The sequence below is a fragment of the Actinomyces bouchesdurhonensis genome (assembly GCF_900128465.1).
GTDB lineage: Bacteria > Actinomycetota > Actinomycetes > Actinomycetales > Actinomycetaceae > Pauljensenia > Pauljensenia bouchesdurhonensis.
On the sequence record NZ_LT635869.1, the window covers coordinates 271683 to 312240 of the forward strand.

At 61.0% G+C, this 40558-nt stretch carries 31 protein-coding genes and 4 pseudogenes; 11 read left to right on the plus strand and 24 right to left on the minus strand.

Features of this window, described 5'->3' with window-relative positions; translation table 11 throughout:
- The 3 genes and pseudogenes from BQ7477_RS09660 to BQ7477_RS12135 all read left to right on the plus strand — a co-directional run.
- A partial coding sequence (locus BQ7477_RS09660; protein ID WP_159430595.1) for an MFS transporter occupies nucleotides 1-918 on the plus strand: 918 nt, incomplete at its 5' end.
- 327 nt (nucleotides 919-1245) lie between these two features.
- A pseudogene (locus tag BQ7477_RS09665) lies at nucleotides 1246-1608 on the plus strand (Rossmann-fold NAD(P)-binding domain-containing protein); the annotation flags it as partial.
- Between the two features lie 138 nt (nucleotides 1609-1746).
- Nucleotides 1747-1890, plus strand: coding sequence for a hypothetical protein (locus BQ7477_RS12135; protein ID WP_200783510.1), 144 nt, complete (start codon nucleotides 1747-1749; stop codon nucleotides 1888-1890).
- Here the strand turns inward: BQ7477_RS12135 and BQ7477_RS13135 are convergent.
- A pseudogene (locus BQ7477_RS13135) lies at nucleotides 1861-2549 on the minus strand (ISL3 family transposase); the annotation flags it as partial. The gene BQ7477_RS12135 and the pseudogene BQ7477_RS13135 sit on opposite strands and share 30 nt — an antisense overlap.
- Nucleotides 2550-2962: 413 nt before the next feature.
- Complete coding sequence (locus BQ7477_RS09675; RefSeq protein WP_084795785.1) at nucleotides 2963-3607, minus strand: DUF4145 domain-containing protein; 645 nt, start codon at nucleotides 3605-3607, stop codon at nucleotides 2963-2965.
- 167 nt (nucleotides 3608-3774) lie between these two features.
- Here BQ7477_RS09675 and BQ7477_RS12525 point away from each other — a divergent pair, with 167 nt between their 5' ends.
- The gene (locus BQ7477_RS12525; protein WP_234968817.1) at nucleotides 3775-4116 is read left to right on the plus strand and encodes a class II aldolase/adducin family protein; all 342 of its coding nucleotides are present in this window, start codon (nucleotides 3775-3777) and stop codon (nucleotides 4114-4116) included.
- Here the strand turns inward: BQ7477_RS12525 and BQ7477_RS09685 are convergent.
- A pseudogene (locus tag BQ7477_RS09685) lies at nucleotides 4070-4381 on the minus strand (FGGY family carbohydrate kinase); the annotation flags it as partial. The gene BQ7477_RS12525 and the pseudogene BQ7477_RS09685 sit on opposite strands and share 47 nt — an antisense overlap.
- Nucleotides 4382-4386: 5 nt before the next feature.
- Complete coding sequence (locus BQ7477_RS12695) at nucleotides 4387-4803, minus strand: FGGY-family carbohydrate kinase (protein ID WP_084795787.1); 417 nt, start codon at nucleotides 4801-4803, stop codon at nucleotides 4387-4389.
- On the opposite strand from BQ7477_RS12695, the gene BQ7477_RS09695 reads away from it, so the two are divergent.
- Nucleotides 4730-5137, plus strand: coding sequence for a hypothetical protein (locus tag BQ7477_RS09695; protein ID WP_200783511.1), 408 nt, complete (start codon nucleotides 4730-4732; stop codon nucleotides 5135-5137). The genes BQ7477_RS12695 and BQ7477_RS09695 overlap by 74 nt on opposite strands.
- Before the next feature lie 207 nt (nucleotides 5138-5344).
- Here BQ7477_RS09695 and rhaI read toward each other — a convergent pair whose 3' ends face one another.
- The 12 genes from rhaI to BQ7477_RS09755 form a co-directional block, all read right to left on the minus strand.
- On the minus strand, nucleotides 5345-6526 hold the full coding sequence (gene rhaI / locus BQ7477_RS09700; RefSeq protein WP_073983723.1) for an L-rhamnose isomerase: 1182 nt from the start codon (nucleotides 6524-6526) through the stop codon (nucleotides 5345-5347).
- Between the two features lie 93 nt (nucleotides 6527-6619).
- Nucleotides 6620-6985, minus strand: a complete 366-nt coding sequence (locus BQ7477_RS09705; protein WP_073983862.1) for an L-rhamnose mutarotase — start codon at nucleotides 6983-6985, stop codon at nucleotides 6620-6622.
- 160 nt (nucleotides 6986-7145) lie between these two features.
- Nucleotides 7146-8213, minus strand: a complete 1068-nt coding sequence (gene rhaS / locus BQ7477_RS09710; protein WP_073983724.1) for a rhamnose ABC transporter substrate-binding protein — start codon at nucleotides 8211-8213, stop codon at nucleotides 7146-7148.
- Nucleotides 8214-8280: 67 nt separating this feature from the next.
- A complete protein-coding gene (locus BQ7477_RS09715) occupies nucleotides 8281-9333 on the minus strand; it encodes an ABC transporter permease (RefSeq protein ID WP_073983725.1) in 1053 nt (350 codons plus the stop codon).
- Nucleotides 9333-10415 (minus strand): ABC transporter permease, encoded by a 1083-nt coding sequence (locus BQ7477_RS09720; protein ID WP_234968788.1) that lies wholly within the window; start codon nucleotides 10413-10415, stop codon nucleotides 9333-9335. The genes BQ7477_RS09715 and BQ7477_RS09720 overlap by 1 nt, the downstream gene beginning before the upstream one ends.
- Nucleotides 10412-11926, minus strand: coding sequence for a sugar ABC transporter ATP-binding protein (locus tag BQ7477_RS09725; RefSeq protein WP_073983727.1), 1515 nt, complete (start codon nucleotides 11924-11926; stop codon nucleotides 10412-10414). Before BQ7477_RS09725 ends, BQ7477_RS09720 begins: the two co-directional genes overlap by 4 nt.
- Nucleotides 11927-12483: 557 nt before the next feature.
- Complete coding sequence (locus BQ7477_RS09730) at nucleotides 12484-13455, minus strand: Abi family protein (RefSeq protein ID WP_073983728.1); 972 nt, start codon at nucleotides 13453-13455, stop codon at nucleotides 12484-12486.
- Nucleotides 13456-13663: 208 nt separating this feature from the next.
- Nucleotides 13664-15901: a BREX system Lon protease-like protein BrxL gene (gene brxL, locus BQ7477_RS09735; protein ID WP_073983729.1), complete on the minus strand. Its 2238-nt coding sequence runs from the start codon at nucleotides 15899-15901 to the stop codon at nucleotides 13664-13666.
- Entirely contained in the window at nucleotides 15898-18321 is a 2424-nt protein-coding gene (gene pglZ, locus BQ7477_RS09740) for a BREX-1 system phosphatase PglZ type A (protein WP_073983730.1), read from the minus strand. The genes brxL and pglZ overlap by 4 nt, the downstream gene beginning before the upstream one ends.
- Nucleotides 18318-18932: a hypothetical protein gene (locus tag BQ7477_RS09745; RefSeq protein WP_073983731.1), complete on the minus strand. Its 615-nt coding sequence runs from the start codon at nucleotides 18930-18932 to the stop codon at nucleotides 18318-18320. Before BQ7477_RS09745 ends, pglZ begins: the two co-directional genes overlap by 4 nt.
- Nucleotides 18933-18935: 3 nt before the next feature.
- The gene (locus tag BQ7477_RS09750; RefSeq protein ID WP_073983732.1) at nucleotides 18936-20219 is read right to left on the minus strand and encodes an AAA family ATPase; all 1284 of its coding nucleotides are present in this window, start codon (nucleotides 20217-20219) and stop codon (nucleotides 18936-18938) included.
- A gap of 61 nt (nucleotides 20220-20280) precedes the next feature.
- Nucleotides 20281-21612: a BREX-1 system adenine-specific DNA-methyltransferase PglX gene (locus BQ7477_RS09755; RefSeq protein WP_234968789.1), complete on the minus strand. Its 1332-nt coding sequence runs from the start codon at nucleotides 21610-21612 to the stop codon at nucleotides 20281-20283.
- Nucleotides 21613-22233: 621 nt separating this feature from the next.
- On the opposite strand from BQ7477_RS09755, the gene BQ7477_RS13290 reads away from it, so the two are divergent.
- Nucleotides 22234-22377: a hypothetical protein gene (locus BQ7477_RS13290; protein ID WP_234968823.1), complete on the plus strand. Its 144-nt coding sequence runs from the start codon at nucleotides 22234-22236 to the stop codon at nucleotides 22375-22377.
- Here BQ7477_RS13290 and BQ7477_RS09765 read toward each other — a convergent pair.
- On the minus strand, nucleotides 22364-22576 hold the full coding sequence (locus BQ7477_RS09765) for an Abi family protein (RefSeq protein WP_200783513.1): 213 nt from the start codon (nucleotides 22574-22576) through the stop codon (nucleotides 22364-22366). The genes BQ7477_RS13290 and BQ7477_RS09765 overlap by 14 nt on opposite strands.
- A gap of 218 nt (nucleotides 22577-22794) precedes the next feature.
- Between BQ7477_RS09765 and BQ7477_RS09770 the strand changes: the two genes are divergently transcribed.
- A complete protein-coding gene (locus BQ7477_RS09770) occupies nucleotides 22795-26088 on the plus strand; it encodes a restriction endonuclease (protein WP_234968791.1) in 3294 nt (1097 codons plus the stop codon).
- Nucleotides 26089-26285: 197 nt separating this feature from the next.
- On the opposite strand, the gene BQ7477_RS09775 is transcribed toward BQ7477_RS09770, so the two are convergent.
- The 4 genes from BQ7477_RS09775 to BQ7477_RS09790 form a co-directional block, all read right to left on the minus strand.
- Nucleotides 26286-27299, minus strand: a complete 1014-nt coding sequence (locus BQ7477_RS09775; protein WP_073983734.1) for a DUF3644 domain-containing protein — start codon at nucleotides 27297-27299, stop codon at nucleotides 26286-26288.
- A 30-nt stretch (nucleotides 27300-27329) separates the two neighbouring features.
- Nucleotides 27330-30050, minus strand: coding sequence for an SNF2-related protein (locus tag BQ7477_RS09780; protein ID WP_234968793.1), 2721 nt, complete (start codon nucleotides 30048-30050; stop codon nucleotides 27330-27332).
- Between the two features lie 143 nt (nucleotides 30051-30193).
- The gene (locus BQ7477_RS09785) at nucleotides 30194-33160 is read right to left on the minus strand and encodes a restriction endonuclease (protein ID WP_073983736.1); all 2967 of its coding nucleotides are present in this window, start codon (nucleotides 33158-33160) and stop codon (nucleotides 30194-30196) included.
- A gap of 15 nt (nucleotides 33161-33175) precedes the next feature.
- Nucleotides 33176-34054 carry a DNA methyltransferase gene (locus BQ7477_RS09790; RefSeq protein ID WP_234968794.1) on the minus strand — a complete coding sequence of 293 codons (879 nt, stop codon included), beginning with the start codon at nucleotides 34052-34054 and terminating at the stop codon, nucleotides 33176-33178.
- A gap of 60 nt (nucleotides 34055-34114) precedes the next feature.
- On the opposite strand from BQ7477_RS09790, the pseudogene BQ7477_RS12855 reads away from it, so the two are divergent.
- A pseudogene (locus tag BQ7477_RS12855) lies at nucleotides 34115-34609 on the plus strand (transposase); the annotation flags it as partial.
- 36 nt (nucleotides 34610-34645) lie between these two features.
- On the opposite strand, the gene BQ7477_RS11685 reads toward BQ7477_RS12855, so the two are convergent.
- The gene (locus tag BQ7477_RS11685; protein ID WP_129582552.1) at nucleotides 34646-34939 is read right to left on the minus strand and encodes a ribbon-helix-helix domain-containing protein; all 294 of its coding nucleotides are present in this window, start codon (nucleotides 34937-34939) and stop codon (nucleotides 34646-34648) included.
- A gap of 500 nt (nucleotides 34940-35439) precedes the next feature.
- On the opposite strand from BQ7477_RS11685, the gene BQ7477_RS09800 reads away from it, so the two are divergent.
- From BQ7477_RS09800 to BQ7477_RS09810, 3 genes are all read left to right on the plus strand, one after another.
- Complete coding sequence (locus tag BQ7477_RS09800) at nucleotides 35440-36330, plus strand: DUF6318 family protein (protein WP_073983737.1); 891 nt, start codon at nucleotides 35440-35442, stop codon at nucleotides 36328-36330.
- Between the two features lie 325 nt (nucleotides 36331-36655).
- The gene (locus tag BQ7477_RS09805) at nucleotides 36656-37249 is read left to right on the plus strand and encodes a hypothetical protein (protein WP_073983863.1); all 594 of its coding nucleotides are present in this window, start codon (nucleotides 36656-36658) and stop codon (nucleotides 37247-37249) included.
- A gap of 14 nt (nucleotides 37250-37263) precedes the next feature.
- Entirely contained in the window at nucleotides 37264-37959 is a 696-nt protein-coding gene (locus BQ7477_RS09810; RefSeq protein ID WP_073983738.1) for a DUF6318 family protein, read from the plus strand.
- Nucleotides 37960-38245: 286 nt separating this feature from the next.
- Here BQ7477_RS09810 and BQ7477_RS09815 read toward each other — a convergent pair whose 3' ends face one another.
- Together BQ7477_RS09815 and BQ7477_RS09820 are read right to left on the minus strand one after the other, a co-directional pair.
- On the minus strand, nucleotides 38246-39676 hold the full coding sequence (locus tag BQ7477_RS09815; protein ID WP_234968818.1) for an ATP-binding protein: 1431 nt from the start codon (nucleotides 39674-39676) through the stop codon (nucleotides 38246-38248).
- A gap of 570 nt (nucleotides 39677-40246) precedes the next feature.
- On the minus strand, nucleotides 40247-40558 hold a 312-nt coding region (locus BQ7477_RS09820), incomplete at its 5' end, for a metal ABC transporter permease (RefSeq protein WP_200783515.1).

The window sequence follows — 40558 nt, forward strand, 5'->3', positions numbered from 1 at the left end:
TCCGCGTGGCGGTGGATGCTGGTGCTCGCCACGATCCCCGCTGTGCTCCTGTGGGTCGGGATGCGCCTCATGCCCGAGTCGGGCCGCTGGTACGCGTCGAAGGCTCGTTATTACGAGGCCGTGGGCGCCCTCAAGCGCATCCGTGACCCCCGCCGCGACGATGTGGCCGCCGAGATCAGCGAGATCATCGCCTTGCACGCGGCCGAGACTAGCCAAGGCCACTGGACCCTGCGGCGCACCGCGTCGGTCGCGTGGACCAGGAGGCTCCTGTTCATCGGCATCGGCCTAGCGTGTTTCGACCAGCTGACCGGCATCAACACCGCCATGTACTACCTGCCGAAGATCCTGGCAGCCGCGGGGTTCAGCTCCGCCGATTCGATCACCCTCAACGTCATCACGGGGGCCGTCGCGTGCGTGGGCGCCGCCTTCGGCCTGTACCTTGTGTCGAGGTTTGCTCGGCGCCACGTCGGCATCTACCAGGAGACGGGCGTGACCGTGTCTCTGTTCGCTCTCGCTCTCGTCTTTGGGCTCGGCATCGGCCCCTACACGCTGGCTGACGGGAGCATTTCGCCTGAGATTCCTTCTTATTTGCCGTGGCTGGTCCTCGTCCTCGTGTCCCTGTTCGTGTTCGCTAAGCAGTCCGGCACCGTCAACTGGGTGCTGGTTTCCGAGATCTTTCCCGCCCGTATTCGCGGCGTCGCCCAGGGGTTCGCGGTGGGCTGCGGCTGGATGATGAACGCAATCGTCACGTGGCTCTTCCCGATCATGATCGGCCACCTGGGGGCGACCTGGACCTACCTGACGTTTGGCCTCATTAATGTCGTGTCCCTGTGCTTCTACCTATTCATCGTGCCTGAGACGCGCGGGGTGTCCCTGGAGAAGTTCGAACACAACTTCTCGACGCGCTACGGGGTGTAGCCGCCCTACTGCGTGCGCCCGGGGCCCGACGCGAGATCGCCACACACCTGCACACCGCACACCCGCATGGTTCCCCACAAATGTCGCACGTAATTCCCCTCCCCGTTATTCAAACTTTGAAATCTGATCGTTGCAATTCCAACGTTTTCAGGGGACATCGAAAACTGACCAAGGGAAATTACGTGCGACTTTTGTAGGAAGGCGCACGCCAGCAAACGCGCGTCAGCTGTCGCCTCGCATCCAGGGGTCGCCTCGCATCCAGGGGTCGCCCCGAACCCGACGCTCGCCCCTCCGACAATCCCGGTACGCTCGCGGCTCAAACCTCGTGTGGCGTGCGNCGAGGATGCGGGGCGCGTGGCCGCCGGGATCCTGGCCGATCCGGGGCACTATGAGAATCAGACCCTCGACGTGACGGGCCCCGAGGCCCTCACCCTCGACGAGATCGCCGCAATCCTCACCCGCGTGCAGGGACGCCCCGTCACCTACGTGCGCGAAACCGTCGAGGAGGCGTACGAGTCGCGCAAGAAGTGGCCGGCCGCCCAGTGGGAGTACGACTCGTGGGTGTCGACCTACACGTCGATCGCCCGCGGCGAGATGGACGTCGTGTCCACGACCGTGCGCGACGTGACGGGCCGCGACCCGCTCACCTTCGAGGAGGTCGCCCGGGTGGCGCTCACGTCGGGCCGCTGACTGTCGCGATTGTGGTGCGGTTGGGACGGACTCGTTTCTCTTATCAGGGACGAGGCCTGGGGTCCCTCATGCGCTCATGCTTGCTGCCTCCGTCACACTCCTGGTAGCGTCGGGGCAGTCAAACGGTAAGGAGATGCCATGAAATCCAAGAAGCACATCCTCGTGACGCTGATCGTCGCGGTCCTGGCAGGCATCGTCATCTCCCCGATGCTGCCCCTCGAATACCGTGAGGCCATCGCCTCTTTCGGCTCTTCAGAGTTGAGTGTGGGTGGAGGCGTCTAGGCCTCCTGCGATGAGGAGCATTCGGAGTCTGTAGTTGGTGGGGTTGCGGTAGCCTCTGGCGGCGCGTCTGCCCAGCTCGATGATTCCGTTGATGGCTTCTGTTGGGCCGTTGCTTGCTCCGCCGGTATCGAAGTAGGCCAAGAATGCGTCCTTCCACTTGCGTAGGGTCCGGCCCAGGCGAGCGATCTCGGGGATGGAACAGGCTGGTAGGCTCTCGATGAGACGAGCGGCCAGGCGTTGGCCTTGGGCGGGTGTGTCTTGATGGAAGACGTCTCGGACTTGCCCGGTGAAGGTAGGCGACTTCGACACTGATATGCGCCTCATCTGCCGTGAAGGCCTCACGGAGGCGTTCCTTTTGACGCTTCGTGAGCCGATCACGCGAGGCGCGCAAAAGATTGCGGATCTGATAGAGGGGGTCACCTTTGCGCCCGCGGTGACCGGTCGTGTCTTGCTGGACGCGGCGACGCACCTCGTCAAGGGCGTCGCCAGCGAGCTTGACGATATGGAAGGCGTCGAGGACGCTGGTGGCGTCTTGGAGTTGATCGTCGATGGCGTTCTTGCTGTCCCTGGAAGGGATCCAGCGTCGCGATCTGGATACCGGAGCGAAACTCTTCGCCGCGCTCTTCGAGCCAGTTCTCATGCGCGGTGCCAGACCTTNTTCTGTTGGGCCGTTGCTTGCTCCGCCGGTATCGAAGTAGGCCAAGAAGGCGTCCTTCCACTTGCGTAGGGTCCGGCCCNGGAGCAGCAGCAGGTAGGGTGAGACATTGTCGAGGTCCTTTGAAGATCGCGGGGGTTGAAGTCCGCTCATCATCAAGGACCTCGACCTCTACCCGCAACCCCCGACCAACACCCGGTCACCCACACTCAACTCGGAAGAGCCCCTCTTTCTTCGCGCACCCGCTGTACTACCTGGGCTTGGGTGACTGGTGAGCACTCCGAAACCACGCACCTAAGTCAGGAAAGCAGCGAAGTAATCACAGATACGTTGCTCTCATCAAGCTGATCGTCGAGAAGCAGAAGGTGGTCTAGACGGGGGCTGAACTGTACCGGCCCCCGGATCAGGGCCCTACCTCTACATCTGCGTGGTGCGCTCAGCTTTTCGCTGTCTATTCAGCTCTTGGCGCCGAGCCAAGGAGATGGGGCGCTGATAGATCTCCTCAAGAAGTGCACTCATAAACTCGAGAAGGTCATCGCAATCCTCCGCATCAATCGTGGCATCAAGATCACCATGAGCCATCTCATTACCCATCAATCGAACCTGATGTGACAGGCCTGCCAGCGTCGGATTAATCAAGCGAGACTCTTCAAGGCCGTCGATCTTCTGCTTCAGCGTCCCCTGCGTAATGTCCTTGTCCTTGCATGTTGCCTCGATGACGGTTCGAGCTAGCAGGACAGCTGCACGGTATGCACCCACAGACTGACAGATGTAAGCCTCAGAGGCCGCTCCCGCAATATTCGGCGGAACATCCGAAAATTCACGTCCATTTGGCACTTTCGGTGACCACTCGACGTCAGGCTGATCTTGCGTGAAAAACTGCTTCACCGTTCCATCAAAAGTATAAATCTCCACGAAAGATGCCAAACCGACCGAGATAACACCGCACCCATCGCAAGTGTACGCGTGCATGTAGATCTGTTCATCGAAGGAACGGATTACATCGCCAAAAGGTGTCTGCCGCGCTTCCTTGCGACAGTTCCAGCAGTGTCGTGATGCCATGTCGCTACTCTAGCCCTGAAGTGACGATCCCCGTAACCAAACGTGGAACCAAATTGAAGAGATACTCACCAAGAGCTTCACCCTCCTCACAAACCCACCGGTCTTGACATTCAGACCCCGTCTCAATATCCTTAGATGAAACGTTTCATCCTCATTGTGGAGGACCAATGACTACTTCATCTCAAGACCTCGTCTCCCACCTCATCGAGCTGTCCAACCAGATCGGCGCGGACACGGAATACACGCGCTCGGGGGGCGGGAACTCGTCCGCAAAGATCGGAGATACCCTCCTCATTAAGCCCAGCGGGGTTCCGCTCGCGACCCTGCGCGAGGAAGACTTGGTCCCGCTCGACATTCCNTGCCGCTCGAGATGTCCGCGAACGACCCCGTCCGGGTGGGAACACCCACGACCGCCGACGCGGTGTCGTGGGACCCGACGGCGACAACCGGGGTGCGCTCACCCGTCGAGGTGCGCAGGTCGAGCCCCTCAACGCGGGCCTCACCGATGACCTCCCCCGGCGAGATGAGCGGCGGGAAGATGTGCTCGACCCCGAAATCGTCGCGCAGCCTCTTGAGAATCTCGGGATCCCAGTCGCGCCCCGCGGCGTTGACGAGGCCGGTCGTCGACGCGTTCGTCAGCTCGCTTCGCGCATGACCCGTCAGCCAGTACGCCAGCAGATCGGGGATCAGGAGTGCCGTGCGCGCACATTCCGCGCGCGCCTCCGCCCGGTCGGCCACGCGCTGGAACAGCGTGTTGAAAGGCTGGNAGCACACATCAGCTACGACAGCGCACCGCCGGACCCGAGGAGCGCGTCGGCCTCGTCCCAGAGGGGCGCGTGGGAGGCGCGCGGCTCGTAGGTGAGAAGCGCCGACGACGCCCGCGAGATGGCACGAAGGTCCATCAGCGTCCCGCTGGCCGCGCCAATGGCGCGCAGGGAGATGAGCATGTTTCCGAGGGCCGTGGCCTCGACGGGTCCCGCAATGACCGGGATGCCCGTCGCGTCGGCGGTCTCCTGCGCCAGCAGGCGATTCTTCGACCCGCCTCCGACCAGGTGAATCGCTTCAGGGTGGGTGCCGCTGAGCTCACTCGTCCGTCGGNTGGCCGAGGCGTTCCGTCGCGCGGTGGACGCGCCGAGCGTAGCGTTGTCGACGGACGGCCTGTCGGCGCTCGCGTCGGCACCTGGAGGGCCGCTGATCCCCGATCAGATCGTGTACGCGGGTTCCTTCCCGGTGGTCCTGGAGGCGACCGACACGGAGGACATCGTGTCGGCGAAGGTGTCGTTGCACCGCGCGCAGCACGGGCGCAGCCCCATTGTCGCCGTCATTCCCGGACTCGCGGTGGCGGCTGTGGGATGCACGAACGAGGCCTCGGATAACGCGTTGCACACCTTCCTGGACGCGTTGCGCGTCACGCGGGACGCGAACCTGCTCGGGCGTGTGCGCGTCATGGACGAGCGTGAGCGCGGCTTCATCGAGAACTGGGAGGCGGAGTCGTACCGCCAGAAGGTAGCTGCCACTCAGGGGTCGTGACACCCTGCTGAACATCTGAACATACTGTTCGTTATCACTACATTTGGGGCATGTTCCCAGACATGCCCCAAATGGCCGTCGGCGCCTATCCACGATAAGGTCCCCTGCACAGACTCCGGACACGCCCCTCAATCGGCACAGTAGGCGCGCGGACCGTCCTCATACGAATGTGGGCCGCGGCTCGACCGATAGTCGAGCCGCGGNTCATCATGCGCCCCACGAGGCCTGCTGGCCGCCCACTCGCTGCTCGCAGATGCGCTCGGAGTAGCCTGAGGCGGCGTAGGCCGCGAGCGGGTTGGGGTCGAGGCCCTGCTCCTCGCGGAGTTCGCCCAGGAGCGGGCGCACGTCGGAGGAGAAGGCGTCCATGAGCACCTGGTTGGCGGCCAGCACGTCGTGCTCGTCCTGCGCGGTCGCCAGCGCGTCACGGTCGACGAGGAGCGCCTTCGCGGTCGCCTCCTGAACGTTCATCGCGGAGAGGATTTCGCCGGGGATCTTCTCTTCGAGGTTGTGGCACTGGTCGAGCATGAAGTTCACGCCGGAGGTGGGCGCGAGGGCGCCGAAGGAGACGATTTCGTGCATGATGCGGAACAGCTGGAACGGGTCGGCGGCGCCCACGATCAGGTCGTCGTCCGCGTAGAAGCGCGAGTTGAAGTCGAAGGCGCCGAGGCGGCCGGCGCGCAGCAGCTGAACGACGATGAATTCGATGTTGGTGCCGGGCGCGTGGTGGCCGGTGTCGAGGCAGACGACGGCACGCTCCCCCAGAGCGGTCACGTGCGCAAGCGCCGTGCCCCAGTCCGGGACGTCGGTGTGGTAGAAGGCGGGTTCGAAGAACTTGTACTCCAGGAGAAGGCGCTGATGTGGAGCCAGATTCTCGTAGATAACGGACAGTGAGTCAGCGAGGCGTTCCTGGCGCGCGGCGATCGAGTCCTGACCCGGGTAGTTCGTTCCGTCGCCCAGCCAGATCTTGAGCGTGTCGGAGCCGGTCGCGTTCATGACGTCGATGCAGCGCAGGTGCGCGTCGATGGCCTTGCGTCGGATGGCCTCGTCGGAGTTCGTCAGGGAGCCGAACTTGTAGTCGTCATCCTGGAAGACGTTGGAGTTGATGGTGCCCAGGGTGATGCCCTGCGAGCGCGCGTGCTCCGCGAGGTCAGAGAAGTTGTCAACCATGTCCCAGGGGATGTGCAGGGACACCCGCGGGGTGATCCCGGTGAAGTGGTGAACCTGTGCCGCGTCGTCGATCTTTTCGTAGGCGTTGCGCGGGGTGCCGGGGCTCGGGAAGACCTTAAAGCGGGTTCCGGAGTTGCCGAACGCCCAGCTCGGCAGCTCGATGGTCTGCTCGCGCAGCAGGGTGCGGGCGCTTTCGGACAGGTCGGACAGGTGGATGGTCATGACGTCTCCTTCGACGTGTGGGGTGTGGATTGACGAGGCCGGGGCGACTTCGGGGGCCGGGACGGTCTCTCGGGGGGTGGCCTCGGTGGGCGATTAGGCGAGGTAGAAGTATTGACTGAGGAAGTGGGCGCTTCCTCCTCCGTCCGGCTGGAAGTACTGAGCCATCTCGGCTTGCCAGCGCGTATTGACCTCGAGGTCTTCCATGGCTGCGGCGGCCGCGCGGGCGTCGTCGGCCTCGTAGTAGCCGACGACGAGGCCGGTGTGCGGGTCGAGGAAGAGGGAGTAGTGGCGCCACCCGGCGTCGCGCAGGGCCTGGAGCATCTCGTCCCAGACACGCTGGTGCACGTCGGCGTATTCGGCGAGTTTCTCCGGGCGGACGCGCAGGAGGAAGCAGGCTCGGTGGGGGCTGGCCTGGCTCGTCGTGGCGAGCGTGTGGGCCAGCGGTGGGGTCTCGCTCATGGGAAATCCCTTCATCGTTGAACGGAAATTGATGGTGCCCATTCTAACGTGAATCGTTTCATTCAGCAAACAGGGTCATTCACGCAACCCGCGTTTTGCCGCATGAACGCGGGGTTGGCAGGCGCGACGGGCGCGCCCACCAACCCCGTCAGAAGTGGCGTCAGAAGTCGTAGTTGTCGATGTTGTCTGCGTTGAAACGCACGGGGTCACCGACGACGACGGTCTTGTTCTCGCCGATCGTGCGCTCACCGAGGTCTCCGGCGGTGAACGTCTCCCCGACCTCGCCCTTGATCGCGCCGCTATCGAGGGCGGCACCCGCGTAGGCCGCCACATATCCCAGCTGGGCGGGATCCCACAGGGCGAACTCCTTGACGGTCCCGTCCTTCACGAAGGAACGCATCTCGTTGGGCAGGCCCAGGCCGGTCAGCACAACCTTGCCCTTGTAGTCGGAGGTCGACAGGTAGCGCGCGGTGGCGGCGATGCCGACGGTGGTCGGCGACACAATCGCGTCCAGGTCGGGGTGTGCCTGGAGCAGGCCCTGCGCCTCTTGGAACGACTTCGTGTCATCGTCGTCGCCGTAGACCTTCGCGACGATCTCGATGCCCTTGTACTTGTCGTTCGAGGCGATCTCTTCCTCCATGAACTTGATCCACGCGTTCTGGTTGGCGGCGTTCGCCGTCGCGGAGAGGATGGCGACCTTACCGGATCCGCCGATCTGCTCGGAGACCATGTCGAGCATGGTGATCGCCACCTGCTTGGACTCGACCTGGTTGATGAACAGGTCGCGGCAATCCGCCGAGGCGTCGGAGTCGAAGGTGACGACCTTCGTGCCGGCCTTGCGCGCGTCCTGCAGAGCCGGGCACACGGCGTCGGGGTCGTTCGCTGCGATCACGAGGACGTTGGTGCCCGCCTGCACCTCGGAGTTAATGAAGGAGACCTGTGAGGAAGAGGAGGCCTCGAGGGGACCGACGACGTTGACCTCGGCGAATCCGATCGCGCCGGCGGCATCCTTTCCTCCGCCGAGCATGACGTCGGAGAAGGGGTTGTTCAGCTGCTTGGGAATGAAGGTGATCGACTGGGAGGACACGTCGTAGGAACCCGAAGCGTTCCCGCCGGAGCTGGGATCGCTGCCCTGCGTCGACGCTCCGCCGCCGCAGGCGGTCATCAGGAGGGCCGAGGCCAGCGAGAGTGCGCCGAGTGCGGCCACTCCTTTCTTCATGTGAGACATCGTTGTCTTTTCCTTTCGGGCGCACGCGCCCTGTTGCGGGGGCATGATGCCCCTCGTTGTGGGATTGTTAGGCGCTCGCCGCGCCCGGTGCGACGCTGGCGCGAGGGGTACGCGCGTCAGCTCGATGAGCCAGACGTTGGCGGATGGCATCCACCAGCGACGGCGCGACGACGGAACCGATCAGGAGCAGGCCCGTGACCAGAACCAGGATGACTTCGGGGATTCGGTTGAGGCGCAGCGCGTAGTTGAGGACGCCGATCGTGAGGACGCCGCAGACGCTTCCCCAGATCGAGCCTCGTCCACCGAAGACGCTGACCCCACCGAAGACGACGGCGGCGATGACGACCAGCTCCAGGCCCTCGACGTTGTCGGCCTTCGCCGCGGAGTAGCGCAGCGTCCAGTAGATGCCGGCCAGCGCCGCCATGAGGCCCGACAGCGTCAGGGCGATGACGCGGGAACGCTTCGTGTCGATACCGACGAATTCGGCCGCCTGCTTGGAGTAGCCCAGCGCGAAGAGGCCTCGGCCGTATGGGGTCTTGTGCAGCAGGAGCCAGAAGAGGACGACGAACAGGGCGACGGGGATCGCCATGTACGCAATGCCCGTGGATCCGAAGGAGCCGGTGACCGCGGAGGTCGCCCACTTCGGGAAGTCGGAGATGGACTGGTCGCCGATGACGACCAGGGCGAGGCCTCGGTACAGCGCGAGCGTGCCGATCGTGACCGCGAGCGCCGGCAGGCCCACGTAGGCGGTCATGATGGCGTTGACGAGGCCGCAGGCCAGTCCGATGAGGAGGCAGATCGCGATGCTCGCCCAGAATCCGACGCCCGACTGGACGAGGACGCCGAAGGATGCGCTGACGAGCCCGGCGGTGGAGGCGACGGACAGGTCGATGTCCGCGTTGATCATGACGAGGGTCATGGGCAGGGCCATGAGGAGCGTCGCCGTCACGTCCAGGGTGAGGAACGTGAGCGTGCGGGGCTGACTGAATCTGGGAACGAGGATGGTCGCGACCACGATGGCGAGGATGAGGACGAGGGTCATGTGCGAGTCTCGCGAGGAGAACACGCGGCGAATGGAGGCCATGAGGTCACGTGACGAGGCCTGAGTCGGGGTGTTCATCAGCGGTCCCCTCCTTTCTTGCGCAGCGCCTCGTGGCGGCGCATCGAGCTGACTCGGTCGACGACGATTGCGATGAGGATGAGCGCGCCGACGACGGCCTTTTGCCAGAATTTATCGACGCCGACGGCTGTGAGCGCGGACGTCATGGTGGTGAGGAGGAGGGCGCCGATGGCGGCTCCGTAGGCGGTTCCGACGCCGCCCGTCATTGCGACGCCGCCGACGACGCAGGCGGCGACGATGTCGAGTTCCATGCCTGCGCCCGTCGTCGCGCCGACGGAGTTAAAGCGGGAGGCGTAGAGGACGCCTCCGAGTCCGACGAGCGCGCCGTTGGCGACGAAGGCCGCAAAGACGCGCTTGGCGACGGGGATGCCGTAGACGGCTGCGGCCGCGCGGTCGGAGCCGATCGCGTAGAGGTCCCGGCCGGAGCGGGCGTAGCGCTGGTAGAGCGAGACGATCACGATGACGATGACCGCCAGGAGGGTGAGCAGCGGAAAGCCGGCGATCGTGGCGACTCCTAGGTCGCCGAAGGCCTGGGGGCGGTCGCCGGCGAAGTACTGCGTGGATCCCGCCCACCAGTTCAGTCCTCCTCGGAAGACGTAGAGGGTGCCCAGGGTGATGACCATCGCCGGGACTTTCGCCTGGGTGACGAGGAGGCCGTTGAGCGCTCCGAGCAGCGCTCCCAGCACGATGCCGGCGACGAAGACGACGCCGATGGGCAGCCCCGGGTTGGTGGCGAAGAGGAAGCCGGTGGCGAAGGCCGTGCAGCCGAGGATGGAGCCGACGGAGAGGTCGACGCCTTCGGATTGGATGATGAGGGATTGCCCGGCGGCCATGAGCATGGCGATCGTCGCGTTGAGGAAGAGGTCGCGCACGCCCTGGGCGGACAGGAAGCGCGGGTTGATCGCCCAGGTGAGGAGGACGAGGGCGATGAGGGCCGCGATCACGGGGAGCTCGCGCATCGACAGGAGAGAGCGCAGCTTCGATGGGGCGTGCTTCGTGGTCGCGGACGAGGGCGTGGCTGGCTGTCGGCTTATCGGCGACGGCCCGTGGACGCGGGAGGGAGGGGTGAGTGTTGCGGTCATGATGCGGCCTTTTCGTGGTCTGTTGCAGCCGTCATAATGGCGTCAGCTGTGGCTTCTTCTCTGGTGAATTCGCCGGTGATGCGTCCTTCGCACATGACGAGGACGCGGTCGGCCATGCCGAGGATTTCGGGCAGCTCGGAGGAGATCATGATGACGGCCACTCCCTTGGTGGCGAGGGTGGAGATCAGGCGGTGTACTTCGGCCTTCGTTCCCACGTCGATGCCGCGGGTCGGCTCGTCGACGATGAGGATCGTCGGGTCGGTGGCGAGCCATTTCGCCAGGACGACCTTTTGCTGATTGCCGCCCGACAGCGCGGACACGGGGGTGTCCTGGCTGGCCGTCTTCACTTCGAGGTTGGTGGACCATTCCTGCGCGACCGCTCGCTCGGTGCGGGAGTTGATGAGTCCGCAGAGGGCGAGTTTGCTGCGCAGCGTGAGGGCCGTGTTGCGGGCGACGGACAGGTCCATGACGAGGCCTTGCTTGCGCCTGTCTTCGGGTACGAAGGCGAGGCCGGCGCGAATAGCGCCCACCGTGTCGCCAAGCTTCAGCGGCTTTCCGAAGGCGGTCACGGTGCCGCCGTCCGCCTTGTCGATGCCCATGATCGTGCGCACGACCTCGGATCGGCCCGCGCCGACCAGGCCCGCGAGCCCAAGGATCTCTCCGCTGCGGACCTCGAAGCTCACGTCCTCGAAGGCGCCGTATCGGGTGAGTCCTTCAACCGTCAGGACGGGATCGCCGATCTGCGCGTCCAGCTTGGGGAAGAGCTGGTCGACGTCGCGGCCGACCATGTCGCGCACGAGCTGCGCCTTCGTGGTTTCCTTCAGGTCGCGGGTGGACACGTAGGCGCCGTCGCGCATGATCGTCACGTCGTCGCACAGGTCGAAAATTTCCTCCATCCTGTGCGAGATGAACATGAGGGAGGCCCCCTTGTCGCGCAGGGAACGCGCGACGGAGAAGAGGCGGTCGACCTCGTGCCCGGACAGAGCGGCCGTCGGTTCGTCCATGATGAGGACCTTGGCGTCCAGCGAGATGGCCTTCGCGATTTCGATGATCTGCTGGTCCGCGATCGACAGGCCGTCGGCCAGCTGGGAGGGGTCGATCGGCACTTCGAGGCGGTCGAAGAGCTCCTGGGCGTCGCGCCTCATGGCCGCGTGGTCGATGAGGCCGAAGCGCCCCCGGGGCTGACGCCCCACGTAGATGTTCTCGGCGACCGTCAGGTCGGGGAACAGGGTGGGTTCCTGGTAGATCACCGAGATTCCGGCGGCCTTCGACTCCGCCGGGGTCTTGAAGCGCACCGGATGGCCCTCGACCAGGAACTCTCCGGAGTTTGGCTGGTGGATGCCGGCGAGGACCTTCACAAGCGTCGACTTGCCGGCGCCGTTTTCGCCGGCCAGGGCGTGGATGCGGTGCGGATACAGCTCGATGCACCCATCGGACATCGCGGTGAAGGAGCCGAACTTCTTCACCGCGTGTTGAAGCGAGACGACTGGCCTGTCAGCTTCTCGTGTCATGTGGTCACCTCTTCATCGAGGAATGAAACGATTCAGATAAGAAGAGAGTGTGCCACATAACAATATGCGTGTCAACTCTACGCGTCAGCCTTGAACTAGCCAGGAAAATTGGAGCGTAAAGCTCCCAGGAGATGACACAATATGAACGTTTCATCACTCGAGTTTCTGAAAGAGTCACCATGACGCCGCCCCGCCAGACCTCAGAGGGCACGAGTCCCCAGGACGCGACCACTGCCTCGTCCCCCGCAGCGCCCCGCAAAGCCCCCGGCGTCAAGGACGTCGCCGNCCGCGGCGTCGCGTGTGCGGCGCTGCTGCGTGCCGGGCGTTCCCGTCGTTGGGGGCGCGTCGACGTGCCCCCAATCCTAGGACAAGGGGGTGGTGGCGTTCACTGTTCGGGTCGCTGTCGAACGAGGCCATGGTGGGTTTTTGGGGTGCGTGTGGGATGATTTTGGGGGGATTTGTCAGACGTGTTCGGCCACAGTCCTCGCCACATTGAGACGAAGTGGATTAAATGATGGTTAACTGACACACGCGCCGCCCGACCCCTGCACGCCCGTTCAGTGATTCGTGTCATATGTGCACGTCTGGGCAGGTCGCTGTACGGCAGACTGCCGCTCCCACAACGCAAGCCTCTCCCATCCCTCGGGAGCGCCAGTTCGAGAAAAGGGGACAATGTCATTATGCGGGAACGTATCAAGCAGCTGAGGCAGGCGACTGGCGGGAGATAAATCGAGCTGGCGATGCAAGTATTGAATGAGCGACAACTGCCCAAAGGAACGATTTCTCAAACCAGCCACCTCTTGCAGCCGCATATCATTACTGAACTTCGGCTTAATATCGAAAACACGATTAAACATACGCGCATGATGAGCGGCATAATTTCTTACAATATTCAGACACTTCAGCCACGATGCGAGCTGTGGAGCAGCAAGTTCACAGTCATCCGCAATGTCATGACGCACTTCCGTTGGAGAAAAGTCGTATAAGTACGACAACATCCCCCAGTCCATGATTTCAACGGCTGCCCAGATGGGCATGTCACCATGATAGTGTCGTCGATGATGCTCGACAAAGTCTTCTTTCGAAGAGTTTACAGCTCTTTCAAATTTCTCAACCCAAACCGCATGTCTACTACGACGACTCCCCTTATTCGATTGACGGGCATACGCACTTAGACGTGTCACATCTTGATAAATGAATGGGTCAACACTTCCCAGTCGATACCCAAGCATGGTACGGATCGCCATTTCAATACGATCCAATTCAGCAAATACGACATGACGCATGCGCTCGTCAAACTCGTATAGGTCGATGACCAAATCAAACGAAGCTCCATCGACAAACTCATCGTACGCCTGACCGGTATCTGGAGAAAAACGGCGCATGGGATACCAATACCCTGACAGTCGATAGTAGTTCAGTCGAGCAAGCTTCTCCTCTGCGCGCTCAACGTTATCGATACGCATCCCACGACTTCGTAGCAGCTCAACCTGTTCGGCGTAGGTTTTAAACACTTTCACGCGAGTCACGACACAGATCGCCTCTCCCGAATAGCAAGGACCGGCCCTGGACTCCCGCCGTGAGGCGGGTAGCGGAACCGGTCATGTTGCGTACAACAATACTCCTAAACAACGCGGGCACCACAACAAGTGCTAGTGACGCTCACCACTAGCTGCAAGCAAGTGGCCTGACTTTACTGTATTGACGGTGCACTCAGCGGCCAACATCGCCTCGCAACTAGACGATTGACACGCGGGGAGTTTCCTCCCTGCTGACGTTGATCGTGATCTCCTTCGTCCGCCGCAGGTGCGGGATCGCGTAACGGGGGTCGAATTGTGATAGCGGCGTGTACGCCTCATAGACGTCCAGCCCGCGACCAAGATCGATCACCCAGCCGGTATCGGTCACGATGCTACGGTCGTGGAAGTAATCAACGATGCCCCAATCGATGACGATTCCGAACTGTCCCCACGACTGCTGCAGCTGTTCGAACGTCGCTTCCTGCCTCGCGCGATAGTCATCCTCATCGCTCGCGCAGGTCTCGATAACAACGCGCGGCAGCCGAGCGGCGTCAGCGTGCTGGATCAGCTGCAGCAGAATTTCGTGCACGTTTCGGATTTGGTGAGGCTTGCGTAAGTATGGGTCACGGATCCGAATCTCAGCCGCATCGAACAGGTACGGGAGCAGGATGTCCGCCATGGAATGACCCATGCTCGGTTCGATCTTGTAGCGCCTGGGGACGGCACGCGCTTTCAACACGGCTCTACGGTCGAAGACCGGAGAAGCCGAGCTCCTGTCTCCGCGTGCATCCACAATATCGTCCGACTTCGGAAGACCGTCGGAAACCTCTCCAATACCCCGTTGACCGCTCCGCTCATCAGCATCGCTGCGCGACGTGAAGTACTGCGGATAGTCCAGCTCCTCCTGGGTGGGGACGGACCGGGCGCTCGAGGCGTCGTAGCGGTCCTGGTCTACGCGTCCCAGCATGTACGTGAAGTGAGAGCCGGACGCAGCCATGGTGTCGTCGAGTCGGATGATCTGATCCTTGACGCGCTTGCGCCCCTCGATCGCGAATCGGAGCAGTTCCTCAAGCTCCTCAGGCGCACCATCGCGCGCCGGGAAGATGAGTTTCGCCAGGCCCGAGAACGTCTTGCGCACGGCGTCCTGATCGCGCTTGGACATCGCCGGATCGAGCGTCGCGAGGGTATCCAGGTCACCCGAGTAATCCAGGGTGCGCAGGTGCCGCAGCGCCTCCGCCAGGTAATCGACGATGAGCCCGTACCCACGCGAGAACAGCTCGGGCCGCACAATGTCCACTTCCCATCCGGGCAGGTAGTAGTGGATGCGGTCCATGTACGCCGTGTCGTGATACGCCTCGGGCAGGGCCTCGAAAAGGTCGGCGCTGGCCAGCATCGCGGGTACGGTCCGCGTCGTGTTACCGACGAAGACCATCGAGGCCTCGGCCGTGATCGTGCTGTCGCCACGCGAGAACGACTTGTTCGCGAGATAGTTCTTGAGCGTGTCGACCAGGCTGCGCTCGACGCGCTTGTGCCCGGCAAATTCATCGAAGGCGACGACGTCCCAGTAGCCAACCAGGCCGATGCGCCGGGTCGCGTTATTAACGAAGAGTTTTGCCAGCGTCACCTCGCCGCCCGACACGAGGATGCCGTGGGGCGAGAATTCGGAGTAGATATGCGATTTTCCGGTGCCCTTGGGGCCCAGCTCGACGAGGTTGTAGTTGCGTTCGACGTAGGGAATGAGGCGGGTCAGCTGGAAGAGTTTCCCGCGCCGACTAAGCTTCGCGGGGTCGAGGCCGACCGAGGCGACGAGCAGGTCGATCCACTGGTCGGCGCTGAACGAGGCACGCCCCCGGCAATAGCGTCCGAAATCGAAGCGCGGCAGCTGGATGGCTTGAAGGCGGGAAACAATCCACGGGCTGGATGCTTTTGCTCCGGAATCTCCCATCGGCACGTAGGACATCTCAGCCAGGCACCAGACACCACCGGTCAGGAGGCGGTCGTTCTCACGAACGGTCTCGTCGGATACCAGCGCGTTGGTGACCCCGAGATTTTCGAAGGAGGCGTTGTATCGGTCGTGCGTGTCGTCGAGGCTGACGGAGACCTTGTCGATAATCCGATACTGTCCCTCCTCGCGGATGCGTGACTTGATGAGCTCGGAATCTCCGCGGTTGACGTAGTGCTTGGCGAGGATGCGACGGACACTCTCAACGCCCTCGTTGATGGCCGTTTCGCTCGTGGTCGCACAGTACTGTGCGAGCAGGAATTCGAGCACGTAGGAGGGGACGATCGCGTTGCCCTTGACCTGGCCGACCAGGTCCTTTCGGACGACGAAGCCGTCGTATGCTCGCGCGGCGATTTCCTCGTACTCCGCGAGCTTTCCTCCCCCGCTGCCCACGATCAGGGACGAGGCCGGGGAATCCTCGCGCTCTAGGGCTTCTTCGGGCGAGATGTTCATAGGTCGAATCCTCCGAATGCTCCGAACCCGTTGTCGTTGAGGGTCAGCTCGTGGGTGGCGACGGGCTCGCCGACGACCTGTCCGTGAACGGTCTTGTAGGCGACGATCCTGACAGCTTCGCCGGAATGCCTCTCCAACACCCCGTCAAAAAGGATAAGTTCGCTGCTCTGCTTGAGCGACACCTCGGAGCGCTCAGCCGCTTCCAGAGTAAGGACTCGAGTGCTCGACAGTTGCTCACCCGACATGCTCTCGAGACCAATCGTGACGGTCAGAGGGCGTCGCGTCGGGCTGATGGGTTCCCGCTGGATGACACGTGGACTGAAACGGTTGACCTTCAGGGACGTGTCGTCGTAATGCAGGGCGATACCGACGTCGCGGACCTCCTCGGCACCCCTACTACCCACCGACACCTCGATGACGGGGGTGGTAATTTCCTGGAGCGAGGCTCCGCCGTGAACGAAGCGGTTTCCTCGGCCCTGGGCGCGGATGCGGCGGGTACCGTAGGGCAGCGCGATGCTCGGCCCGTCTGTCAAGCCGATGCTCTTCGCGTCGAAAGCGACGAAGTCGTCCGTCGACTCCAGGTCCTTGCCGAGAACGTAGCGGCGCTTCTTCACGGAGACGGAATGCCCGCGCGGGACGCCGCCCTGTTTCGCGGTGTCATCATTGGCGGGTTCGCTGTCCTGGAAGAGGAAGCCGTGGTCGGCGGTCACGAGGATGCGGGTGATGTCCGCGGAGATGAGCTTGCCGACGAGGCCAGAGAGCTCGTCAATCGCACGGTTGACGGCATCGGGGGTATCACTTTCCGAGGCCGCGTGGTCGCCGATTGCGTCGATGACGTCGTGGTAGATGTACACGGCGGAGGCGCCCTTGAACTTCGAGCGCATCGACTTGACGGAGTCGCTCGCGAGCTCCTCGTAGGTGAACGCACGCCCGTCGGCACCTTCGAGGATTGTCCGGCGTGCGTCGATCCCGGACGTCGGTCGACCGTCGGCCTCGACGATCACTTGGTCTTTGCCGCGCACACCGAGGGTCAGCTCTCGATGCGGGAGCAGCGCAGCCATGCCGAGGGCCGTGATCGACGGCAGCATCGTGTACCAGGGGTTCACGGCGACCGCCGCGCCGCGTCCGAGGGAGCGCAGGTGGTCGGCGAGCTCGACGCCGGCCTCGTATCGGAGAGCGTCGGAGATGATGACGACGGTTCGCCTGTGGGTGCCCGCGACGAGGAGACGGTGGAACGAGTCGATGCGCCCGCTGGACGGAGGAACGGTGATGTCCCATGTACGCATGCCGCGCAGGGCGTCATCCCACGTGCGCGAGAGAGGGCGCAGGTAGTCGTCACGGTACGCGTTTTCGACGTGCCGGTCGAGGTCGGTGAGGACGTCATCGACGTGAACGGCTCGGGAGGCGCGCACGTAGTGGCGGTACTCCTGGTCGATGGCCCACAGGCCGCCGTCCAGGTCCGTGTAGCGGGAAAAGCCCTCGGCTGCGTCCGAGAAGGAGATGCCCGGGAGCGCACGCAGGTGAGTGAGCAGACGCGCCCCCGCCCGCGCTGCATCCCACAGCGCCTCAGTGTCGTCGAACCAGAGCCCTTCGCGGCGCCTTCCGCGCTGCTCTTCGACCTGGGCGACGCCGATGGATCCATCGANGCGCCGGGCCCATCGGCGGGCGTCATCTCGCGTGGCCACGTCGCGGGTCCACATGCTGAAGTCGCGCTGGGCGGAGTTGTGCCGGTGGTCCCAGCCGTTCGCGTTCATGACGAAAAGCCATGTCATGAGAGAGTCAAAGCTGTGTTCGCCGTCGTACCCCCAGATGGCGTGGGCACCTTCCCAGAAGTACGCGTCGAGGCCCCACTTGAGGGCGTCAAGCGGGTTGTCCTGCGTCATCGATGCGAGCTTCGTGAAGAGGACGGAGAAGGAACGCTGCTGCGTCTTGAGCAGAACGGCGCTCATCGCGGCGAGGAAGGTCTTGCGGTCGGATCGCTTATCGGCGTCGCTGATGGTGCCGAGGTGCTTCTTGAGGTCGGCGACGCGGGCGGTGGAGTTGAAGAAGGGGGCGTATTCGTCGATGACTGCGGCCAGGGCGGGGTCGACGCCGAGTTCGCGCACGAGGAGGGTCGAGGCGTCGGCCTTGAACGTGGGGTATCCGCATCGCACGTCGGCGAGGAGGTCTTCTTCGAGGGGCGGGAGCTCACCTCCGCGGTAGAGAACGTAGCGGGACTTGGTGTCTTCGGCGAAGATGCGGAGTTTGGTTTCAAAGAGGTTGGCGTTGATGGCGATGAGGGTGGCGCCGTCGAGCAGCTCTCGGACGGCGTCGAGGTCGTCGGCGTATTCGCCGTTGCGATCCAGCCACATGACGATGCGCCCCTGCTCGAGCAGGGCGTTCAGTTCCTCTGCCAACCGAGAGGCACCGATTCCGCTCATTGTGTGCCTCCTCCGAGTCGGTTGTGCAGCTCCGTCAGGCGCTCGAGTGCACGCCTGAGGCTATCGCTTTCGGCGGCGGCGCGCTCGATGCTCCAATGGTGCGTCATGAGGTGATGAAGGTGTGTCGCGTACGCGGGACCGAATGCCAACTTTCCGCCTTCACGGAGTACAGCGTCCTTGAATTGAGCCTTTTGGAACAGTCGCAGCAGATGGTCTTTAGGCCGGGAATCGTAGGGCCTCACACTCGCTATGGGCCGCTCGCAGAATTCTGCGACTCCCTGCCGGTCCGCCAGGATCCACGACTCGATGCACTGGTTGACAATCCGGATGAGCAGATCGGGCGACTCACCCGGAGTTTTCGAGGAGAGCATCGAACGCACCGCCACAGGACAACCACCCTCGTCACGGTCAAGATCGCGGAAGATGACATACGGAATAAACCGAGCGGCCTCCCAGTACTTCTTGATGTCCCTGTCGATCACACCCTTTCCGTTGGCCCTCGTAAAAGCGAATTCACCGTTGACCCATCCCGCCGCGTGCATCAGCGCGGTGACAACCGGTATGTCTGTCGGTCCCTCGACGATGACCTGGGCGAAGACGTAACCCTCCATCTCTTACAAGGTTCCCAGCGGAATCGTGCGACCGTTGACAGCATCGATGCCCTGCGACTTGGGCAGGCCAGCGCTAACGACGGCTTTGATGCGCGGGTCGTTCGACTCCGATAGCAGCTGACCCGTCGTCTCACCGTTTTCCGAGCGCAGCACCAGGACCTGGCTGGGGAGCACCAGCTCGGAGTCAATGAGTTCCGGCGAGTGGGTGCTGATGACCATCTGCACGTCGCGGTTCATGGCGACCTCTGCCAGGAGCGAGGGGAGCGATCGGACGACGGAGGCCTGCAGGAAGGTTTCTGGTTCTTCGATGAGGACGATGCTCGTGTCGCGCGGCAGCGTCTCCAGGTCGAAGAGCAGTCCGAGCAGGCGCAGCGTTCCCTCGGAGAATTGCTCGTGCGAGTAGACGCCGGTCGCACCGCGCACGGGAGTATCGCTGTAGAACACGAGCTCTGTGCCGAGTCCCATGCGCTGGTAGGACAGGTTCGGGATTTCCGGAACTACCGCGGCCATGATCGGGCGAATGCGGTCAACCACGGCATCCAGCTGCTGATCCGAGAAGCGCCCCGCGTGCTGGAAGAAGCCGGTCCCATGGTCCGGGTCGTAGCGATCCGCGCGCTCGAGCATCTTCTTGGGGTTCGGGTGAATGTAGCGGATGCCCGAGAGCATGTTGCGAATAGACAGGGCACTTCCCGTTACTCGTTTTGTTCCAGGAACACCCGTTACGTCTTCGCCGTCGATCACTAGCTTTTCATCTTCGACGAAAGCATAGTCCGAGACGTATTCCGACACCGGGTCAACGCTCTCATCCTCCAGCTGATATTCGTCGGGGGAATCGGCTATCTCCATTGTCGCTAGATGCTCGAAGGAAAACGAAGTAGGTTTGGCAGCAACCCGGGGCTGAAGTATCCGAGGTTGATCGGCCTCCAGCAAACCAGCGGGAATACCGGCTTTCAGAGGACGCATCCGCATTTCTCCACCAACGAAATCCTCAACCACTGTCACCTTCCGAAGGGACAGATCGTAGGTAATCTGGTGCACATCGATCTCCGCTGTCACGGCAAACGATGCGGAGTCTGCTCCCGTGTGAAAGTAGCGCTCCGGGCCTCCTAGGTCCACCGAGGCTGCCAGCAGTCCGCGCCGCGCGACATCACTCAGAAAGCGCAGGGCGGCCAGCAGGTTGGTCTTGCCCGAGGAGTTGGGGCCGACAACGAAAAGACGCGAGGACATGTCGAACTCGATATGGGCGAAGTTGCGCCAGTTCGTGATGGCGATGTGCGTCAGCTTCACGTCGCGTCCTTTCGTTGCCAGACGGGGTGCCTCTCCAGTGTCCCACGGGGTGGGGGCACTGTCAGGACCACCACACGTTGTTCTTCTTGATTTCCCCGCGGGCCCACTTCAGGTCAGTCGCGATTCCCTTCTTGACGTCCGTCGTGGCGTCACCGATTGCAGGCTGGGGCAAATCGGCCAGGTCCGAGCGCCAGCCGTAGGCGAGCTTGAGGCGATTGATGCGCACGCCGTCGTCCAGGTCCAGGTGGATGCGGCGCTGGGCGAGTGGCTGCAGAACAGAGTCGATGTAGCCCTGAACCTCCGCGACCTTCGCGTCGATCTCCGCACGCTTCTTGTCGAAGCGGGCACGCTCGCGATCGGACTTCCTATCGTTGCCCTTCACGGCGTCGCGGTCACGTCCGATAGCCTCCGATTCCGCCTTGAGCCGATCGACGAATGGGGCCGCGTACTTGGTGAGGACCTGTCCAACCGTGTCGGGCGTGTAGCGGTGCAGGTAGATGAGCGCCCGGAACGTACCCTTCGGAGACTCGAGGGACCAGTACACGGGGCGGCCGCTGTAGTCCTTCTGGTGGTCGGCGTTGAAGGACTTTGCCATGTAGTCCTCGAGCGTCTGCTCGGGGTCGGCGGGGATCACCGGTGGAACGAACTCGGCCGTGTTGCTGCCAGACTTCACGGCCAGGCAGCGAGTCAGGAACTCAATGTTGTCGCCCAGATCAGAGGCACCGAAGACAACTCGCAGCACGGCCTTCACGCGGCGCGAGGCGTCGTCGTCAAAAGCACCGCCGGTGACGGGAATGATGCCGTCATCGTCGGGCTGGAGGCGCGGCTCGGCCACGCGGTCTCGGAACTCGTCGAGAGTCGAGGCCTGATCGGCCAGCACGAGACCGGGAATGTCGACGCTGTAACGGCCCATCGTGACGCCGATGGCCCAGGAGATGAGTTCACGCGCGCTTCGTTGGTAGTGCAGCCAGCGGTATTCCTCCTCGCTGCGCTCGGGTGCACCCTTCGTGGGAGCGAAGGCGAACCGCGGGTTGTAGGTGAGGGAGACACGCGAGAGCGGGACGTCGACCTCCACTTCCTCCGCAAGGCCGTAGACGTCCGCCCAGTAGCGGTTGTTCCCCGTCTCCAGGCGTTGCGCTTCCTCTGCGGTCTCGCAGCTGCGGCGGTACCAGTCGTCGAAGGCGTCCTGGAGCAGCGAGTGCCCGCCGCGCAGGTAGGGCGGCCGGGCGAAGTCCCACGAGGTCTCCCGAGAGTCCCAGTCGGCCCGGAAGATCTCAGTCAACCGCTCAACACCCGTTGAATCGAAGGACTCGGGTTCAATCCAGGGAAGGTTCTTCACCTGTCCAACCTCGAAGTGTGTCCCTGGCGCGATGGCCTCGAGGACGGTGGTCACTACTCGCGAGTTGGCATAGCTCAGAACTTTGAGCCGTTCACAATCCGCCGGAAATAGAGCTTGCCCAACATGGCTGAAGATACTTGAAGCCTCATACAGACGGAATGAGGGCGGTGTCATAGGGTGTAAGCAATTTTCGTGTAGTGGTGATGCTGTTTGGAGGCTGATCATGGGGTGTCGTCGGATGCTTGGCGCCCGGGATCGCGCGACGATCATGGCGGGGGTGAATGTGGGCTTGTCCCAGACGCGTATCGCCCACTTGATTGGGCGTAGCCCCTCGGTGGTGTGCCGTGAGATCGCCCGCCATACGGGCCCTGATGGGCAGTATCGGGCCGAGGAAGCCGGCAAGGCGGCCCGCGCGGCTAGGCGTCGCCCGAAGAAGCGCCTGTTGGATTGTGACGAGGTCCTTCGCCGCCGTGTGATCGCTGATTTGTCCCAGGGGCACACTCCCCGCCAGATCAGCGGGCGCCTGCGCGCCGAAGCGTGTGGCACACTGCCCTCCATGGATACTTCCCCCGACGCCCAGGGCCACACGATCAGCCACGAGGCGATCTACACGTGGATTGACGCCCACCCCAAGAAGACGCTCATCGAGCACGGCATTTGCTTGCCCTCGCGCCGGTGGATGCGCAAGAAACCCCCAGCACCAGCCACCAACCCTACCTCGACGCCATCGCCTACGAGCTCAACAACTGCCCCAGAGCCACCCTCGGCTACCGCACCCCCACAGAAGCATTCAACGAACTCATTGCTACCACCCATTGACACCGCCAACAAACTCGTCGCACGCCTGACCGGTATCCGGAGAAAAACGGCGCATGGGATACCAATAGCCCGACAGCCGATAGTAGTTCAGTCGCGCAAGCTTCTTCTCTGCATGCTCAACATTATCGATACGCATCCCACGGCTTCGAAGCAGCTCGACCTGTTCGGCGTAGGTTTTGAACGCTTTCATGCGAGTCACGACGCAGATCGCCTCTCCCGAATAGCAAGGACCGGCCCTGGACTCCCACTGCTAAGCGGGTAGCGGAACCGGTCATGTTAGATACGAAAGTAGTCTTAAACAACGCGGTCGGCACGATAAGCGCTAGCGATCGTTGTCATACAACTTATCCCCCTTGTACCTCTACCCGCCACACGACCTCACTTGTGTGTCGTAGATTACCCGCTATTCTTGGTCGCATGACTGCTGCGCGCGACGACGACTTCATGGCTCTGCCCGGTATGGAAGCGGATTTCACCGACACCCACCATGGCCGGGAGCGTTTGTCAGATGATGCCACCCCCGCCTCGTCGAACACCTCGCCAAACGCCTCCTCGAAGTCCGCTCTCGACGCCCTGCTGGATGAGTACCGTGCGCGCGCGAAGAGCGAGCGCGAGAAGGGCACGCTCTTTGAGGAGCTGACGCGCCAGTTCCTGCTCCATGACGCTCGTTTCGCGCACCAGTTCAAGGACATCTACCTGTGGGGCGAGTGGCCGGAGCGCCGCACGGGCGACACGGGCATCGACCTGGTGGCGATCCCGGTCCGCGACGGTGAGGGTCCGGTGGCCATTCAGTGCAAGTTCTACGCGCTGGGTCACCGCATTCAGAAGGCGGACATTGACTCGTTCCTGTCGGCGTCGGGTAAAGAGCCGTTCGGTCGCCGCATTGTCGTGGACACGTCGGGCGCGCCGTGGGGCAAGAACGCGCAGGATGCGATCGAGGGTCAGCAGATCCCGGTTTCTCGTATCACGTTGGCGGATCTGCGTGATTCGGATATTGATTGGCGCACGTATTCGCTGGGGTCGACGCAGGCGCCGAAGACCCGCGAGCGCAAGGTTCCGCGCGACCATCAGGTGCGTGCGCGCAGCGCGGTGATGGCGGGCTTCGAGGAGCATGACCGCGGCACGATGGTCATGGCGTGCGGCACGGGCAAGACGTTCACGGCCCTGACGATCGCGCGCGAGTTCGTGGAGAAGGAGGGCGGCACCGCCCGGATCCTGTTCGCAGTCCCCTCGCTCGCGCTCCTTAAGCAGACGCTGGACGATTGGGCGGCCGAGGCCGACGGCGCGTTCACGGCGTGGGCAGTGTGTTCGGATACGAAGGTGTCGTCGTCGGCGCGTAACGATACGGCCGAGGAGTCGACGGTGGACCTGCCGATTCCGGCGACGACGGACGGGCAGCGCCTCGCGGACTCCCTGAACGCAAATAACGCGACGGAGGGCCTGCAGGTCGTCTTCGCGACATACCAGTCGATTGATGTCATTCACCGCGCGCAGGAGATCGCGGGCGACGATTGGCGCGATTTCGACCTGATCATCTGCGACGAGGCCCACCGCACGACGGGCGCGACGCTGACCGGCGAGGACGAGAGCGCGTTCACGAAGATCCACAGCGACGAGTTCATCCGCCGCGCGAAGACCCTGTACATGACGGCGACGCCGCGTATTTTCGCGGAGAACGCGAAGAACAGGGCGTCGGAGAAGGACGCGATCCTCACCTCGATGGACGATCAGGACACCTACGGTCCGGTGTTCTTCCGCCTGGGCTTCGGCCAGGCGGTGAAGGAGAACCTGCTGACGGACTACAAGGTCATCATCCTGACGGTCAGCGAGGAGGAGGTGTCGCAGCACTATCAGGCGATCGCTGAGATGGGCGGTGAGCTGAACCTGGATACGGCTGCGAAGCTGACGGGCTGTTGGAACGCGCTGGCCAAGCGCAAGAACCGTGGCTCGGACGTGGACTACGGCGAGGATCGCGCGCCGATGCGCCGCGCGGTGGCCTTCTGCAAGGACATCAAGGCCTCGAAGGCGGTGGCGACGCAGTTCCCGGACCTGGTGAACGGCCCCTTTGGACTGAGCGACCTCAGCAATGACGACGCGTCGGATAACCTGCAGGTCGAGTGCCGTCACGTGGACGGTACGATGAACGCGGCGGTGCGTGCGCGCGAGATGGATTGGCTGACCGAGGGTGCGGGCACGGACGAGGTCCCGGTGTGCCGCATCCTGACGAACGCGCGCTGCCTGAGCGAGGGCGTGGACGTTCCCACGCTGGACGCGGTGCTGTTCCTGTCGCCGCGCAAGTCGCAGGTGGACGTCATCCAGGCGGTGGGCCGCGTGATGCGCCGCGCGGAGGGCAAGGATTTCGGCTACATCATCCTGCCCGTGGCCGTGCCGGCGGGCATGGCGCCGGAGCGCGCGCTGGACGATAACAAGCGCTTCCAGGTCGTGTGGCAGGTGCTCAAGGCCCTGCGCGCGCACGACGAGCGCCTGGACGCGGCGATCAATTCGATGGAGCTCAACGGCCAGGGCCCGGAGAACATCATCGTCGAGCAGGTCTCCCTCGAGAAGGCGAAGAAGCAGGACGATCCGCTCGGCGGCAGTGCGCCCGATGGGGACGAGGCCGGGGCCGGGTCTTCGGGTTCCGGCGCGGACGGAGTGGCCCAGGGGATCCAGGGTCAGCTGACGCTGCTGCCGTCAGATTGGAAGGAGTCGGTGTTCGGCCGGATAGTGAAGAAGGTGGGCTCATCCCTGTACTGGGAGGATTGGTCCAAGGACATCGCGACGGTGGCGGACCGCTACATTCACCTCATTGATCGCCTGCTGGAGGATCCGGAGCGCCAGGACGCATTCCAGGAGTTTGTGGGCGCTCTGCGCGCGACGCTGAATCCGGCCGTGGACAACGAGTCAGCGGTAGAGATGCTGGCCCAGCACATCCTGACAGCCCCGCTCTTTGACGCGATGTTCCCGGATCATTCGTTCTCGAAGCAGAACCCGGTGAGCCGCGCGATGAACACGATTGTGGAGATGCTGGCGTCGCACTCGATGTTCGAGAACGAGCGCCGCGATCTGGACGCCTTTTATCGGGCGATGGTCGAGCGCATCGAGGCCGTGCATACCCTGGCGGGTAAGCAGGAGATCATGCGCACGCTCTACGATCGCTTCTTCTCGCAGGCGTTCCCGCGCATGAGCGAGCGCCTGGGGATCGTCTTCACGCCCGTCGAGGTCGTCGACTTCATTATTCGCAGCGCGGACGACGCGATGCGCACGGCGTTCGGCCAGGGCCTGGGGGATCCGGGCGTGGCCATCATCGAGCCTTTCGCGGGCACGGGCACCTTCGTGGCGCGCCTGCTGCAGCTGGGGGTCATCCCGCCCGAGGCCTTGGAGCGCAAGTACAAGCATGAGATCTTCGCGAACGAGTTCGTGCTGCTCTCCTACTACATCGCGTCGATCAACATCGAGCAGGTGTACCACCAGGTGCGCGCCGAGCAGGGCGTGGACGAGGGCTACGTGGAGTTCCCGGGCATGACCCTGACGGACACCTTCCAGCTGCACGAGGGTGACGGCACGATCACCGAGGACTTCGAGGGCCTGGCCGCCAACAACGAGCGTGCGAAGGCGGAGAAGGATTCCGCTATCATGGTGATTGTGATGAGACGTTGGATAGCGCGAGTCATACAAACTAACGATGTGCGCGATTGCGTGCTCACCGCGTGAAATGGCGCGATAACACGGGGAACGCGAGCTGTTCGGTCGTGGCGGGCGAAGTACCGGCACGCTGGCGGGTCAGTTCGGCCAGCTGATTGTGGAGCCGATTCAGCGGGGCGAGCTGGTTTTGCACCCACTCTGCCGCACGAACTCGGAGCCGTCAAAAAGCACAGGGGTCGCGTCAAAAGGTATCCGGGAGTTGCCCTTCACTTCTTGCTGCGCTTCTTGTATCGCAGATACTGTTTGTACTCCGCCCTGACGCGGTCGAACTCCTCGTCAGTTTGGTTCTTGAGAAAGCTTAACGCATCTCCAGACCACACGTGGGTGAGGTTATGGGTTCCTCGCCAAGCGAACTTGCTGTTGTCTCGCATATTGTGTTTCCACGCCATGCAAGTCAGATCGTAGCTGGTTAGCTTCCTCCTGTTCTTCCTTGCCCTATTCGCTCGCTCTATCAGTTGCGTTGCGGAATACGGGTGTGTTTCGTTGGGGTCCACTTTTCGTTGAACGATCGCGGTTGCGGCACCTTGGTCAATCGCAACTTCAAGATCGGCTCGGCTGATCTTCTTCCCAGATTGCAGGTTGATCTCTTGGATCATGGCGATGCGGCCCATGTCTGCTCCTAGATCTTCAGCTTCGCCGATGATCTTCCTCAGGTCTCGTAGGAAGTCCTCGACTACTTGCGTGGATCTTCCATCCCCGTCGACTCGTAGGGATCGGATTGCATCGCTGGGGGTGCTCGCAGCAAGCGGCAAAAGCGTCCATGTGATGTCATCAGCCAAGTCCTTACCGAAGACATCGAGCACGAAGTCGCGGTAGTTCACGATGCTTTGCTGCAGGAACATGTAGAGGATCGTGTTGAGATCGTCGGACACGTAAAGGTGGATGATCTTGTTTCGATAATCGGTGAGAACATGCAGGTTAGCTCGAACGCCATCTCCGTCAACGCTACTGGGCCAAAGACGATGGCGATCCATATCAGCGATGCAATGCTCTAAGGAAAAAGATCGGTAGTCTTCACCGCGCTTCTTCTTGTAGAAAATGTTCTTCTTAGCTTTCCGCAGAGCAGCCTTGAGGATGAGTTCCCATGCGTTGACGACAAGAACTGTGACGACCTGCTCACGATAAGTCGTTTGTGGCTTGTTGTAGATTTCGATGGCTGCGAGCATCGCCGCGCGAGAGTTGTCGCAGAGCTTCTTGTGCGAAACATATGGCCTAGCCATCAGACATACCTTCCCTGGGCACTGGCATGTTCACATGACCTCCCAGTTGATGCTAAAGAGCACCTGGTGGGAATGCTTCGCTTGGAGAGCATCTTGTGCGCTGTCGAGCAGTTGATCGGACGCGTCACGGAGACGGTTCCGCTCCTTGCGGTATTCGTCCTCGGCATCGTCAGCCTTGCGTCGCCATTGGCGTGCTTCCTGCTTGAGCTTTAGTTCTTGGGTAGCATTCGAGGCCTTGCGAGCTTCCTTGTTTGCGGTGGCTTCCTTGGCTTGGTACTCGCGGATCTTCGCGTCGTACTTCGCTTTGAGGTCGAGCCGTGACGCGTCGAGGAGTGCTTCTTGCTCGAGGAAGAAGCGCGCGTTGCGGTCTTCGACGTCCCCCCTAAGCTCCTCCAACTCCTTTGCGATGACTTCGGCGAAACCACTGGTTTCGACTTGGTCGGCAGTGCTGTCGGTGCAGTGCAGGTCGAGGAGGTCTCGTATCTGCTCATGGTCCATGGGGGTGCCGTCATCAAAGAACCCAGCAGTCAGCAGGTAGGACTCGCGCAGCTGCTGGCTTCCTGCCTTCATGGTGAAGCTAGCTTCTTCAATACGTAGTCTTCCTCGCTTGTGGCTCAGGCGTTTTGCAATGGCGGTTGCGCGCTCTGAGCTGCTGATCTTGAAGGCGAGTCTTGCTGGTGGGGTTGCATGGGTTTTCGCTGCGTCGATCACCCAGGCACACAAGTCGCTGGTGTACCGGTACTGGTGCGCGCCCTTTCGAGGTTCCGATTTGAAGTAGTAGTCGCCAACGGGAATGCCCGCTTGTGGCGGCTCGTGGAGTGTGAACTGGGTGCCCGACCCGTTGAAGGTCGCCATATCTTCCAGCTCGTGGCGGGTGACTCGGATGAGTAGGCGTTCGAACGCGTTGAGTACCACACCGGTCTGGGCGTCGTAGGACTTGAGTTTGTCGCGTACTTTCGGGTCGAGGTTGTCGAAAACTTTTGCCCGTGTCCTCTTCATTTCACGGTTGATTTGTTTCGAGTACCGTTCCTCGAGTTCCTTGAACGCTGCATCGATCTCGGCAGCTGTTTTGCAGTTGTCCAAGATGCCAGCGATCATTTTCTCGAAGTCGAGACCGTCTTCGATCTGCCCTAGGACCTCATCGGATGCGCCAAACACGGACGTGAAGAGCTGGAATTTCTCACTCAGTAGTTCGAGGATGCGTTCTTCTGCAAGGTTGCCCTTGTTGGAGAAGTTCACCACGATGACGTTGTGCTTCTGCCCGAACCGGTGCACGCGACCAATACGCTGCTCGATGCGCTGCGGGTTCCACGGCAGGTCATAGTTGACGAGCATGGAGCAAAACTGCAGGTTGATACCTTCAGCTGCAGCCTCGGTGGCGATCATCAATCGGCCACGGTCACGGAACTCATCTACGAGAGCTTTACGTCGGTCGGCAGCAGCGATGCCGGTGACGAGGTCACTACCTTGGTTCTCCATTAGCCACCCGTTGTAGATCCGTTTAGCTTCCGGGCTGTCGTTACTGCCGTTAAACAGAATGAGCCCCTCACCCCACCCGGCATCGGTAAGCGACCGGGCGAGGTAATTTTGGGTGACGGTCGAGTCGGTGAAGATTATCGCTTTTTCGGGTGCACCAATTTCCCGGAGCTTCTCGAAGCCTTGCTCAAGGGCGTCGACGAGTTTGACAGCCTTCTGGTTGACCGTGATCGACCGCGCCAGGGCAGCAAAGCCGCGCAGCTCGTTCACCTCGTCGAGCATCTCGGCACGCTGACCGGTGTCGATCTGCTCAACACTAGTGTCGGTGTTGGCTTCGCTGGCTTCCCGCATCTCGCTGGTCAGGTCGGGGTCGTCTACAAGACCGCCCGCGTCATTGCGTCTACGTCCAGCCTTCACTTCTGCCTGGAGACGATCCGCAATTCTCTCCAGAGTCGTAGCCACCGCGAAGGATGAAGAGCCGAGCCGTTTGCGCAAGATGAGTGCAGATAGGTGCCGTTGGGACTTGGCGAAGGCCCACAAGAATGGTCGCTGCAAATACTCATTGATCTTGTCGTACAGCTGGATCTCTTTGGGGCTGGGTGTGAAAGCGATGGTCAGCGGCATCCGTTGGGTGAAGCGAATGTACTTATCCGCATCCTTGCGCAACGTGCGCTTGGCTATACGTGCCACTCGTGCGGAAAGATCGTCGTTCCCGACTCCTTCGGGGTGGTCGAGGTAGCGTTCTTTGAACGCTTCAAGCGAGTGGAAGTAGTCGGGTGCGAACACGCTGACCAGCCCGTAGAGCTCTTCAAGACGGTTTTGCAGCGGGGTTGCGGTAAGCATCACCGTTTTGCCTGCGGCCTGACAGATCCTGGCAACATTGCCCGCGATTTTCGCTTGTCCTGTCCAGTGGGAGCGCAACCGGTGCGCCTCATCGCACACCACCAGATCCCATGTACGGATGAGCTTGTGGGTTTGGGAGTTTGCGAACTCGTAGGAGCAGATGAGGACCTCATCACGGCCACCTGGGGCGATGAGTGTGTCGATGTTCTTACTGTCCATCAACGTGGCAGGCAGCGCGAACTTCTCACTCAGCTCCTGCTGCCACTGCTGACGCAGCGAGGATGGGGCGATGATGAGGATGCGGCGTTGACGTTGTGCCCAGTACTGGCTGATGACGATCCCGGCCTCGATCGTCTTACCGAGGCCAACCTCGTCAGCCAGGATCACTCCATTCGTGAACGGGGACTGCAACGCGAACAGTGCCGCGTCCACCTGGTGGGGTTTGGGCTCCACCTGGGCGTCAAACAGCAGACCCGCTAACCGCCCAACATGATCGGACGCGTAGGAACGATCCAGCTCGTGAGCATAGAACTTGGCCTGATAGTCACTTAAACGCCGCAACATGCATTCGTCTCCTAGATTGTCCAGCGATCAGGAGAACTCACCGCGTAGTCCACGCCAATGGCCTCGAAGTGCTTCATCGCTGCCGTGATCTTCGCGTTCTCGCTTGGGCGACGCTTCGAAGGATCTTGGCTTGACTTCGTCTCACGCACCAAATACAGGTACTCGACCCCATCTTCGACCTTGATGATCGCCCAGTCCGGGTTATAGTCCCCGACCGGAGTAGGGATACGGAACTTGTCGGGTAGCTTCATGAACAGTTTGATGTCCTCACGCCCATCCAAGTACTGGGCGAACTGTTTCTCAACCGCCGAGTCGAAGACCACATAATCGAAGTCGGTCTTCTCCTTATGGGTCACCTTGTAGAGCTGGTCGATGAAACGATCCTTCTCCTCAAGCCCATCGGCCTGTAGTTCACGCAACTCGTAGATACTGCCACCGATCGGCTCATACTGGATTCCCTCGATGAGGGTGTGAGCGAGCTCGGTTTCGATGCACCCGGTGACCATCTTGATGTAGTCATTCGGGTTCGTCAGGAACTCACCTACACGCTCCGAACCCAGCAGAATGTCGATAATCGTTTTACGGGTTAGCGAGGTGGATTCCTGGAGCTGCAATATTATGTCTGGCAATGGGTAGGACTCTTGGAGTACCTCGTCGCGGAACCCAAGAAGCGAACCTTTTGGACCGCCACGGGTGAGCTCCAGCCCTGTGCGGGTGACCTGGATACGGATCGGCTGAATCTCTGGTGCTTCCTTAATTCTTGCCACACATCGTTGGACCAGGTCAGCACGGTCTAGGCTCACCCGGTAGGTGGTGCGCGATGTGATCTTCTCCCAGAACTGCTCAAACTCGGGTGTGGCATACACCTGCTTGTTCAGCGAGCGAGTCACGCGCTTGCGCTTGGGCTTGACCAGCACTTCGATCTTGCACCGTTCAACCAGATCAATGACTTCTTGCTCGTAGCCCGCGTACTGTTCAGGCAGCCCGACTGTGAACCCGAGTTGTTCCGGCACCCACGTACCCAACACCTCACCGGCATCGTTGATGTAACCGCGATCGTGCAATGCATCCCAGATTTCAGCAGAGCGGCGTGTGCCGAGGCGGGATTCCTTACCGGCCTCAACGATCGGTAGTTCAGCGAACTCGGTCTTACGCACGTAACCGACGGCGACACCGGCACGCTTGTACTCGTCTTGCAGACCTGCAGCGAACGCCGCATATGATTCGTTCGCTACGACCGTCAACTGTGCGGTTCCGGCATCCTTGACGCGCTGACCATCCTGGTTGACCGGCAGACGCAAACCGCGTCCGATCGTCTGGCGGCGTTCAGTCTCGGTGGACATGTCGCGCAGGGTGCAGATCTGGAACACGTTCGGGTTATCCCACCCTTCACGCAGCGCAGAGTGGGAGAAGATGAACCGCACCGGTTCATCCATGCTCAATAGCCGAGCCTTGTCCTTCATGATCAGCTCGTAGGCGTCATCATCAGCCTTCGTCTTACCCGAGGAGTCTTTGAACGTGATCTGGGCAGCCTTGCCCTTGCCGCGCTTCATCTGCGCAAAGTAGCCCGAGCGTGCCTCTATCGGATCGGCAGGCAAAAACGCATGAGAGGCAGAGTTCTTCGCCCGCTCCTCTTGATAGACGGCGTCAAACCAGGTTGCAAAATCGCCGTTGGCGTCCAGGTTATTGATGCCCTCACCCAGGTAGGAGGCGACCTTGTCGATAAAGAACAGCGACAACACCTTGATCCCTTGGGCATGCACTTGTTCTTCTTTGCGGATGTGCTCGCGCACGGTTTCGCGGATCATCGCCTGGAAGACAGCGGCTTTGTTACTACCGATCTCTTCCCCCACGCTCAGATAGCCGTAGTTGGTGAGCTCAATCTGCTCAGGCATCACACTGATCTCGTTGATCCGCCAGTTTCCCTCATACGCCGGGTTACCGCCCGAGAGCCGCTCAAGGTCAGCGCCTTGAGTCGCGTTGACCTTCTGCTTCGCGTAGGAACCGTCTTTCTTACGGCAGATCAACTCCAGGCTCGCCTTGAAGCCTGGGTCACGTTTGACCTCAAGAAGCTTCACATACGGCTTGGCCGCACTCCCGAGCTCTTGAGCATCCGAAACAACGATCTTCTTGACCAGCTCCAGCCGGTGCGCATCGAGTGGATCGAGCCGGTACACAACATTTCGGGTCGTGCGGTGAGTGGCTGAGTACCGGAGCGTACACATCGGGTTCAGATCAGCCACAGCAGACTGCGCGAGCAGCGACTCCATGTTCTGCGGCTCGTCCATAATCACGATCGGCCGAGTCGCCTGCAAATAATCCAACGGCCGCAGACCGGAGAGCTTGTCGCGCTGTTGGTGAATGATCCGGGTATTCTTGTCACCACGGATCGAGTCGATCGTCATCACCAAGAATTGCAAGGACGTGGCAGTAGCAAAATCACGCACGTCCTCAGCCCGGTCACCGGAGTAGACAGTGTAGTCCATGTTGATCTGCGGATACAGGTGGCGGAAGTGCTCCCGCATCAACTGGATGCTGGTCTTCACGCCCTCACGGATCGCAACCGAGGGAACCAGGATAATGTACTTGTTGAACTTGTACTTCGTGGCCAGCTCGAAGGCCGTGCGCAGATAGACATAAGTCTTACCCGTGCCGGTTTCCATCTCGATATCGAACTGCAACCCATCAACTAAGCCGTCGTTGATCTCCAAGCCGTTCCGATCCTGAACGACCTGCAAGTTCTCCAAAACCGTGTCTTCGTCGAGAACGAGGTTATTGCCGTACGCCCCGATCTCTAAGAAAACGTCGAAGGCTTCCTGATCACCGAAATCCGGCAGGTCAAGCGGCTGTTGTGGCGGTCGATACTGCAACCTGTTGAGGAGCTGATCAGCGTCAGCTGGTTGCCCATCGAACAAATCGGTGACGGCCTCGATCGCACTAGTTTGGTACGGCTGGCGCGGGTCAAACTGGAATTTCATGGAACTCAAGTCCTCCTACGCCGTCCACAAATCGACATTGTGTGTGCGGCACTCCTGCACCAGATTCGTCTTCAACTCGTCATTACCCTGGAACGCATCCTCTAGCACTACCAAGCGCTCGGGTTCCTTACCGACCAGAGCTCGTAGCTGATCCAAGGTCGGTTGAGTGTGCTCATCCAAGTAAGCCATCACCAAGCCATCAGCCACACTGAACACGCTCAGACCAGCAACCTCAACGGCCTCGATCTTCTCCGTCAACGAGAATCCCAGCTTCAAGAGCACCTCGGTCAGGAGCGCCTCGGGACGGGCATGATCATCAGCCGAGTCAGCCAAGTCGGCAAACAAACCGACTAGCTCGTCTTCAGAGAGTCCAGAGTCCGCCCTCCACTTCGTAAAGTTAGTGTCTACAAGCTTGTAAGCGCGGAAACCAACATCAAGGGAATGCGCTCGACCATCAAGCTTGGCAGCTTCGTCCTCAAGGATCTTCTCTCCCGCACGGCGGATCCGCTCGCGCGAAACATCGCAGATCGAGTGATATCCAGCGAAATGGCCATCACTACCTAGTTCAAAACGTTCAGGGAGTTGTACGAGAATGTAGCGCCTCTGCCAGCCATCCGCCGCATTTGCTTCCAGGACAGCTTGACCGGTGGTTCCCGAGCCAGCAAAAAAGTCCAACACGATATCTTGATCTGTAGCAATCAAAGGCACTAGGAGCCTGATGAGATCGACAGGCTTCGGGTAGTCAAACAATGAGGATGACATGCCCAGTCGTGCCACGTCGGAACTGCCGGCGTTCGTAGATATCCCAGTGATCAGATCCTTGACGGTGGTGACATCTACGTCCCTTACCTTGGTGTACACCTTCCAGCCAGCAGAATTCTCAACGAAATACAAGGGCGGTGTCATAGGGTGTAAGCAATTTCCTGTAGTGGTGATGCTGTTTGGAGGCTGATCATGGGGTGTCGTCGGATGCTTGGTGCCTGGGATCGCGCGGCGATCATGGCGGGGGGGAATGTGGGCTTGTCCCAGACGCGTATCGCTCACTTGATTGGGCGTAGCCCCTCGGTGGTGTGCCGTGAGATCGCCCGCCATACGGGCCCTGACGGGCAGTATCGGGCCGAGGAGGCCGACAAGGCGGCCCGCGCGGCCAGGCGTCGCCCGAAGAAGCGCCTGTTGGATTGTGACGAGGTCCTTCGCCGCCGTGTGATTGCTGATTTGTCCCAGGGGCACACTCCCCGCCAGATCAGCGGGCGCTTGCGTGAGGAGGCGTGTGGCACACTGCCCTCCATGGATACTTCTCCCGACGCCCAGGGTCACACGATCAGCCACGAGGCGATCTACACGTGGATCTACGCCCACCCCAAGAAGACGCTCATCGAGCACGGCATTTGCTTGCCCTCGCGCCGGTGGATGCGCAAGAAACCCCCAGCAAGCGGGCGCAAACCCCCCNCGCCGTCCACGACCCGGGGACCAGCCACGGCCTCGTCAATCCTCGTGCGCCTCGGGCTGGCGCTCGACGTCGCGCACCCACTCGCGCACCGCGGCGCGTAGGGCTCCCGACCGTGACGTGATGCCCTCACTGGACGCGCGAGCCATCATGGCGTCAAAAATATCAACATCAAGGCTCGTGGTTACAGCCACTCGTGGCGGGGGTGCCGGATGACGCGCCCGCTCCTCGCGTAGGAAGGCCACAAGTTCTTCAGCTTCTCCGGATTCAATGAGCCAGCGTTGGAGGTCGGCCTTCATCTTCACGTCCGCTCGGTTACTGCGCTTCTTCATGGGGACAGGTATACACGGCACATGCCTCACAAATTGCGCGACGCAGCCGCTACACCCAGAGTGGCGCGGATCAACGCATCTCTTGTCGGAATGTTTCACGTGAAACAATCGATGGCACGGTGGCGCTCCCCCATCCCCATCAAGGAACTCACTGCGCGCACACTCCGTTCCTTCGATCAGAAGCCCTACATGTCGCCAAATGACGCCTTTTGAACCTTACTGGCGACTTCGTCCACATACTGGCCCACAGTTTCACCTGTACCAGATGCGTGCGTCGCACACGTCGATCATTGTTTGACAAGGTCAGACGAGCGATTTGTCCTTTAGCCGCACATTTGCGCTGCCCATCATCAAATTTCGGGAGGATGTGCATCATAGTTACTTTATATTTCTAGTGTTTTATGTTGGTTCTGGGCGTAGCCTGTGTTCATAACAGGGTGTGCTTCCGATGGTGGGGGCGCGCTGGAGGATAGCTACCTCATCGTGGAGGTTGAGAGAACATGATGGTTCCACCGTTGTCCGAGCGGCCCGTGACTGAGGAGGACGAGGAGCAGTTCCGCCGCGAGTCCATGCCGCGCAAGTACACGCTGCGTCAGCGGTGGGCCGACTATCGGGCCGAAGTCAAAGCGCGACGCCCCAAGGACGCCCGGGCCCGCGCACGGGCCTGGCTGCACGTTGAGCCGTTCTATTGGGGGATGCGCGTGGTCTACGTGGCCCTCTTCGCGGGCGCGGTCTTCGCCGTGTACATCAACGGGGTCGCCGAAGGCTGGTGGCCAGCATGGGGCGAAAGGCCAACCGTCGCAGCCACCACCACCCCGCCCATCAACCCCACACCCACCGCACCCGCCATGGCCTCCACCGAGGCGGCGATGTCGGGCGGATACCAGATCGGCCCCGACGGCGTCCTCATTCGCCCGGCCGAACACGCAGCATCCATCTACACCAAACCCCAACTACCCGAGGAGGCCAAAGAGAACACAGAACGAGGAGCAGAAGCAGCAGCGGAGTACTACCTAGCGACCCTTGCGTATGCCTGGAACACCGGAGACACGTTTCCTTTTGAGGCAGTTTCAGACCCGAATGATAGTTTTCGAAATAAGTTCATATCCGACATTCATGACACTTATTCGTCCGGATGGACATTCGGCAACACAATTACTATCGATCACATTTTACAAGTCAATCCACAACCACCTAATGACAAAGACGTGCCGCCTAATTCAGTACTTATCGTCTTCTTAGCTACAACATCAGACGGCACAACGTGCAGAGGCAAGAATGCTGTCTCCTCTGCAGAGGAATCACAGTTAGTCTTTGCCTTACTGATGACATGGAGGGACGGAACTTGGATTGCCATTCAAGGAGGTTCGGAAAGTGCTCAAGGAAAATAACAACCCATGTCGACTCATATCGTCACTACTATCATACACATTCTTCTTGACGGTATTAGCGGCCTCGAACGCGCGCGCAGAGGACTTGCCCTTAGGTTCTCCGCACTTTGGGGCCGAAGCCAGTGGAACAAGTGTTGCAGTGGCGCTAGCGAACACAGTGCAACAAATCATTGACGGATCCGCTCCCTCATCTGAATCGACTCTTGGTGATGACAGAGCCCTAAACACGGCTCAATCTGAGCACGCCAGCGATCCAGATTCTGATATTGACTGGGAGCATTGCGGTTTCGACATCACCGACCCTTCGCTACCGCTGAAGTTGCGTGTGGCAGTATGCGCCTATCCGCCACCAGAGACTCCTGAATCTCCCCTACCTGAGAAGCTACCTACAACGAGAGAGATTCTCTATTCGGCGGCAGCCGTCATTCATGCTGATGGGGCGGGTTTGCGTAAGCGACCGTTGGGTGTGTCGTACACGAACAAGTTCATCCCCACGATCGTCTCGGTTACCTCCCCGGCTCAGACCCACGTCATTAACCTGCTGGGCCGCGACATCACGATCACGCTCACCGCCACAAACTACGAGTGGAACTGGGGAGACAGCACACCAAGCACGATCACCACATCGCCGGGCTTGGCGTGGGAGAAGGGCATTGACCCGAACAATGACCCGCGTCTTATCCGCCACTACTACACCCCGCCCCAAGGCTGGCGCTCCATGCTCGACGGCCCATACCCCCACGAAAACCGAGAAATCACCCTCACCACCACCTGGAGCGGCACACTTACGAACCCCTTCACCGGGGAAACCCAGACGATCAACGGCCTGGTCACCACCACCGAAACAACAGGCCCGTTCCCGTTGTCTCACCTCGTCATCAACAACACCGACACCTGGGAAGAAAAACAAGGACACTAAGCGAGTGATGCACCATGACCACCAAACCCTCCAACATCGGCCAGTGGGTCGGAGCCGTTATTGCCGCCGTTGTCATCATCGGCGCATCGTTCCTGGGGTTCCACGCATTCAACGCTCGAGCCCACGCGAACGCCGAACTTCAGTCCGGGGCACAGTCACCCCAGTCTGACAACACCGCGCAATCCGGCTCCCAATCGGGAGACACCCTTCAATCCACAGAACCAACTCCCGTTAACATCCCGAAGCCCACTCCCCCGCCACACCTTTACGCGGGTGGGCAAATCGGTGCCCAAGCGACATCACAGTGGTACATCGACCTATGGGCATATGCGTTCAATACCGGAGACACAGATGACTTCATGAAGGTGTGTCAGGTTGAAGGTTACTGCGATGCATTTGCACACGACCTGGAACGCATGCATACAGATGCATATCTCGTCAAGCCGCTCACCAATAAGTATCTTCAAACAAATAAGATATACGAGTGTTCACTCCAAAAGGCAGGCACTGAAGGAATTTGTATCGAGTTCACGTATTTGCAAACACCGGCAGCATTCCGCCACCTAACAGAAGAAAAGGCATCAGAACAATACGACACCATAAGCACAGTAACCGACGAGGAAATCAACAGCGAACGAACACTCTTTCGTGTCCTATTTCTTGAAGAGCGGGGGGACACATGGGTCGTCACCCACATCTGGGATCACTAATGACCACCGAGAATCCATATCCGCTGAGAGCGACAGGCCGCAGAGTCAACTCTTATTGTTGATGCTGACAATACGGCTGCGGCACCACGACTCCAGCACTCCACACACTGGGGCCCCAGCCCACCATCGTGGGCCGCCGCCTCAACGTCATTGTTTCACGTGAAACACTCGACCGTCTCCGCGTCGTCACCGTCGACGACACATCCATCAACACAAGGAACACCCCCACGCCCTCACCGCAGCTGTCCCGGTCGCCCCAGGCCACCGGACCAGCGTCACACCACGGTCACGGCTTCACAGCGAGCTCGTATCGCACCCAGCGGCGCTGACCCGTGGACGTCACCAGACCTCGTGACACGAGGTCGCGCAGCTCCGAGCGCGCTTCCTCAGCGGTCACACCAAAATGCTCCCTATATTCCCCGTTGCTCCAGGTACGCCCATGACGCATGTCAACCAGCGCCTCCTTCTGACGCCTATTCAAACCGGTCGCCGCCTCCAGCCCGAGACCGCCAAGCCACGTCAAGTCCCCATCCGGAATCAGCGCAGCATTCGGGAAACGCACCGTGAAGGACACCCCATTATCAAAGAAACAGGGTTCCGCCATCCCAGCATCCCGTAATGCCCGGCGAGCCTCACGAATTCCAGTCCCCATTGCCTCGATCACGCGCCCGCTTCCCCCTTCAACGTTGCGGCAAATCTGATAGAGACGCTCGTTCACCGCAGGGTGATCGCCAGTGCCAAGCCGATCGACCGTGATTCCCCACAGGCCGCCCGGATTGGTCAGCCGCAATCCTTCACGCGTGATTCTCAGGTCGATCCCCTTTCCGCGTGATGCCTCGGACAGATCACGGTGAACCAACGCATTTGCGATGACCTCACGGGCCGCCAACAGTGGCACTGCATAATCTGTCACCCCGTCCCCATCACGCGTGACAACCTGCCGCGATTCCACGTTCTGCCTAACCCACTCCAAGGCATCCTCCAAGATCACCGGCAGCGCCCCCGTGAAATCACGACGATTAACGGCCCGCACATCATCGGTACCTTCGACCGCAGCCGTGACCGTCAGGTGTAGAAGAAGGCGCTGGGGATACTCACCCAACGCATAGAGGCCGGCAACCGACAGCTCTCCACTCTCACGGTCGGCAACGACGCCCGTGAAGTAAAGAACCGCTTCATCACTGTCATTGACGAGGCGTGGGGTCGTTGTGCGAACAGACGAGAGGTATCGGGTGAGCAAGTCCGGGTCAAGGTCTTGAAGAGACGTTCCGGGCACGGCCTGCGCGTCGGCGATCGGACGGCGATGACGCAGGAGCAGCATCTGTTCCTCCGACGGCGACATCTGATAGTCACCGTCATACTGACGCAGATACGCCTTCTTATCCTTCAGCCACCGCACCGGTTTTTCATTCGCATCAGCACCCTCAACGTTGACAACACCAACTGTTTTACCGTCAACATTGATGGGTAACGCATCGATTCGAAACGGCGCGCTAAAACCCTTCCGCGCCTGATCAGCTACCCACTGAAGCAAACCATGAACGTCGTCGACACCAACGACAGCAATCCCATTCCGCTCCGACACGCCCAGCAGGATCACTCCACCTCCGGGCATGTTTGCGAAGGCACTCAGTGTTGGCCCAAGCTGCTGCGCCGAATACTCTGAGAAAGTCTTCGCCTCGATTGCATCCGTGTCACCACCGCGCAGTTCGAGCACAGCCAAAGCGCCCAGCAGACCCTCAAGATCGTTGGAAATAGCTTCAATTCTATCTCATAGAACCCCATTTCTATGTTATAGAAGGGGGTTTCTATGACATATAGGCCCCTTCATAACTCATAGACGCCCAATTTTGCGTCATGGAATCTCATAGAGGGGCATATATGATTCATAGAATCGAGCGACGCCTCAACCTCGAGGCCACAACGGAAACAGATACCAGCCCCATGAACATGTGTTTCACGTGAAACAATCGCTCCATGCCTAACAGTCCCACCACTTGCTCGACAGGCAGCACAAGCAATGTCGTACACCACCCGAGCAACCGTCTAAGCCCAGTTTCAAGTCCTCTCAGCACCCGCCCACGCCTCACCCCACATCAACTGTCATCCTCGAATTGTTTCACGTGAAACATTCGGCGCCTGCACCTACGGGCACACGCCCGCAAACGCGCAACCACACGCCAACCACGCACTCAACCACAGCGAACAACAAGCGGGGCGCCACCCCTCGGCAGCACCCCACTCAATAAGTCACGCGCACCTGCGCCGCGCAACCAACAGCAAAATCTCACCCCCGCCTCTCCCGCATTGTCCGCGCGAGGATCCCGTGCCTCGGCGCGAAGACCCAGGCGAGCACGAAGCACGCGGTCAGCACCAGGACGATCGTGGCGCCCGTGGGCACGTCCAGCGCCCACGACAGGTACAGGCCCACCAGGCCCCCGGCAGCCCCCAGCGCCGGCGACAGGATCATCATGGTCCCCAGGCGGTCGCACAACAGCCGCGCGGTGGCCGCGGGGGTCACGAGGAGGGCCAGCACCAGGACGTTACCGATCGTCTGCACAGAGATCACGACGGCCAGGGCCACGGCGACATACAAAGA

Bases quoted from the DNA above. Each gene is read 5' to 3' on its own strand.
- BQ7477_RS12135 (WP_200783510.1), top strand. From the start codon at position 1,747: ATGAAATCCAAGAAGCACATCCTCGTGACGCTGATCGTCGCGGTCCTG.
- BQ7477_RS09675 (WP_084795785.1), bottom strand. From the start codon at position 3,607: ATGGCATCACGACACTGCTGGAACTGTCGCAAGGAAGCGCGGCAGACA.
- rhaI (WP_073983723.1), bottom strand. From the start codon at position 6,526: ATGACCATCCACCTGTCCGACCTGTCCGAAAGCGCCCGCACCCTGCTG.
- BQ7477_RS09705 (WP_073983862.1), bottom strand. From the start codon at position 6,985: ATGAGCGAGACCCCACCGCTGGCCCACACGCTCGCCACGACGAGCCAG.
- rhaS (WP_073983724.1), bottom strand. From the start codon at position 8,213: ATGTCTCACATGAAGAAAGGAGTGGCCGCACTCGGCGCACTCTCGCTG.
- BQ7477_RS09715 (WP_073983725.1), bottom strand. From the start codon at position 9,333: ATGAACACCCCGACTCAGGCCTCGTCACGTGACCTCATGGCCTCCATT.
- BQ7477_RS09720 (WP_234968788.1), bottom strand. From the start codon at position 10,415: ATGACCGCAACACTCACCCCTCCCTCCCGCGTCCACGGGCCGTCGCCG.
- BQ7477_RS09725 (WP_073983727.1), bottom strand. From the start codon at position 11,926: ATGACACGAGAAGCTGACAGGCCAGTCGTCTCGCTTCAACACGCGGTG.
- brxL (WP_073983729.1), bottom strand. From the start codon at position 15,901: ATGAACATCTCGCCCGAAGAAGCCCTAGAGCGCGAGGATTCCCCGGCC.
- BQ7477_RS09745 (WP_073983731.1), bottom strand. From the start codon at position 18,932: ATGGAGGGTTACGTCTTCGCCCAGGTCATCGTCGAGGGACCGACAGAC.
- BQ7477_RS09770 (WP_234968791.1), top strand. From the start codon at position 22,795: ATGACTGCTGCGCGCGACGACGACTTCATGGCTCTGCCCGGTATGGAA.
- BQ7477_RS09775 (WP_073983734.1), bottom strand. From the start codon at position 27,299: ATGGCTAGGCCATATGTTTCGCACAAGAAGCTCTGCGACAACTCTCGC.
- BQ7477_RS09785 (WP_073983736.1), bottom strand. From the start codon at position 33,160: ATGAAATTCCAGTTTGACCCGCGCCAGCCGTACCAAACTAGTGCGATC.
- BQ7477_RS11685 (WP_129582552.1), bottom strand. From the start codon at position 34,939: ATGAAGAAGCGCAGTAACCGAGCGGACGTGAAGATGAAGGCCGACCTC.
- BQ7477_RS09800 (WP_073983737.1), top strand. From the start codon at position 35,440: ATGATGGTTCCACCGTTGTCCGAGCGGCCCGTGACTGAGGAGGACGAG.
- BQ7477_RS09810 (WP_073983738.1), top strand. From the start codon at position 37,264: ATGACCACCAAACCCTCCAACATCGGCCAGTGGGTCGGAGCCGTTATT.